The sequence below is a fragment of the Flavihumibacter stibioxidans genome, assembly GCF_014332695.1.
Classification (GTDB): Bacteria; Bacteroidota; Bacteroidia; order Chitinophagales; family Chitinophagaceae; genus Flavihumibacter; species Flavihumibacter stibioxidans.
The window spans coordinates 57,672-115,342 of the sequence record NZ_MBUA01000023.1; the positions used below are offsets into that span (position 1 = coordinate 57,672).

The 57,671-nt window shown below is 48.3% G+C and carries 45 protein-coding genes (2 of these 45 cut by a window edge); 20 read left to right on the top strand and 25 right to left on the bottom strand.

The window, feature by feature from the left end; translation table 11 throughout:
- On the top strand, positions 1 to 874 hold the 3' portion of the coding sequence (locus BC349_RS11610; protein WP_187256938.1) for an amidohydrolase family protein. Its footprint begins 326 nt before the window's first position; only the last 874 of its 1,200 coding nucleotides appear in the window; the start codon falls outside the window, past its left edge; it ends in the stop codon at positions 872 to 874.
- 9 nt (positions 875 to 883) lie between these two features.
- Here BC349_RS11610 and BC349_RS11615 read toward each other — a convergent pair whose 3' ends face one another.
- From BC349_RS11615 to porZ, 3 genes are read right to left on the bottom strand one after another with little or no spacing between them, the layout of a single operon-like run.
- A complete protein-coding gene (locus BC349_RS11615; protein ID WP_187256939.1) occupies positions 884 to 1,963 on the bottom strand; it encodes a porin in 1,080 nt (359 codons plus the stop codon).
- Between the two features lie 35 nt (positions 1,964 to 1,998).
- Positions 1,999 to 2,736 carry a DNA repair protein RecO gene (recO, locus tag BC349_RS11620; protein WP_187256940.1) on the bottom strand — a complete coding sequence of 246 codons (738 nt, stop codon included), beginning with the start codon at positions 2,734 to 2,736 and terminating at the stop codon, positions 1,999 to 2,001.
- Positions 2,733 to 4,979, bottom strand: coding sequence for a type IX secretion system anionic LPS delivery protein PorZ (gene porZ / locus BC349_RS11625; protein ID WP_187256941.1), 2,247 nt, complete (start codon positions 4,977 to 4,979; stop codon positions 2,733 to 2,735). The genes recO and porZ overlap by 4 nt, the downstream gene beginning before the upstream one ends.
- A gap of 98 nt (positions 4,980 to 5,077) precedes the next feature.
- Between porZ and BC349_RS11630 the strand changes: the two genes are divergently transcribed.
- From BC349_RS11630 to BC349_RS11655, 6 genes are all read left to right on the top strand, one after another.
- Positions 5,078 to 7,405 carry an efflux RND transporter permease subunit gene (locus BC349_RS11630; RefSeq protein ID WP_187256942.1) on the top strand — a complete coding sequence of 776 codons (2,328 nt, stop codon included), beginning with the start codon at positions 5,078 to 5,080 and terminating at the stop codon, positions 7,403 to 7,405.
- A 250-nt stretch (positions 7,406 to 7,655) separates the two neighbouring features.
- Positions 7,656 to 10,787, top strand: coding sequence for a SusC/RagA family TonB-linked outer membrane protein (locus BC349_RS11635; protein ID WP_187256943.1), 3,132 nt, complete (start codon positions 7,656 to 7,658; stop codon positions 10,785 to 10,787).
- Positions 10,788 to 10,805: 18 nt separating this feature from the next.
- The gene (locus tag BC349_RS11640; protein ID WP_187256944.1) at positions 10,806 to 12,260 is read left to right on the top strand and encodes a RagB/SusD family nutrient uptake outer membrane protein; all 1,455 of its coding nucleotides are present in this window, start codon (positions 10,806 to 10,808) and stop codon (positions 12,258 to 12,260) included.
- A 428-nt stretch (positions 12,261 to 12,688) separates the two neighbouring features.
- The gene (locus BC349_RS11645; RefSeq protein ID WP_187256945.1) at positions 12,689 to 15,664 is read left to right on the top strand and encodes a SusC/RagA family TonB-linked outer membrane protein; all 2,976 of its coding nucleotides are present in this window, start codon (positions 12,689 to 12,691) and stop codon (positions 15,662 to 15,664) included.
- A 17-nt stretch (positions 15,665 to 15,681) separates the two neighbouring features.
- The gene (locus BC349_RS11650; protein WP_187256946.1) at positions 15,682 to 17,106 is read left to right on the top strand and encodes a RagB/SusD family nutrient uptake outer membrane protein; all 1,425 of its coding nucleotides are present in this window, start codon (positions 15,682 to 15,684) and stop codon (positions 17,104 to 17,106) included.
- A gap of 73 nt (positions 17,107 to 17,179) precedes the next feature.
- On the top strand, positions 17,180 to 17,848 hold the full coding sequence (locus BC349_RS11655) for a hypothetical protein (protein ID WP_187256947.1): 669 nt from the start codon (positions 17,180 to 17,182) through the stop codon (positions 17,846 to 17,848).
- On the opposite strand, the gene BC349_RS11660 is transcribed toward BC349_RS11655, so the two are convergent.
- The 4 genes from BC349_RS11660 to alaS all read right to left on the bottom strand — a co-directional run bounded on the left by BC349_RS11660 (position 17,849) and on the right by alaS (position 24,376).
- Positions 17,849 to 19,030: a TlpA disulfide reductase family protein gene (locus BC349_RS11660; RefSeq protein WP_246456926.1), complete on the bottom strand. Its 1,182-nt coding sequence runs from the start codon at positions 19,028 to 19,030 to the stop codon at positions 17,849 to 17,851.
- Positions 19,031 to 19,055: 25 nt separating this feature from the next.
- Entirely contained in the window at positions 19,056 to 20,528 is a 1,473-nt protein-coding gene (gatB, locus tag BC349_RS11665) for an Asp-tRNA(Asn)/Glu-tRNA(Gln) amidotransferase subunit GatB (RefSeq protein WP_246456927.1), read from the bottom strand.
- A 58-nt stretch (positions 20,529 to 20,586) separates the two neighbouring features.
- Positions 20,587 to 21,672, bottom strand: coding sequence for a PDZ domain-containing protein (locus BC349_RS20110; RefSeq protein ID WP_281384572.1), 1,086 nt, complete (start codon positions 21,670 to 21,672; stop codon positions 20,587 to 20,589).
- Positions 21,673 to 21,748: 76 nt separating this feature from the next.
- On the bottom strand, positions 21,749 to 24,376 hold the full coding sequence (gene alaS, locus BC349_RS11675; RefSeq protein WP_187256949.1) for an alanine--tRNA ligase: 2,628 nt from the start codon (positions 24,374 to 24,376) through the stop codon (positions 21,749 to 21,751).
- 103 nt (positions 24,377 to 24,479) lie between these two features.
- Here alaS and BC349_RS11680 point away from each other — a divergent pair, with 103 nt between their 5' ends.
- Positions 24,480 to 25,451: a M23 family metallopeptidase gene (locus BC349_RS11680; RefSeq protein WP_187256950.1), complete on the top strand. Its 972-nt coding sequence runs from the start codon at positions 24,480 to 24,482 to the stop codon at positions 25,449 to 25,451.
- A gap of 32 nt (positions 25,452 to 25,483) precedes the next feature.
- Complete coding sequence (locus tag BC349_RS11685; protein ID WP_246456928.1) at positions 25,484 to 26,134, top strand: MerR family transcriptional regulator; 651 nt, start codon at positions 25,484 to 25,486, stop codon at positions 26,132 to 26,134.
- Here the strand turns inward: BC349_RS11685 and BC349_RS11690 are convergent.
- From BC349_RS11690 to rsfS, 7 genes are all read right to left on the bottom strand, one after another.
- Positions 26,124 to 27,215, bottom strand: a complete 1,092-nt coding sequence (locus BC349_RS11690) for a mechanosensitive ion channel family protein (RefSeq protein ID WP_187256951.1) — start codon at positions 27,213 to 27,215, stop codon at positions 26,124 to 26,126. The genes BC349_RS11685 and BC349_RS11690 overlap by 11 nt on opposite strands.
- Before the next feature lie 5 nt (positions 27,216 to 27,220).
- Positions 27,221 to 28,045 carry a hypothetical protein gene (locus BC349_RS11695; protein WP_187256952.1) on the bottom strand — a complete coding sequence of 275 codons (825 nt, stop codon included), beginning with the start codon at positions 28,043 to 28,045 and terminating at the stop codon, positions 27,221 to 27,223.
- Positions 28,042 to 28,869: a UDP-2,3-diacylglucosamine diphosphatase gene (locus tag BC349_RS11700; protein ID WP_343063693.1), complete on the bottom strand. Its 828-nt coding sequence runs from the start codon at positions 28,867 to 28,869 to the stop codon at positions 28,042 to 28,044. Before BC349_RS11700 ends, BC349_RS11695 begins: the two co-directional genes overlap by 4 nt.
- A 13-nt stretch (positions 28,870 to 28,882) precedes the next feature.
- Entirely contained in the window at positions 28,883 to 29,305 is a 423-nt protein-coding gene (locus BC349_RS11705; RefSeq protein WP_187256953.1) for a gamma-glutamylcyclotransferase family protein, read from the bottom strand.
- 32 nt (positions 29,306 to 29,337) lie between these two features.
- A complete protein-coding gene (locus BC349_RS11710; protein ID WP_187256954.1) occupies positions 29,338 to 29,988 on the bottom strand; it encodes a LutC/YkgG family protein in 651 nt (216 codons plus the stop codon).
- A gap of 7 nt (positions 29,989 to 29,995) precedes the next feature.
- Positions 29,996 to 32,014, bottom strand: a complete 2,019-nt coding sequence (gene ftsH, locus BC349_RS11715; RefSeq protein WP_187256955.1) for an ATP-dependent zinc metalloprotease FtsH — start codon at positions 32,012 to 32,014, stop codon at positions 29,996 to 29,998.
- A 67-nt stretch (positions 32,015 to 32,081) separates the two neighbouring features.
- The gene (gene rsfS / locus BC349_RS11720) at positions 32,082 to 32,444 is read right to left on the bottom strand and encodes a ribosome silencing factor (protein WP_343063695.1); all 363 of its coding nucleotides are present in this window, start codon (positions 32,442 to 32,444) and stop codon (positions 32,082 to 32,084) included.
- A 122-nt stretch (positions 32,445 to 32,566) separates the two neighbouring features.
- On the opposite strand from rsfS, the gene BC349_RS11725 reads away from it, so the two are divergent.
- Positions 32,567 to 33,310 (top strand): biotin--[acetyl-CoA-carboxylase] ligase, encoded by a 744-nt coding sequence (locus BC349_RS11725; protein ID WP_187256957.1) that lies wholly within the window; start codon positions 32,567 to 32,569, stop codon positions 33,308 to 33,310.
- A 7-nt stretch (positions 33,311 to 33,317) separates the two neighbouring features.
- Here BC349_RS11725 and BC349_RS11730 read toward each other — a convergent pair whose 3' ends face one another.
- The 3 genes from BC349_RS11730 to BC349_RS11740 all read right to left on the bottom strand — a co-directional run bounded on the left by BC349_RS11730 (position 33,318) and on the right by BC349_RS11740 (position 35,948).
- Positions 33,318 to 33,662, bottom strand: coding sequence for a DUF4157 domain-containing protein (locus BC349_RS11730; protein ID WP_343063697.1), 345 nt, complete (start codon positions 33,660 to 33,662; stop codon positions 33,318 to 33,320).
- A 35-nt stretch (positions 33,663 to 33,697) separates the two neighbouring features.
- Positions 33,698 to 34,165, bottom strand: a complete 468-nt coding sequence (gene bcp / locus BC349_RS11735; protein ID WP_187256959.1) for a thioredoxin-dependent thiol peroxidase — start codon at positions 34,163 to 34,165, stop codon at positions 33,698 to 33,700.
- An 82-nt stretch (positions 34,166 to 34,247) separates the two neighbouring features.
- Positions 34,248 to 35,948: a M23 family metallopeptidase gene (locus BC349_RS11740; protein WP_187256960.1), complete on the bottom strand. Its 1,701-nt coding sequence runs from the start codon at positions 35,946 to 35,948 to the stop codon at positions 34,248 to 34,250.
- 318 nt (positions 35,949 to 36,266) lie between these two features.
- On the opposite strand from BC349_RS11740, the gene BC349_RS11745 reads away from it, so the two are divergent.
- From BC349_RS11745 to BC349_RS11770, 6 genes are all read left to right on the top strand, one after another.
- A complete protein-coding gene (locus BC349_RS11745) occupies positions 36,267 to 36,482 on the top strand; it encodes a hypothetical protein (RefSeq protein ID WP_187256961.1) in 216 nt (71 codons plus the stop codon).
- A 209-nt stretch (positions 36,483 to 36,691) separates the two neighbouring features.
- Positions 36,692 to 39,517 (top strand): carbamoyl-phosphate synthase large subunit, encoded by a 2,826-nt coding sequence (gene carB / locus BC349_RS11750; RefSeq protein WP_187256962.1) that lies wholly within the window; start codon positions 36,692 to 36,694, stop codon positions 39,515 to 39,517.
- Positions 39,518 to 39,782: 265 nt separating this feature from the next.
- Complete coding sequence (locus tag BC349_RS11755) at positions 39,783 to 40,433, top strand: NAD(P)H-dependent oxidoreductase (RefSeq protein WP_187256963.1); 651 nt, start codon at positions 39,783 to 39,785, stop codon at positions 40,431 to 40,433.
- 117 nt (positions 40,434 to 40,550) lie between these two features.
- Positions 40,551 to 42,674 (top strand): ComEC/Rec2 family competence protein, encoded by a 2,124-nt coding sequence (locus BC349_RS11760; protein ID WP_187256964.1) that lies wholly within the window; start codon positions 40,551 to 40,553, stop codon positions 42,672 to 42,674.
- Positions 42,675 to 42,750: 76 nt separating this feature from the next.
- Positions 42,751 to 44,283 carry a bifunctional phosphoribosylaminoimidazolecarboxamide formyltransferase/IMP cyclohydrolase gene (gene purH / locus BC349_RS11765; protein ID WP_187256965.1) on the top strand — a complete coding sequence of 511 codons (1,533 nt, stop codon included), beginning with the start codon at positions 42,751 to 42,753 and terminating at the stop codon, positions 44,281 to 44,283.
- Between the two features lie 38 nt (positions 44,284 to 44,321).
- Positions 44,322 to 45,296, top strand: coding sequence for a DMT family transporter (locus tag BC349_RS11770; RefSeq protein ID WP_222840159.1), 975 nt, complete (start codon positions 44,322 to 44,324; stop codon positions 45,294 to 45,296).
- On the opposite strand, the gene BC349_RS11775 is transcribed toward BC349_RS11770, so the two are convergent.
- From BC349_RS11775 to BC349_RS11785, 3 genes are read right to left on the bottom strand one after another with little or no spacing between them, the layout of a single operon-like run.
- Positions 45,275 to 46,600, bottom strand: a complete 1,326-nt coding sequence (locus tag BC349_RS11775; RefSeq protein WP_187256966.1) for a DUF7033 domain-containing protein — start codon at positions 46,598 to 46,600, stop codon at positions 45,275 to 45,277. The genes BC349_RS11770 and BC349_RS11775 overlap by 22 nt on opposite strands.
- Before the next feature lie 5 nt (positions 46,601 to 46,605).
- Positions 46,606 to 47,988 carry a LutB/LldF family L-lactate oxidation iron-sulfur protein gene (locus BC349_RS11780; RefSeq protein WP_187256967.1) on the bottom strand — a complete coding sequence of 461 codons (1,383 nt, stop codon included), beginning with the start codon at positions 47,986 to 47,988 and terminating at the stop codon, positions 46,606 to 46,608.
- Between the two features lie 5 nt (positions 47,989 to 47,993).
- Entirely contained in the window at positions 47,994 to 48,572 is a 579-nt protein-coding gene (locus BC349_RS11785) for a DUF3109 family protein (protein WP_187256968.1), read from the bottom strand.
- Positions 48,573 to 48,638: 66 nt separating this feature from the next.
- On the opposite strand from BC349_RS11785, the gene BC349_RS11790 reads away from it, so the two are divergent.
- The gene (locus BC349_RS11790) at positions 48,639 to 49,985 is read left to right on the top strand and encodes a serine hydrolase domain-containing protein (RefSeq protein ID WP_187256969.1); all 1,347 of its coding nucleotides are present in this window, start codon (positions 48,639 to 48,641) and stop codon (positions 49,983 to 49,985) included.
- On the opposite strand, the gene gldD is transcribed toward BC349_RS11790, so the two are convergent.
- The 4 genes from gldD to mutY all read right to left on the bottom strand — a co-directional run bounded on the left by gldD (position 49,979) and on the right by mutY (position 53,784).
- The gene (gene gldD / locus BC349_RS11795; RefSeq protein WP_187256970.1) at positions 49,979 to 50,638 is read right to left on the bottom strand and encodes a gliding motility lipoprotein GldD; all 660 of its coding nucleotides are present in this window, start codon (positions 50,636 to 50,638) and stop codon (positions 49,979 to 49,981) included. The two genes, BC349_RS11790 and gldD, sit on opposite strands and share 7 nt — an antisense overlap.
- A 15-nt stretch (positions 50,639 to 50,653) precedes the next feature.
- On the bottom strand, positions 50,654 to 51,970 hold the full coding sequence (gldE, locus tag BC349_RS11800) for a gliding motility-associated protein GldE (protein ID WP_187256971.1): 1,317 nt from the start codon (positions 51,968 to 51,970) through the stop codon (positions 50,654 to 50,656).
- A 49-nt stretch (positions 51,971 to 52,019) separates the two neighbouring features.
- On the bottom strand, positions 52,020 to 52,454 hold the full coding sequence (locus BC349_RS11805) for a single-stranded DNA-binding protein (RefSeq protein WP_187256972.1): 435 nt from the start codon (positions 52,452 to 52,454) through the stop codon (positions 52,020 to 52,022).
- A gap of 271 nt (positions 52,455 to 52,725) precedes the next feature.
- A complete protein-coding gene (gene mutY / locus BC349_RS11810) occupies positions 52,726 to 53,784 on the bottom strand; it encodes an A/G-specific adenine glycosylase (RefSeq protein ID WP_187256973.1) in 1,059 nt (352 codons plus the stop codon).
- 173 nt (positions 53,785 to 53,957) lie between these two features.
- Here mutY and BC349_RS11815 point away from each other — a divergent pair, with 173 nt between their 5' ends.
- The 3 genes from BC349_RS11815 (at position 53,958) to BC349_RS11825 (ending at position 57,020) form a co-directional block, all read left to right on the top strand.
- Positions 53,958 to 54,278 (top strand): HU family DNA-binding protein, encoded by a 321-nt coding sequence (locus tag BC349_RS11815; protein WP_039136824.1) that lies wholly within the window; start codon positions 53,958 to 53,960, stop codon positions 54,276 to 54,278.
- A gap of 23 nt (positions 54,279 to 54,301) precedes the next feature.
- Positions 54,302 to 55,150 (top strand): tetratricopeptide repeat protein, encoded by an 849-nt coding sequence (locus BC349_RS20170; protein WP_187256974.1) that lies wholly within the window; start codon positions 54,302 to 54,304, stop codon positions 55,148 to 55,150.
- Between the two features lie 319 nt (positions 55,151 to 55,469).
- Positions 55,470 to 57,020 carry an Rne/Rng family ribonuclease gene (locus BC349_RS11825; protein WP_187256975.1) on the top strand — a complete coding sequence of 517 codons (1,551 nt, stop codon included), beginning with the start codon at positions 55,470 to 55,472 and terminating at the stop codon, positions 57,018 to 57,020.
- Positions 57,021 to 57,106: 86 nt separating this feature from the next.
- Here the strand turns inward: BC349_RS11825 and BC349_RS11830 are convergent, their stop codons facing one another.
- Positions 57,107 to 57,671: the 3' end of a RagB/SusD family nutrient uptake outer membrane protein gene (locus BC349_RS11830; protein WP_187256976.1), read on the bottom strand. It continues 800 nt past the right edge of the window; 565 of the gene's 1,365 nt are visible here — the last part of the coding sequence; the start codon falls outside the window, past its right edge; it ends in the stop codon at positions 57,107 to 57,109.

Here is a 57,671-nt window from a genome sequence, read left to right on the forward strand (position 1 = left end):
GTCCGGTATCGTTGCAGTGGGCGATATCTGCAATACTGCCGACAGCCTTTACCAAAAAACACTGGGAGGGATGGCCTATCACAATTTCATTGAAGTAAGCGGATTTGTAGGCGCCACCGCAACATCCCGGTTCCAGGCTGCCCGGCAGCTTTATGAACAGATGGCTGTCACAGGCCCGTCCAGCATTGTGCCCCATGCCCCCTACTCCGTTTCTGCTGAATTGTTCCGGTTGATCAATGCGCAGGCAGCCGGAAAGATCCTCACCATGCACAACCAGGAAAGCCCGGAAGAAAACGATTTTTTCCTTACCGGTCAGTCGCCTTTCAGGAAACTGTTTGAAGCCATTGGCGTGAACCTGGATTTTTTCACCGCCCCCGGCAAAACCAGCCTGCAGTCAGTGCTGCCGTCTCTCCACCATCCGAAACACCTTATCCTTGTTCACAACGTAGTTACCTCCCAGCAGGATCTTGACTGGCTTCACCAGCAACAGACAAACCTTCTGCAACTAAGCCCCGGACCTGCATCACAAATCTGCTTCTGCCTTTGCCCCAATGCCAACCAATACATCAGCAATTCGCTGCCACCGGTGGAATTATTCATGAAAAATAACTGCCGCATTGTGCTGGGCACCGACAGCCTGGCATCGAACTACCAGTTAAATATAACCGAAGAAATGAAAACACTGCAGGAGTCAATGCCGGCAATTGATCCCGGGCAGATCCTGCAATGGGCTACTGCAAATGGCGCGGAGGCGCTGGGAATCAGCGACCGGTTCGGCACAATTGAAAAGGGAAAAACACCCGGCATCGTACATATTGAAACAACTGAGAACAAAGGCCGCACCATATTCAGGAATAGTACGCGGATAATATAGCCAGGTTACTTAAAATGCTGCCGCAAACGAAACAGTCACCAATGGTGAACTACTAACGGGGATGCCTGAACGAACAAACACCGGTTCTCGCCCCCGCAGCCATTTGCCCTCCAGCCTTACAGCAACCTGTTTCGCAGGAAAGAAATCCATATTGAAGGATGCGCCAAAGACACTGAACCCTTCTCCTTTAGCCGTCCTGATGATCACTTCTTCAGGATCGTGGTAGTATTCCGCCCTGGCTGCCATGGCCCATTTATCCGAGTGACTGTACCTCGCAATAATTACGGGCGTCAGCCAATGATTCATTTCAGCCATCCCTTTATACCGTTGCTCCAGGCCCAGGTCAAATCCGGCCGTTAACTCAACACGTTTTTCCAGCTGAAATATGCCGTAAAAATTATTGAAGTAACGCATTTTCCGAAGGCTGTCCGGATAATCCGTTCCAAGGAAACTGCTCCAGTTTAGGGTAACATTACCGCTAGGTTTATATTGAAGCTGGGTTCCAAAGGACGGAGTTGAGTTTCCGGAAACCCGCCTGATGCGCTGCCAGCCATTCAGCCATAAAAAAGCAGCCTGCATCTTTTCGTTTGCACTGGTATAGCTGAGCTTTATTCCCGCTTCATAATAGGGTGAATTATCTGCCATCATGCTGCGGGTAACTGTCCGGCAATCCTTGCCGATGGCAGATTCAAACCCGATGTGCGAAGGCATGATGCCGGCATCCAGCCAGAGGTTTGCAGATTTCGCCAGCTTTATGCCCACATTTGCCTCAAAGATATTCTTCAGCACCCCGGGTTCGGCAGCATAATTGGCATTCATGTATGTGCCGGCAGCCAGTGCAAGATTGGCCCTTGCCCCAGGCGCAATCAATCCGGCTTTTACATAGCCGATATTAAGATTGACTTCATTGTGCCGGTTGTGGCTGTAAATAAATCCAGGTCTTTCGTCACCTTCCGGCCGATTGAAATCATACCCATAATAGGCTTCCAGGTAAGCGCTGAAACTGACGACAGCATTCTTTTCCTCCTGTGCTATAATGGAGAAGGGATAAGATAAGATCATCATGACCAATATCAGCCATCGTTTCATACCACAAAACTATTTGATTATTATCACTCTTTACGCTAGCCGAGTACCTCCTGTAAAACAGGCAGTGACCGCAGGTGCCCGAATTCTGCCACGTGCAGTACATAATAAGCTTCCAGCATCTGCAGTAAATAACGCCGCGCAGTAACCGGCAGCCTGATTTCTTCCATTTCGGCAGGCTGCATCACCCGCAGAAACTGCGCAATCACTTCGCTGTTGTATCCGTCCAGGTAAAACTGATGGGCAGGCGCCTGGGGCACAAACAACCCTTCCTGCAAATCGAGACAACTGTTCCCGGCGCTGTATTCATCAGGTATTCGAAAACCAAAAAAATTCGCCAGGTGCAATGAAAAGAATATGGGGAAATTCGCCACCACCGCCGGTGAAGCCTTATCGAGGTGCAGCATCACATCTTCCACAAAATAAAATAGCTCCGGATTGGCCTCCGGTTCTTTCAGGCATTTCTGCAATAGTTCCACCATAAAGGTGGCCACCGATCCCTTGAAAACATCAAAGAAGATATGCTGGTACAATACAGACCAGCGGTATTCCCTGATCCTTTGCAGGTTTTTCTGTTCCTGGTGATACACCACCAGGTCAAGCAGTGCACCAGGCTGAAAAAGATTTGCCCTGGTCCCGGTTTTTTTGGAAGCCGACCGCACACCATTTACGATATAACTCTGCTGCCCGAACAACTCGGTAAACACTGAAACAATAATACTTGTTTCTCCGTACTTCACGGTTCTAAGCACAATCCCCCGGGTGTTAAAATTCATGGCTCGCGTTGAATGAAAACAATTTTTGTTACTGCCTGTTCTTTCCTGGTATCATCGGTTACAAACACAAGATAAACACCGGTTGAAATCTTTCTTCCATTTATATCAAGCCCGTTCCAGGTTGCCTGTCCGCCCAACGCCCTACCCTGGTAAACCAGCCTGCCATTCATTTCGGTGATCTTCACCATTGCATTATTGACAAGCCCCCTGATGGCAATCTGCCCCGTATAGGAAGGAGGTACCGGATTCGGATATACTATTACGTTAGTATTCGTCGCGCTGCCTTCCGTAGCATCCGATTTATAGGAACAGATTCCTTTGGCTGTTGAAAAAATCACCGTTCCCGTAACCGGATCAATGGCGATTTTCCTGATATCATTGTCCGGGAGCGGACTGTTGGCTGTAGTGAAGCGCTGCAGGGTTTTCTCTCCTCCCGCGCTGATCAGCCAGGCCCCGTTTCTGGTACCGATCCATTTCCTGTTGGCACCATCCAGGGCCATGGCCTGAACGGATTCGCCGCTGAAAAGGTAGCCGGCAAAATTATCGGTTTGCACCACAGGTAAAATGGCTTCACAGCCCCGGGAACTGAATACTTTCGAGGGGCATTGTACAATACCAATTCCGTTATTGGTTCCCACCCAGATAAATCCGAATGCATCCTGCATAATGCTCAGCACATGATTGGACGGAAGGTTGCCATTGCCTTGTCCGGCGCGGTAATATTTCCATTGGTCATCACCGGTATTCTCTATTCCTGCACCATGATTGAAACAAAAGAGGCCATTCCCTCCGGGGGAGATAATCCATTTCTGGTTGGCATCATCCACCAGTACCTGGGAAAGAGACAGTTCAGGGTAAAAAAATGGTACCCGGAAGCGGCGGAAATCCCCTCCTTCCAAACGTACCACCAGGCCATTTTCTGCGCCATCGTTACTGATCCACAGCCTGTTTTCACCGTCTGCTGCCATCCCCCCAACCCGGAAGGAGTTCGGATCATTTAATGCCGGCGACAATAACGGGGCTTTCAGCAGTTCAAAATTTTCCTGTTCCTTTTTTAACAGGCCGCTGCCCGAAGACCCGGCCCAAAAAATGCCGGACCTGTCTGCCAGCAGGGGACCAATATTCCCGAATCCGGCGGGAAGCGTTTGATCATTACTGTTATATATGGTCCAGGTTCCCGAAACAAACCTGCTGAGGGCATTTCCGGTTGCGACCCACCATTCCCCGTTCCCGGCAACAATATCACCACTGCCGGTTGCGGCGGGCGAATTTGGGATGACCGGCACAATTTCCCGGCCATTTAATTCCAGCAATCCGTTGCGGGCATCTGCCACCCAGAGGGAGCCATCAAATTCCAGCGCCTGCCTGGGATCAGACAGCCCTCCACCGGTAATTGTTTGCAGACCCACTCCATCTGTATTCAACTCAATAAGCCTTGCTTCCTGGCCGGACTGCTGGCCGATATATATTTTACCGCCGGAATAGTCAAGGCTATTCCAGTTACGGTCATCCTCATAGATTTTTTCAAACACACCGGAACCGAGGTGGTAGAGTGCCGGCCCCTGTTGTACCATCAAGCGGCCGCCTGCATACAAAACTTTATGAACCTCACCCGCAGGCAAACCTGCTGTCCCGGATAAAATCTCCCAGTTCCGGTAATCAGCCAGGTTCAGACCCGACCGGGGTGCACGCTTTAATCCCTGCGCAGTAGCAGCATAATAATACTGCCCGTCTGAACTCACTGCATTCACTTTCGTATAGGCACCTCCGTTACCAACCACCCAGCTGTCACCGATTTCCGGTTTGACCATATTGAGTACCACGATGGCAAAGCCGGTTGACAACAGGCAGCGGTCGTTTTCACCGTATATGTGGTAGATGGTTTTGTCGCCATTGATGGGTTTCAGGCGGAGGGCGTTGACATTCCTGACTACCCCATCATTCAGGATGTCAATATTGCTGTTCCGGTAGGCGATGACCAGTTGATTGGAGGCATGATGGAAAACAGTTTGCACCCCGGTTTCTGCCAGCCCGGTGATCCGGTTATACCGTATGATGGATTGATCACCTGATGAAATACTGAAAACAGAATAAGGAGTAGCGGTGAATAGGTGGTTTTCTGTCGCCGCCAGCGAGATGGCCTGGTTATAGGGAAGATGTTCCTGCCAGCTGCCAATGGGTTGTGCCCGCAATGGCTGGTAAACGGACAAGCATCCGATAAGAAAAAGGAGCAGGTAACGCATAGAAACCCAAAGTTAACCGCTTCGGGTCTGGTTTTGTCGGGCTAATAGCGGTAAAATGGTTTTCTTTGCGGGCAATTATCAGTAAAACCAGCATCACTATGTGGCATCAACTGGGATCCATTGTTCTGAAATACCGTATTCTCCTGTTGACAATACTACTGGCAGCTACCGCCTTCATGGGCTATCACGCCAGCAAAGTGCAGATGAGTTACGAGTTCGCAAAGGCCATCCCGACAAATAACCCCAAGCTCAAAGCCTACCTGGCCTTTAAGGAACAATTCGGGGAAGATGGCAATATGCTGGTAATTGGTGCAAAAACCGACAGCCTGTTCAATGAAAAAGTGTTCAACGACTACCGGAAACTCCAGAAAGATTTGAAAAAACTGACAGGTGTTGAAAATATCCTTGCCATCCCGGGTGCGGTGAACCTCAAAAAAAATGACAGTACAGAGAAACTGCAATCCCACCTGATTTTTCCGGAAGGCGACCTCCCACAGGCAGCCATTGACACCGCAGTAGCGGAGTTCAGGAACCTGCCATTTTACAGGGGACTGCTTTACAATCCTGAGACCAATGCCTACCTGATGGCCCTGACCATCAACAAGAATATCCTGGCATCGCCTAAAAGAACAAAGGTGGTTGCTGAAGTGCTGGCCCTTGCGGAAGCATTCAGCCAGAAACATAATATCACCCTGCACTACAGCGGCCTGCCGCTGATCCGTACCCAGATGGCCGACAGAATCGCAAAAGAAATGCGCTGGCTGCTGATTGGTTCACTTGTGTTGTCGGCTGTTATTTTACTCCTGTTTTTCAGGAGCATCAGCGCCACTTTAATTTCCCTGGCTGTGGTGATCATGGGCGTGGTATGGAGTGTGGGCACCATCGAATTACTGGGTTATAAAATCACCCTGCTCACGGCATTGATTCCGCCGCTTATCGTAGTGATCGGAATTCCCAACTGCATTTATTTCCTGAATAAATACCATGTAAGCTGGAATGAAACGGGGGATAAAAATGAAGCAATCCGAACCATGGTTTCCAAAATGGGAGTCATAACCCTGTTCTGCAATATTGCCGCCGCAATCGGGTTCGCGGTATTTGCCCTTACCAAGAGCGCCATCCTCAAGGAATTTGGTGTGGTGGCAGGCATAAATATCATGGTCATTTTCCTGATCTCCTTCATCTTCATACCGGTTGTATTGAGTTTCCTGCGTGTACCCAAATCACGGCATACCCGCTATCTCGATAATAAATGGCTGCTGGCGGTACTCGACAAACTGGAAATATGGTCTTTGAACCACCGCAGATTAATTTATGGCCTTACCGCCATCCTCACCATTGCCGCCATCATGGGAATGTTCCGGTTGAAGTCCGAAGGATTTATTGTGGATGACCTTCCCAAAACAGACCGCATCTACACAGACCTGAAATTCTTTGAAGAACATTTTAAGGGAGTGATGCCGCTTGAGATTGTGGTGGATACCAAACAAAAGAACGGCCTGCGGAAAAATCCGCTCCAGTTATTTGAAAGGATCGATTCTTTGTCACAGTTCATCCGCTCAAACCCTGAAATGGCGAGGCCTTTATCAGTGGTGGAGGGAATCAAGTTTGCGCGCCAGGCCTATTATGACGGTGACAGCAGCAGCTATGGCATGCCGAACAGTTTCGATATCAGTTTCCTTGCGGGGTACCTGAACATGAAAGGGACCGACAATGAAAACAACCAGATGGGGAAACTGGTGAGTTCCTTTATGGACGACAACAAGCAGCAAACGCGCATCAGCGTGAACATGAAAGATGTAGGCAGCAAGAGGCTGCCGGAGATCCTGCAGGAGATTGAAGCGAAAAGCAGGCAGTATTTTGACAGCAGCAAATATCAGGTAACCCTCACCGGTAGTAGCATTACTTTCCTGGAAGGAAGTACATTCATCATCAACGGACTGAAGGAAAGTGTTTTCTGGGCCTTCCTGCTGATTGCACTTTGTATGTTGTACCTGTTCAAATCCTGGCGCATACTGATTTGCTCGCTGATCCCCAATCTGATCCCCCTGGTGATCACAGCCGGGGTAATGGGCTGGGTCGGTGTATCCTTAAAGCCTTCCACTGTTCTTATTTTCAGTGTTGCCCTGGGTATTGCCATTGATATTACCATCCGGTTCCTGGTGAACTTCAAGCAGGAACAGACATCGGACAGCCGGGATTCCAAAAAAGTTGTCATTGAAACCATTCATTCCACCGGTATCAGCATCATTTACACATCCCTTGTGCTGATAGCCGGTTTCGTAATTTTTGTTTTCAGCGGTTTTGGCGGTACGCAATCCCTGGGCTGGCTCACCTCACTCACCCTGGTGGTGGCCACTGTTACCAACCTGGTATTATTACCGGCCCTGTTGATTGACCTGACCCGGCCCAGTAAATCATCCTGAGCAACACATGCGATAAATAAATATTTAAAAGGGGTGATTTCAGCTATCGCTTTTATTAGTGGTAATACTTATTTAATTACCATTAGAATTCATATTTCTACCTATTATATTATTTTACAATATAAATAACTAACCTCTTCAGACCCTACATCAGGGATTTCGATATTAATGGTGCAGCATTAATATTTTTCGCGCTGTCTTTCCAGATTAAGATTTCATTAAATTTACCACTAGTTAAAACTAAATGCACATGAGAAAACTAGTCATGCTACTACTGGGCATACTTATGCTCGGCGGGCAGTTATTGGCCCAAACCCGCACTGTTACGGGTAAGATAACAGATGAGAATGGCAATCCCATTCCAAATGCAACGGTTCTGGTGAAAGGTACTACCGCCGGAACCTCCACCCTGGAAGACGGAACTTTCTCCCTGGTCATTCCGGCCTCCGCAAAAACCCTTGTGATTTCATCTGTTGGAATGGCTACCCAGGAAATTTCCATTGGCAACAGGGGTTTATTCAACATCAGCATGACCAAGGACGACAAAGACCTCCAGGAAGTGGTGGTAGTTGGTTATGGTACCCAGCGCAAAAGGGAACTGACCGGTAATGTATCCACCGTAAAAGGTGCAGAAATCGCCAACCGCCCGGTTCAGAGTTTTGAACAGGCCCTGGGTGGACGTGCTCCGGGTGTACAAATCACGATTCCAAGTGGTGTATTGAACTCACCTCCCGTATTCAGGGTTCGCGGAACCAACTCCCTGTCACTGTCATCCCAGCCATTAATCGTTATTGATGGGATTGCTGTTTACAGCGGAGAAACAAGTTCAACTGCTGCAGCCGGTAACGCCCTTGCATCCATCAACCCGAACGATATCGAAACAATCGATATTGCAAAGGATGCGGCTGCAACCGCCATTTATGGATCACGTGCTGCGAATGGTGTGGTATTCATCACTACTAAAAAGGGCAAATCCGGTAAAGCCCGCGTATCCCTTGACAGTTGGGCAGGCTGGAACAAAGTACAGCGCTTGCCGGAACTGCTGGATGCTTTCCAGTATACAGAATACAAGAACCAATCATTGGCAAATGCCGGTACACTTAACCCAGTTACCAATCAGTTCTATTTAACCGATGGTCCCGATGGCAAACCCATCAATACAAACTGGTATGATTATGTGTACCGCACCGGTTTTTCCCACAACAATTCACTGAATGTTTCAGGCGGAAATGAGTCGACGAAATATTATGTATCTATGGGATATTCCGAGCAGGAAGGTATCATCAAAAGAAACGATTTCAAAAGGATCTCTGCCCTTGCCAACCTGGATCACAAGGTAAACAAGGCGATTTCTCTTGGTGCCAAAATGCAGTATTCAAATGAGAAAAACCTGGCAGCCGTAAGTTCCGGTTCACTGGGTGATGCATTTGCAACAGCAGGCCTGGGTCGTGTGCCCATGATCACTGCTCCCAATATCGCTCCTTACAATAACGACGGAACCTATAACTATTCAGGCGCCCTGATTGGAGTGATGAATAATAAGGTTGGCCAGGCTGGTTTTAACAACCCGGTTATCCAGCTCGATAAAAACAGAACCAACGCTGAAAATAACCGGATCCTGGCCAATGCCTATATCCAGATCAAGCCCATCCGGCAGGTTACTTTCCGTTCACAATATTCAATTGACTACCTGTTTGTCGACAATGAGATTTACTATAGCCCTATTTCAGGTGAAGGTTTCCCCGGAGGCTCTGCCACTTCCATCTACAACCAGAACAAGAGATGGACTTGGACCAATACCCTGCAGTATGATGAAACATTCGGCAGTCACACATTCGGTTTGCTGGCAGGTACGGAACAGCAAAAATCAAACAACAAAAGTTATGGCCTGAACCGTATCAATGCCTCTGACCCCGACTTCATCAATATCCAGGGTGGCTGGGCCAATCCCAATGCTTCCGGACTTGGTATCGGCGAAAACTACCTCCTTTCCTATTTCGGTCGTTTCACCTACAACTTTGACAGCAAATACTACCTGACTGCCAATGTTCGCCGCGACGGAGCTTCACAGCTTGGAATAAACAACAAGTGGGGTACTTTCTGGGGTGTATCTGCCGGCTGGGAAATCACCCGGGAAAATTTCTGGGAAAAGGCCGGACTGGATAACGTGTTCAGCAGCTTCAAGATTCGCGGTAGCTATGGCCGTGTAGGTAATATCGACGGACTGGGTCAATATGCTTCCCTGTCAACTTTTGGTTCAGGTCTTTACGGTGGTGCCGGAACCCTGGTTTTCAACCAGGCAGGTAACCCGAACCTTGGCTGGGAATCCAGTACCAAACTGGACCTTGGTTTCAATTTTGGCATCCTGAACGACCGCATCAATGGTGAGGTGGCTTTTTACAAGAACGATGTGGACGACCTGATACTGGGTGTACCTACCCCGCCTTCTGCAGGTATTCCCTCCAATATTCCCACCAACATTGGCAGCATGTACAATAAGGGTGTTGAATTTTCACTGAACACCACACCTATACAGAAGAAAGACTTCACCTGGAATGCCAATTTCAATATTGCATTCAACAAGAACGAGGTGACTTCCCTGGCTCCCGGTGTTAACAGCATCCTTGCTGCTACCGGTGGATTGGAATCTCCGAGCATTACCGTACCCGGACAACCGGTGGGTATGCTGTTTGTGACCCAAACTGCAGGTGTTGACCCCGCAACCGGCCGCCGCATTTTCATCAACAAGAATGGCCAGCAGGTATTCTTCCAGCATGTGGTTCCCGCAGGCTCAGGCGGTTTCCGCTTCTCTTATGCCGACGGAACAGTTGCTCCAACCGTAAGCTCTGCTGACGCCATTGTGTATAAGAACACCAACCCCAAATATTATGGCGGTTTCGATAATACCTTCCGGTACAAGAACTTCGAACTGAATACGCTCTTTACCTTCCAGGGTGGCAACTATTTATATTGGGGTACATATGCAGGCCTGAGAGACCAGCGTTTCTGGAACAACTCTACCGATGTACTGCGTGCCTGGACAAAAGCCGGTGATGTAACGGATATGCCTAAGTCATACTTTGGGGACAACGTTTCAAACGGATCTTCCTTCCCCCTGGACATCAACGTTTTCAAAGGCGATTTCATCAAACTTCGCACCATGACATTGGCATATAATCTGCCAACCTCCCTGACAGAAAGGGCGAAAATCAACAGTATGCGGTTTTATGTTGCAGGTAATAACCTCTGGATCATCACCGACTATCCGGGTCCCGATCCTGAAGTTTCCTCCAACCTTACCGGTAACCTGAACCAGGGCATCGACCGGAATACCGTTGGTAATGCCCGTGGCATCACTGTTGGTATCAATGTAGGTTTCTAACTCAAAACGAAAACAAACATGAAAAGAAGAATTTTATATATGGCGGTAGCGGCTGGAGTCCTGCAATTAACCGCCTGCAAAAAGGAAGACCTGGAACCGGTGCCAACCAATGTAATTTCGGAGCTTTCCGCATTTGACACCGAACTAAGAATCCGCGGACAGGTAAATGGTTTATATGCAACCATTAAGAATGCCGGTATGTACGGCGGACGGTACCAGATATTCAATGATATCCGTGGCGGCGATTTTCAGAATGACCGTACCAACGTGGTAACCGGTTTCGATGTATGGAATTATACACCCAGTAACAGTTCAGGCAACTCGGTTCAGGCACTTTGGAACCGGGCATACTATGCCATCAACCTGGTCAATGTTTTCCTGGAAGGCATGGAGAACAAGGGTACTGCTGTTGTGGGTGATGCAATTTCCAAAAACCTGCAGGGCGAAGCCCGTTTCGTAAGGGCACTCAGCTATTATGCCATGCTGCAGCTTTATGCCCGCCCCTATTGGGATGGTAACGGCAGTAAACCCGGTTTACCTCTGCGTTTGACAGCCAATACCGGTTCCGGTAATTATGACCTGGCACGCAGCACGGTTGCTGAAGTGTATGCACAGATCCTGGAAGACCTGAATTATGCTGAGCAAAATCTTCCCGAAGCATACAGCAAACCCGAACTGAACACTACAAGGGCCCACAAGAATACAGCCATTGCTTTCAAAACAAGGGTTTATCTCAGTATGCAGAAATATGGCGAGGTGATTACAGAGGCCAATAAGATCGTGAGTGCCGATGCGCCTTTCAAAGCTAGTACGGGTATTGCACACCAGCTTCAGGCAAACTATGCCACCTTATTCAGCAATTATACCACCACGGAGTCTATTTTATCCATGCCCTTTTCAGACGTAGAAGCACCGGGTACCCAGAACCAATTGGGCTACTATTATGGTTCTTCTGCCATGAACGGTGGTAATGGCGAGTATTCCCTCCTGTCTACAGGTATTATTGCCAATACAGGCTGGAAGGAGACAGATGCAAGAAGAGCATTTATTGTAACATCAGGTTCAAAAAAATACCTTAACAAATATCCCAGGCCAACTCCTTTTACAGACTGGGCCCCGGTTATGAGGTATTCAGAAGTATTGCTGAACCTGGCTGAAGCTATTACCCGTTCAACCAATACCGTGGATGCACGTGCACTGGCGCTGCTGAACGCCGTTCGCCAGCGTTCCGATGCTACCACCACTTTCACTGCGGGCGATTTTGCCGATGCGGCAGCCCTGGCAGATGCCATCCTTACTGAGCGCAGGATCGAATTCCTGGGTGAAGGTCTTGCTGGTGCCGATCTGACCAGGCTGGGACTGCCCCTGCCTGCCAAGCCGGGTGTAACAGCCATCCAGCCCACCCAGCAGGAATATATCTGGCCGATCTCTTCAACAGAGTTGTTGCTGAACAAGCTTTGTGAGGATAACTAACCAGTTTCTGAACTAACATTCATAATAAAAGAGGCCACCTTTCCGGTGGCCTCTTTTATTATTTACATTGCTTTAACAACACAATCGCATATTAATATATACACATATAACATACAATATATTATTTTTACTGCTTTTTATTTCATTTATACCGTTTTTTATCAGCTATTTTACAACCTTGGTGTTTTTATTTTGTTAAGGAATTCCAGTCAGGTTGTTAATATGTAGAATTCGACCCCCAAAATGGCAAATTATGAGTATCTGGTTAAGCAAATCCCTGCATGGGCAACACGCACTTGCGCCTCCAATTGTAGCATTCCAAATTATTTCAGAGAAACTTTAATGCAGCAATTTCCTGAAAATCCTGTCTTTAGTTTACCCCCTATTCTTAAATAAAAACACACAAGTAAATGAGAAAAGCTCTATGCATGTTACTGTGCATAATTGTCCTGACAGGGCAGTTATTTGCACAGACCCGCACCATTACTGGTCGGGTTACGGATGCCGAAGGCCAACCAGTGGCCAATGCATCTGTGGTGGTTAAAGGAACCTCAACCGGAACTACTACCAAAGACGATGGAACATATTCCATCACAATCCCAGCAGATGCCCGTATCCTCGTCATTTCCGGAATCGGTTATGCCGATCTGGAACAGCGGATTGGCGCAGGTAACATCATCAACGTAGCGATGACATCTTCCGATAAAGCTTTACAGGAAGTTGTAGTAGTAGGTTATGGTACGCAGAAAAAAGCCGACCTGACAGGTGCTATTGCCACAGTAAAAGGACCGGAATTGGAAAACCGTCCATTTACTTCAGTGGATAAGGCCCTCCAGGGTATGGTTCCCGGTCTTCAGTCAGTTTCAGCTTCCGGTGCACCAGGTGCCAACCAGGCTATCCTTATTCGTGGAGTAAGTTCAATCACAGCCAGCAACTCTCCTCTTTGGGTAATTGATGGCGTACCCATTAACTCAGGAGATGCCTCCCGTTTGCAGACTTCAGCTAACCTGCTGAGCACCCTGAACCCCAATGATATTGAAAGCATTTCTGTATTGAAAGATGCGGCTTCTCAGTCTATCTACGGAAGCCGCGCTGCCAATGGGGTAATCATTGTTACTACCAAAAAAGGTAAGTCAGGAAAAACAAAGTTCAGGTTTGATACAGAAATCGGTCAGAGTGAGATTGCCTACAAAAATGATCGTTACAGGCCACTGACAGCAGAAGAATATTTTACAGTTGCGCGTGAAGGACTGGTCAATGTTGGAAGTACCAACGTTGATGGTGTATTGGCAGGACGCGGTTTTGGAAATGGTGTTGATTTCAATTGGTATGATGCCATTACCAGGAAAGCCGACCAACGCCAGTACAACTTCAGCATGTCAGGCGGTACAGATAAAACTACCTTCTATTTCTCAGCCGGACATTTCTTCCAGGAGGGTACCACCATTAACTCTCAGCTGAAAAGAAATAACGGAAATATCCGCCTCACACACAAAGCCACAGATCGTCTTACTTTCAACATCAACATCAATGCCGGTCACGTTAGCCAGCGCGCTCCTTTAGCCGGAGGTGCTTTCGGCAACCCGGTACTGTCTGCCTACTTCCTGTTGCCTTCCCGTGCAGCTACCAATGCTGACGGATCATGGAACTACAGTGTGGGTGGCCTGCACAACACAGTTGCCCTGTCTGAAATCGACAAGCGATACCTCCGCCAGACAAGTCTGAGGGGAAGCGGTACTATGGAATACAAGATCCTCGACAACCTGAGGTTCAAGTCTTCCTATGGTACAGATTATAATCTCCTGGAAGAAGACCAGTACAACAACCCCTTCCACGGTGATGGTGTTGCGTCAGGTGGTCGCGCTTTCGCTTATTATACCCGTTATTTCAACTGGGTATGGACCAATACACTGGATTTGCAACAGGATCTGACCCGTAACGGCGACCTGTCAATGAATGCCCAGGTTGGTTATGAGAGTCAGAAAAGCCAGGGTTATTTTAACAGCACCCAGGCCCAGGATTTTCCTCCAACCCTGCGCCTGACTTATCCTGCAGTAGGTGCAAGGCCAACAACTGCAAGTGCCAGCATTTCAGACTATACTTTCGTTTCACAGTTTGGTTCTGTTAACTTCAACTATCAAAACAAGTATGTGTTATCAGGAAGTTTCCGTCGTGATGGTGCTTCCAGGTTTGGTGCTAATAACAGGTATGGTAATTTCTGGTCAGTGGGTGGTTCCTGGAATGTTGACCAGGAAAACTTCATGAAGAACGTTGATTTCATCACCCAGTTGAAACTCCGGGCATCCTACGGTGTAAACGGTAATGCCGGTATCGGAAACTATGACTGGTTGCCGCTTTATGGTTATGGCAACAACTACAACCAGGCGCCTGGTAGTGCTCCTTCCAACGTAGGCGATTCCAGCCTGACCTGGGAACTAAACAAACCCTTTAACGTCGGTCTGGATGTAAGTGTTTTAAAAAGCCGCCTGAATGTAAGCGTTGATTATTATATCAGGAAATCAGAAGACCTGCTGCTGAATGTTCCCCTTTCTGCCACTACAGGATTCACCAGTGCAACAAGGAACATTGGCGCTATGGAGAATAAGGGGATTGAACTGGCTGTTAATGCCATTCCCGTTAAATCTGCAAATTTCAGCTGGATAGTTGACTTCAACCTGGCTTCTAACAGAAATAAGGTGACCAGCCTGCCAGGTGGCAGCGATATTGCCGACCCTAATACTGGTCTTCAACTGATCCGCCAGGGCGAAAGCATCAAATCCTATTATCTCAGGGAGTGGGCAGGTGTTGACCCCGCCAATGGCGACCCTCTGTGGTACACAGACAATACGCACGCAGCAACAACAAACGTTTATCCCGGTGCAGGTGCCAGGACAATTGTTGGAAATGCCCTGCCAAAGTATTTTGGTTCCCTGAACAACAGCTTCAGATACAAGGATTTCTCCCTGGATGTACAGCTTTACTACAACTTCGGCAACTATGTATATGATACATGGGGCAGCTATTATGTTGGTGCCGGATTTGGCGCAGCCTTCCAGAAAGTGGCCAGGGTACTTGATCGCTGGCAACAACCCGGTGACGTCACCGATATTCCAAAGTATGTTGAAGGCGGTAACAAAAATTTCCAAAGTGCTTCTACTTTCTTCATGAACCAGGGTGATTTCATCAGGCTCAGGAACCTGCAACTTGGATATGACCTGTCGAAACTGGTTTCGTCAAAACTGAAAATCACAAGTGCTATGTTCTATGTTCGTGGCACCAATCTGTTCACATGGGTGAAGGATAAGAACCTGGCCTTCGATCCTGAGCAGGGAACGTCCAGCACAACCAACCTGAACGTGTTCATTCCAAAAACCATAACAGCAGGCGTAAACATTAGTTTCTAATCATTAAACAAGTAATAATGACAAAGTCTATATATCGTGGGTTGCTGTTATTAACCATTTCTGCAACCACTTTCACATCTTGCAAAAAGGATTTCCTTGAATTAGATCCCCCGACTTCACTTACCCCGGACCAGGCCCTTGGAACTGAACAGGATCTTCAGGTTGCTCTGCGTGGTGCCTATGCAGGCCTCAGGACAGGTGCTGGTGGATTTGCTGCCGATTATTTTGGCAGAACGGTTCCGGTCCTTGGAGATATCATGGCCGATAACACTTACCAGCATAGCGTTAATACTAACAGGTACACACTGTTTAATAATTATTCAGCGAATGCTGCTGATGGAAATGCAACAGGTCTCTGGCGTTCCGCGTACCAGGCAATCCTGAGGGCAAACAACGTCATCAACTCCAGTCTGGCTGCCAATGCAAACATTAACCAATACAAAGGAGAAGCTTATGCAATCAGAGCACTTAGTTATTTCACACTGGTGCGCTATTTTGCCAGGCCTTATACTGATAACCCGGCCGGACTGGGCGTTCCGCTGGTTACCACTTATGATGCTAACCTGAAACCAGCCAGAAATACGGTTAGTGAAGTGTATGCTTTGATCCTTTCAGATCTGAACAATGCCTATACTTTGATGACCAAGTATACCAATTCATCTCAATTCAGCAAGTATGCTGCAAAAGCACTGGAAGCAAAAGTATATCTGACTATGGGAGATTACGCCAATGCGAAAACTTCCGCAATGGACGTAATTAACAATGGAGGATTCACAGACCTTACCGCTGCCGCACACGCCAGCTATTGGGCAAATGCCGGTATCACCACTAACAAGCAGGAAACCATTTTTGAGGTTTCATTTGATGCGGTTGGGAACGTAGGATTTGACGGTCTTTCCTATATCTACAGTCAGAATGGTAACTATGGCGACCTGGTAGTTTCCGATGACCTCTATGCCCTGTTTGGTGAAACCGATGTAAGACGCAACCTCTACCCGGTTGTTGCAAGACCTGCATCTTCTTCCATCAAAATCCCGACTGTTGACAAATACCCTGTTTTCACCGGGGATGTCAACAATACCAAAGTACTCAGGCTGAGTGAAATGCACCTGATCGTGGCAGAAGCTTCGGCAGCGACAAACGAAGACGAAGCCCGCCAGTACCTCAATTATGTTACCAGCAGAAGAGGTGCAGCTGAAATAACCTCTACAGGCGCTCAACTCTTTGAAGACATCATCACCGAAAGAAGGAAAGAATTGGCAATGGAAGGTGACCGCTACATGGACCTGATGCGTTTAAAGAGACCTGTCGTTCGTAGTACCAACTACCCTGCAGATGCAAGGAATGTACCCTACTCCAACTTCAGGAGGATCCTTCCGATTCCTCAATCTGAAATTGATGCCAACGAGAACATCCGTCCGCAGCAGAATCCGGAGTATTAATTCATTGTTTTATTAAACAGTTAAAAAGAGGGTTGAAAATATTTTCAACCCTCTTTTTTTATATATTCCATATATGAAAAAGATTTTTGTCATCCTATTTATTCTTAAGATCAGCAGCATCGGCCTTCGAGCCCAGGACCAGGTCTTACATGACCCGGTTTCATCCCGTGTTTTTAACTCGCAAAATTATTCTTCCATCAGCGGCTCTCCGTTTTTGAGTGAAGACTGGATGAACGGAGATGTGACCGTTAAATCAGGCACCTACAAAAATATCCTGTTAAAATACGATGCCTACGCAGGACAACTTTATTTTGAGAAGGATGAAAATGCATACCAGTTTGCAGAACCGGTACTGGCTTTTGTTCTGAAACCTGACCTCGCAAAACCTGCCACATACCAGTATTTTAAAAAGTTACCTGCCGGTAGCAATACCAGTCAGGAAATATTTGTGCAGGTGCTGCAGGAAGGCCGCCTCAGCTTTTACAAAGAGCCTGTGAAGATAGTTTCTGATATAAACAGGATCAATGAAGGAGTGGTAAAAACCTTTACCAATTCATCCCGTTATTTTCTCTCCAAAAAAGGGCAGATCAGCCAGTTTGCACTTGGTAAAAAAGAACTGCCAGATCAGTTCAGCGATAGATCAAAAGAAACAGATTCCTTCATTAAAGAACATAAAATCTCTTTAAGAAAGGAATCTGATTTTATTAAACTGGTTCAGTTCTATAACAGCCTTGCGCAGTGATTATTTCAACACCTCCGTCAACTTGTTTTCAAGGTCAAATCCACGCAGGTTTTCGGCAATGATGGTTCCCTGCGGGTCAATCAGCACATTGTAAGGGATGCCTTCAAAACCATATACTTTCACAGACTCACTGTCCCAGTACTTAAGGTCACTCATATGTGACCAACTGAGTTTGTCAGCAGCGATGGCTTTTAACCAGGGTTCCTTTTCCTTATCGAGCGATACACCCAGGATCGTAAAATTCTTACTCCTGAATTTGTCATAGGCACGCACCACGTTCGGGTTTTCCTGACGACAGGGCCCGCACCAGCTGGCCCAGAAATCCACCAGCACATACCTGCCCCTGAAATCCGCAATGGAGACATTCTTTCCACCCGGATCCGCCATGGTCAGGTTTGGTGCAGGCTTTCCAACCAGGCTTTTGGCAGCCCGCTGCTTTTCCATTTCGGCTACCTGTGCCTGTTGCTGATCATAGGTTTGCTTCAGGTTTTTCAACATGCCATGCTCCGGAAATTTTTTCATCACATTGTTCATCACAGTTTCAAATTCAGCCTTCGGCAATACCTGGGAAGAAAGACCCAGTGAAAACAGGCTTACAGAGGGACTTTTGGCATTGTTGATAAAGTCCTTCATATAAGTAGTCAACGAGGCAATGGATGAATTTTTCCTATCAGTCATTGCCAGTACCAGGCTGTCTGAAGCGCCAACCTGTTTCAGGCTGTCGAGCGATGCAAATACCCCATTGATTTCCTGGCTGCGGTCGCTGTATTGCTGTATAAAATCCTGTAACTGCTTGCTGCCTTCCGATCCCTGCACAGTGTAATACCTTTCCTTTTTCGACATGTCCAGCTCCACCTTAATGTTATCAGCATCATTCACCAGCAATAATACCGGACCATTCTCTACCGCCACCTGGTAAATACCTTCCTCTTTTGCCTTGCCTTCCAGTTCTATCTTTCCCTTTGCCTCTGCTACAGTGGCAGAATCAAGTATCACCGGCGCACCTTCTCCCCCAAATGGAATTTCTTCCAGAACCATACGCCGCTTTTCCATGGGCGCAAGTTTATCGGCATTGATGTAGTTTACAGAAACGGAAAAATCTCCGCCGGAACCTTTATCCTTGCAGCCTACGCCCAACAGGGTAACCACCAGGCCTGTTACCAGCATTTTCTTAGTTGTCATTCTATTGCTTTGATGTATTGAATTATTATTGATTAAGTTTTTGTTCCAGTAAACTGGTGGTTAGTTTGGGATCTGCCTTGCCCTTCGATATTTTTTTCACTTCGCCCATAAATAAGCCAATCAGTCCCTTCTTGCCTTTTTTATATTCCGCTACCTTTTCCGGCATCTTAGACAGGACTTCACTTACCCAGGCTTCGATTTCAGTTTCGCCGGCATTCTGTAACAGGTTCAGGCCGGCAGCGAGTTGCAGGGGATCCGCACCGGGCTGTTCCAGTATTTTTGGCAATAATCTCGATGATGCCGATGAAAAACTGATTTGTCCGGATGCTACCAGTTCCACCAGTTTCGCCAGTTGAGAGGGTGAGAGTACAAATGAATCGAGGCTGGCATTGTTTTCATTCAACCAGGCTTTTACCGGTCCCAATAACCAGTTGGACACAGATTTATATTGTTGCGTATGCTCCAGTACCGATTCAAAATACCGGACCATTTCTTTTTCTTCGCTTAATAACCTGGCGTCGTATGGAGGCAACTGGTAATCCTTCATATACCGCGCCTGTACGGCTTCAGGCAATTCAGGCATGGCAGCCCGAATAGCAGCAAGCCTTTCTTCCGTCACCAGGAAAGGAGGCAGGTCAGGATCAGGAAAATACCTGTAATCATTTGCTTCCTCTTTGCTCCGGAGGGCAAAAGTGGTTCCATTTTCGGCATCAAAACTCCGGGTCTGCTGAATGATTTTTTCGCCGCTTTCAGCCATTTCCATCATACGCTTCGCCTCAAACTCAATGGCCCGCTTTACGTTGCGGATAGAGTTCAGGTTCTTTACCTCCACCTTGGTGCCCAACTTTTTATCGCCCCTGGGCCGGATGGAAATATTGGCGTCACAACGCATGCTGCCCTCCTCCATATTGCCATCACAGATTCCCAGGAACCTGACAAGCTTGCGGATTTCAGTAACATAGGCATAGGCCTCATCAGCACTATAGAGATCAGGGTCCGATACAATTTCCACCAGCGGAACACCGGCCCTGTTGTGGTCAATGGCAGTTTTTTCCCCGTGCGCATCGTGAATGCTTTTTCCTGCATCCTCTTCCAGGTGGATATGATGCAGTTTTACCACCCTTTCCTTTCCACCGGTCTGTATTTTGACCCCGCCACCCTGGCAGATATTATTGATATGCTGGGAAGTCTGATAGCCCTTGGGGAGATCGGGATAGAAATAATGCTTGCGGGCAAACCAGTTTACCCGGCTGATCTCGCAGTTACAGGCCAGACCCATACGCACGGCAAACTCAACGGCCTCCCGGTTCAGCATGGGAAGGGTTCCCGGGTAAGCCAGGGTAATGGGACTGATATGTGTATTGGGATCGCCACCAAATGTAGCAGAATCACCACAAAATAGCTTGGTCTGGGTCATTAGCTGGGCATGCACCTCGAGGCCAATCACCAGCTCATATTTCTCCTGGAGTACCTCCATCCTTGTTCCGGTTGTTTCCATACAGCACAAATGTACCCCATTGAGAGGAAAGGAGAAACAGCGAATGACTCATTCACCATCACAGTTCCGCTGTCCTCAGCCTGCGCGGCACCTTGATCTCGGTCTGCTGTTCTTTATTGTCGCGTTTGTATGTCAGGGGCATGGCGCTTTTTTTCGCCTCTCGGGCTGCCCTGGAAATTTCCACCAACTCATTCACACTGTTTATTTCCTTTCCATCAAAAGAAGTAATGATATCCCCATCCCTGATTCCTGCCTTTTCAGCTGCAGATCCCTCGTCCACTTCAATCACTTTTACCCCTTTGCCCTCTTCGGTGTCCTGCGCTTTGATACCCAGCTTAGGCTGGCCGGAAGGATTGAACCTGAAATCGAAATTCTCATTCCTGAAACCTTCCGGTGGAAATTGACCACGCTCCAGTTCCTGCAGGAATGGCATTCTGTCCAGTGATATCGCCATTTGCATCTTTGCAAGGGTGGCAGTAAGCCTGTTATCCTTCCCATCGCGCTTATAGGTGATCGTTACCTTGTCTCCGGGTTTGTGCTTTTTGACGGCTTTACTCAGTTCATCAGGGCTGCCGATAGATTCATCATCCACCTTTGTGATGATATCCCCTGCTTTCAGTCCCGCCTTCTCAGCCGCACTACCCCCGGTAACTTCGGTAATGACTACGCCTTTGTCAGCCTTCTCTGAAGCCACCCCCAGGAAGGCCTTGTCTTCCATCGTAAATTCAAAGTCCTGATCTCCGTTGTTCTTCCACTCGAATGTGCCATCCTGGAAAGGAGAACGCGGCGTGCGCGGAATGGCCATCCTCATGGTATTACCATCACGGATAATGATATTTCTCTTGAGGATGGCAACCCTGTCATCCTCAAATTCTGCCAGGGGCTTGCCGTTCACTTCAATCTTATCATCCTTGATAACAATGGAGAGTTTGATGTCCTTATCGCCCTTTGGCCCTTTGGAACCTTTATCCCCTTTCGGTCCCTTGGTTTCAATTTCAAAAATGTGATCACCCTTACGCTTGATAATGATCTGGTCATATTCGCCGAGGGCTTCGGTTTTCTTTTCTTTTTCCTGGGCCCGGACAACAGTTGTTCCGAGGGAAAGCAAGGCCATGCCAAGGGCCGGAACTAAAATTTTTTTCATATTGATTATCATTTACGTCAGTTTTCGTAGATCAAATATAGGGGAAGTTTTTGAAGTACGAAATATTTCGGAAATGTTAAACTACTGCCTTCACCGCATCAATAACCGCTGACAGTCTGCCTGCATCCTGGCCGCCTGCAGTTGCAAGGTTCTTCTGGCCGCCACCGCCACCTTTGATCAGCGGGGCAACGGTCTCCCTGATAATTTTACTGGCATCCAGTCCTTTGGCGGACACCACAGAATCAGAGATGCCTATCGCCACAAAAGGCTTTCCGCCAATATTTGCACAGAGCACAGCCACATAATCGTTGAGGTTATTCCTGAGGTCGAAACATAGCTTTTTCAGTGCATCCGCATTGCTTACTTCCACAATATCCCCAACGAAAGTGATGCCGTTGATGATCTCATCTTTCTGCAGCAATTCATTGCGTATACCCACAAGTGCCCGGTTCTCCAGGCTCTCGATATGTTTCTTCAGGGACGCATTTTCAGCCAGGGTATTGTCAATCGCCTTCAGGAGTTCCCGCGGATTTTTCAGGGATTCCTTTACCGACTGCAGCAAGGACAACTGATCATTCAGCCAGGTTTCCGCAGATGCACCACTTACGGCTTCCACCCTGCGCACACCGGCTGCCACCGCAGATTCACTGGTGATCCTGAAAAATCCAAGCTCACCGGTAGCCACCACATGGGTGCCGCCGCATAGTTCAATGGAATAAGACTGATCCATTATCACAACCCGCACTTTATCGCCATATTTTTCGCCGAAAAGGGCCATGGCACCCATCGCAATGGCTGCTTCCCTGTCCATTTCCCGGATCTGTACCTTAATATTCTGACGGATCTTTTCGTTCACTATCCTTTCGATCCTGCTGATCTCTTCATCGGTCACCTTGGCAAAATGCGAGAAATCAAATCGCAGGTATTCGTCGTTCACGAGCGAACCTTTCTGTGCCACATGGACGCCAAGCACTTCACGCAGTGCGGCGTGTAACAAGTGGGTGGCAGAATGGTGCACTTCTGTATTCGTTCTTTTTACGCGGTTAACTTTGGCTGTTACAATACCGCTGATATTAACAGGCAGTTTTTCCACGAAATGAATGATCAGGTCGTTTTCCTTTTTGGTATCTACCACTGTGACTTCCTCCCCTTCAAACATCAGCACCCCGGTATCTCCCACCTGGCCACCACTTTCAGCATAAAAAGGGGTGACAGCCAGCACCAGCTGGTAGGCTTCTTTCCCCTTAGCCTTCACCTTACGGTATTTCATCACCCTGCTCTCAATCTCAAGGCTGTCGTATCCTACAAAAGACATCAGTCCTGTCTCATTCAACACTACCCAGTCTTCTGTATCAACAGCTGTTGCCGCGCGGCTCCGGTCTTTCTGTTGCTGCATTTCCTTTTCAAAACCAGACTCATCCACCTGCAGGTTGTTCTCCCTGGCTATGAGCCGTGTGAGGTCGATCGGGAATCCATAAGTGTCATAGAGTTCAAATGCCGCGCTACCTTGTATTGTGGTGTTATTGGCGGCATTTGCCCCCTGTATAATATCATCAATTTTTTTCAATCCTTTATCCAATGTACGAAGGAACGCGTCTTCTTCTTCCCGCACCACTTTGCTCACAAAATCAATCTGCTGCTGCAATTCGGAGAATACATGTTCAAACTGTTTTGCGAGTACCGGCATCAGTTGAAACAGCAGTGGCTGTTTGTAATCAAGGTAGGAATAGTAATAACGTACGGCCCTGCGCAGGATGCGGCGGATTACATAACCAGCACCCGTATTCGAAGGAAGCTGTCCGTCTGCAATGGTAAACCCTATGGCCCTGATATGGTCGGCAATTACGCGGAAAGCGATATCCGACCGGGAATCGCTGTAGCCATATTTCTGGTGGGTAATTTTTTCAGTGGCGGCGATGGTTCCGCTGAACACATCGGTATCATAGTTGGATGACTTGCCCTGGAGCACACGAACCAGTCGCTCCAGTCCCATTCCGGTATCCACGTGTTTGGCCGGCAAAGGCTGCAGGCTTCCGTCCTTCATCCGGTTAAACTGGATGAATACATTGTTCCAGATCTCAATCACCTGCGGATGGTCATTGTTCACCAGCGTTTTACCATCGGTGGAGCCACGTTCTTCATCCGTGCGGCAGTCAACATGTATCTCAGTACAGGGGCCGCATGGACCGGTATCGCCCATCTCCCAGAAATTGTCTTTTTTATTACCCATCAGGATACGGTCTTCAGCGATCCATTTTTTCCATTCCCCGAAAGCTTCCTCATCCTTAGGCAGGTTCTCTTTTTCATCGCCCTCAAAAACGGTTACGTATATGCGATCCACCGGAATCTGGTACACTTTTGTCAGCAGCTCCCAGCTCCATTCAATGGCTTCCTTCTTGAAATAATCACCAAAGCTCCAGTTACCCAGCATTTCAAACATGGTGTGGTGATAGGTATCCACCCCAACTTCTTCCAGGTCATTGTGCTTGCCACTTACCCTTAAACATTTCTGGGTATCTGCCACACGGGAACTGGCTGATAATTTATTGCCCAGGAAAAAATCCTTGAACTGGTTCATGCCCGCATTGGTGAATAATAAAGTGGGATCATTTTTAACCACAATCGGGGCCGATGGCACAATTGCATGGCCTTTTGATGCGAAAAAATCGAGGAACTGTTGTCTTATCTCAGCACTTGTAAGCATATTTCGGAATGATTCTTGAGTAAAATTGGGCCTTCGCCTGCTATATTTGTAACCAGCCGGTGAAAGTGGTGCAAAGCTAAGGAAATGGGCTGTGCATGGATATATGAAAAAAATCAAATATTACTATAACCCCAATACCCTCCGGTACGAAAAACTGGAAACGCCGCTCAGGGTGAAACTGCTTCGTGCCCTGGGTTTTATAGCCGGCTCCCTGGTGACTGCCCTGATCATTGTATCCATCGCTTTCCAATACCTCGATTCCCCCAAAGAAAAGATCCTTCGGCAGAACTATGAAAAAGCGCGCGAGAATTATGAAGTACTGAGCAGCCATGTGAACAAGCTGCAAAGCCAGATGATCGAACTGGAGAAGCGCGACAATGAAGTGTACAGGTCCATTTTTGAAGCCAGCCCCATTCCCGACAGTGCCCGGGTGAAGGAAATGGAAAAGCAGAAAGAGATCCAGCTGGTGCAGACCATGGATGCCGACGCGCTTTACACCGATGTGGTGGGTACCATTAATAACCTGATCCAGCGGGTAGCCTATCAGAACAAGTCATACGATGATATTGAAGGCTTTATAAAAAACAAAGAGATTCTCCTGGCGGCCACCCCTGCCATCCAGCCGGTCAGCAACAAAGACCTGAACCGGATCGCTTCCGGATTCGGTTACCGCATCGACCCGGTGTACAAAACGGTGAAAATGCATGCGGGACTCGATTTTGCCGCGCCCCAGGGAACGCCGATCTATGCTACGGCCAATGGAACCGTAAAACTGGCCGGCAATACTGGTAACGGATATGGTAATCATGTAATCATTAACCATGGTTACGGTTATGAAAGCCTTTATGGTCATATGTTCAAAATCAAAGCCCGGTCCGGCCAGCGCCTGAAAAGGGGAGAGATTATCGGTTATGTGGGCAGTACCGGAAAATCAACCGGGCCGCACCTCCATTATGAAGTACATAAAAACGGGAAAAGACTTGATCCGGTGTACTTCTTCTATAACGACCTTTCACCGGAACAATATGACAGGCTGCTGAAAATGGCGGCTTCGAGCAACCAAAGCTTTGACTAATCCCTGCCTGCCCCGTATCTTTAGACCCGGATATGAAACCAAACCAGCAGATTAGCATGAATTTTGGCTTCGAAGAGCCTGAAGCGCCGCCCACCAGCGAAGGAAAGGTCGCGGACAGGCCCCTTCAGGTTACGGAAAAGCCCCTTCAGTCCACTGAAAATCCACATAAGGCTGCTGTCATCCCTGCTCCGGTAAGGGTACCTGTAACGGATGAGGAAACGGTTTTGACTATCCGCAAAAAGCCGGGACGCAAACAAAAGGAAAAGGTCTGGAAATCTGCCACACCCGGAAAAAGAGGGCGCAAATCATTGAAGGATATTGCCGCGGAGGCCGACCTCATTGAGATACCCGAAGATGCCATCCTGTTTGGCAAACAGTATTATTCTATCGGTGAAGTGGCCAATATGTTCCGGATGAACCCATCCCTGATCCGTACCTGGACCAACGAATTTGAAGGCATGCTGCAACCCAGGAAAAACAGGAAGGGCGACCGGTTCTACCGCCCCGATGACGTTAAATTCCTGCACCTGATCTACCACCTGATCCGCGTGCGCAAGTTCACCCTCGAAGGCGCCAGGGAGCACCTGAAAGGCCAGAAGAAAAAAACGGAAAACCAGTTTGCCGTCATCCAGTCCCTCCAGCAGTTCAAAACCTTTCTGCTCGAGCTAAAGGCTAACCTCTGACCTCCTTCACCACCACCTCCTTCACTTCACCGGCAAGTTCAACCTGTAAGGACTCCAGCAGGCGCAAAACCTCCAGGTTTATCGTTTGTTTCAACTGGTTGAATTCCGAAATTGGAATCATGGCGGTATAATACTCCACATGAATGATAAACGCATTCGCAGTTATGTCACTCAGGAAGGCGACATAGGATTCAATAGCAGGATGACTCAGTATGTTCTTTATCCCTGCGATGGTATGATCCAGCTTTACCGGGGATGTCTGAAGCGAGAGTTCCAGTTTGAGATCCCCTCTTCTTTGGGTACGCAGGGTCAGGTTGTCCATGATACTGTCGACCATCTGTTTGTTGGGCACTGTAACAAAGGTCTTCTGGTCAGTTCTTAAGCGAGTACTCCTCAATCCGATTTTTTCGATCGTCCCGGTTATACTCTGCACCTTCACCAGGTCACCTACATGAAAAGGTTTGTCAAAGAAAATGATAAATGATGCGATAAGGTTTTCCAGGCTTTCGCGCGCCGCCAGGGCGAGGGCACCTGCAACGATACTGAGTCCTGCCAGGTAGGTGGTAATGTCTTTGTTAAAAGAAAAACGGATCACCAGTAATATGCCGAGGATTATCAGGAGTGCCTTGAAAAAATCCTTGAAAAAAACCACCATCTGATTATCGGCCTGGTCGGCTGTAAGGTTGGCCTTCTGTTCCATCAGCATGGCTATAAAATCTATAATACGGCGAAGCAGCCAGATAAAAGTGATCACAAATAACCCCTTTGCTACACTGTCAACGATACGCCTGAAACTGATATGGTAAATTTCAAAATCGATCTGGTGCGGGAATTTCAGTTTGTCCAGCGCGATCATGGTGATGGTTACGATCAGGAAGACCTGCATTGGCTGAAACACCAGTTCCACAAAGGATTTCTGGTCAATTTTCCAGGAACTGTGTTTGATGAGTTTAAACAAGACCCGCGAAATGAAACGCGATAGTATTCTTTTCAGCAAGATGACCAGCAGAATGGTGCCAAAACAAATAATATAAGCCTGAATGGTATTATCAAAAAATTCGTACTGCAATATGCCGTTCATGGTTCCTACTGATTTGATAAGGTATAAATATGCAAAACGCCATCTCTCAGAACATACAGGTGATCCATTGACAACTGAATCTTCTTTGCTCCTTTCAGTAATTCGCCCAGCTCCTGTTCTTTAAGGTCAAGTGTTCCGGTTGTATAACTTTCAAGCTGTTCTCCTTTCCGTCCTATAAATCGGTTTCCGATCACCTGCACATCCGTCCATCCCAGCAATGCAACCTTATTCCTTAATGTCCCGAAATAATCGAGTACATACAGGCCTTTTTCCGGATCATACAGGTAAACCGAACGGTCTGCATCCGTGATGGCAACAGGCGAAGGTGCTGCCTCAAAAAGTATCCTGAAATCAACCGTTTCACTGATTACCGTGCCATGATCGTCGAGCCGTTTGAGCTTTCCATCCAGCTCATCATAAACCCAAACCCCATTGTCGAATGATTGCGCAATCGTCTTTGCCTGAAGGATATTATGCTGCCGCAGGTCAATGGTATTCCGCTGGTTCAAAAACCTGTCCAGCACGACAATCGTGCCGAAATCTTTGTAAAAAAGCAGAACTTTTAACGGATTCGACACATCTATTGAATACAGTTTGCCGAAACGCCTGATATCATTAAATACCGCCACGGAATCACCCCGGGGTGATAATTTTTTCAGTTGACCATTCTGGTGATGGAGGTACACATATCCCAGGTTATCCACTGCAAAACCTGCAAGGTCTGACCCGATACTTTTTTGTGGCAGGATGGTATCAATACGGAGGGATGAAGGCCGCGCCATTACAGCAAAGTTAAAAAGCAGGATCAGGATAGTGAACGCGATTCTCATGGCTTATGATATTGAAGCTGCAGGTTCACCCCATCAAAAACGGCATAGGAATCATAGCGCAGCCAGTCACCCAGGTTGATATACCTGCTGCCGCCTGGCAAGGCAAAATCAATGGGAAGATGCCTGTGTCCGAACACAAAATAATCGTATTTCTTTTGCTGTAATTTCTCTTTGCAATAGATGATCAGCCATTCATTTTCCTCACCCATGAATTTCTCATCAGCCTGCCCGGTTGCCGCCCTGCTCTTTCGGCTGAGCCAATTGGCCAGCCCCATACCAATGGTGGGGTGAATGGCACCAAAGAGCCAGCGGGAAATGGAATTCCTGAAAACTTTCTTTATGAACTTATATCCATGATCTCCGGGACCCAGTCCATCGCCATGCCCCACCAGGAATTCCCTGCCATTATACGTAAAGCTTTGCTCATCAAAATACACCGGAATATTCAGTTCTTTTTCGAAATAGCCCTTCATCCACATATCATGGTTACCTACAAAAAAGTGTAGCTGGATTCCTTTATCGGAGAGGGCTGCCATCTTGCCCAGTATTCTCACATAACCTTTCGGCACCACCGTTTTGTATTCATACCAGAAATCAAAAAGGTCGCCCACAATAAAAATCGAGGCTGCGTCTTTTTCAATTTCATCCAGGAAGGCGACTATGCGCTTTTCTCTTTCCAGGCTGCGCTCATAATCGGGCGCCCCCAGGTGGAAATCAGACAGGAAATATATTTTTTTACCGGCCTCCAGTTGCATGGCAGCAAATATAGGCAGGGAGATGGAAAGGTGTCTGACATCTTTTGTCAGACGAAAGATGTCAGACACCTCCTTCCGGGGGTTAGCGTTTGCCGAGGTATTGCAGGATATCGCCGGATGCTACCAGGGGTTTGCCACTGGTATCGCCGTTATACCAATAGATCCAGGCTTCTGTTTTTTGGCCATCGGGAAGCAGTATTTCAGCCCTTTCCCGGCGGTACAACTGTTCTTCCCCCACTTCGGGGTGAATGCCTTCATAATCATCCAGCTGGCCCATGGCCCAGTCAAATTCATCCACTTCCTTAATGCGGTAAAGTTCACCCACAATCGTAGCCTCCGTATCAGCTGGAATCGCAGCCGGGTATTCACCCATATCATAGATCAATCCTTTAACCCGGGCATCTGATACAAAATCAAAATATCGGCTGATGTATTCGTAGGCCGGGCTCAGGAATCCCCTGCGCAGGGAACCGTAAACGAATAGCTGGTAGGATGGGGAAAGCATTGATGGTGAATGGTGAATGGTGAATGGGGGTGTTATTTGTCCAGGAGGAACAAATATACTTCTTTCGGTCCGTGAACTCCTACTACCAGGGTCTTTTCAATATCGGCAGTACGGCTGGGTCCGGAGGCAAATGTGATCATTGAGGGCAGTGCCCCGCCATATTTTTCCTTCACCTGCTTAAGTCCGTCACGGATATCATACACCAGCTGATCTGTAGTGGCTATACAGATATGTACCGGCGCGTACACACTGGTAGTGCGTCCGCTTTCCTGCGCGGAACTCATCACAATGGTACCCGTTCGCGCAACCAGGTACTCACAGGTAGTAATACTGGCTTCACAGGCAGCGAGCTCGGAAGGATCTCCGTTCTCACCGGTCAACTCTTTCATCCCAATAGCAGCCAGTTGCTCCCTCAGGGTCTTTTCCCTGCAATACACCTGCTTCCAGCCAGTTTGGCGGAACAGAAGCTCAAGTTGCCCGGCAAGCTCCTGCTCATCCAGGCAAAATACAAACTTGCCCTGCAGTTTGGTAAATGCCTGTGCAAACAACATTTCGAGATCATCTGCTGGCGGGTGAAAAACCGACTGGTTCCCTTCACTTGCAGGAAAAGGAATAGGCGTTGAGTCACTCAACGCCTTCCTGATCTTCTTCAGAATATTCTCTTTTGAAGTGGATATGTTCATATTCTACTTATACGATAGATGGAGTTTCCTCTACGTCCAGGGTCTTCTTCTCTTCATAGGGACGCTTCCCGATCAGATGTTCTACATCACTCTGGAAAAGCACTTCCTTGTCAAGCAGTTTTTCTGCCAGTATTTCCACCTGCATTTTCTTCTCTGACAGCAATTGCCTGGTGCGATCGTAGGCGCCATCAATCAGTTTCCTTACTTCTTCGTCTATAATCCGGGAGGTCTCTTCAGAATAAGGCTTCGTGAAGGAGTTCTCCTGCTGGGGATCATAGAAGCTTACATTACCTACTTTATCGTTCATACCATATACGGTAACCATCGAATAGGCCATACGCGTGATCTGCTGCAGGTCGTTTTGCGCCCCGGTAGAAATCTTGCCGAAGAAAATATCTTCAGCCGCCCTTCCGCCCAGTGTCATACATATCTGGTCCATCAGCTGGTCAGTATTGTAGAGGTATTGCTCCTTGGGTGTATACTGCGCATAACCGAGAGCGGCAGTTCCCCTCGGAACAATGGTCACTTTCAGCAGCGGGTAGGCATGCTCGAGATACCAGCCACAGATCGCGTGACCTGCTTCATGGTATGCGATGATTTTCTTCTCATCCGGGGAGATGATTTTGTTCTTTTTCTCCAGACCACCAATCACCCTGTCTACTGCATCCTGGAAATCAGACATATCAACGGCTTCCTTTCCCTTACGGGCAGCAATAAGCGCAGCTTCGTTACAAACGTTGGCTATATCGGCACCTGCAAAACCTGGTGTTTGTTCTGCCAGTTTATGGATGTCAACGTGCTCGGAAACCTTGATCGGCTTGAGATGCACTTTGAAAATAGCTTCACGTCCCTTCACATCGGGTTTGTCGATGGAAATCTGGCGGTCGAAACGGCCTGGGCGCAGCAGGGCGCTGTCCAGCACATCCGGCCGGTTGGTAGCAGCCAGCACAATGATGCCACTCTCGCCGCTGAATCCATCCATTTCCACCAGTAACTGGTTGAGGGTGCTTTCCCTTTCGTCATTGCTCATGATGGCATTCTTTCCACGGGCACGGCCAATGGCATCAATCTCATCAATGAAGATGATACAGGGTGCTTTTTCACGGGCCTGTTTGAACAGGTCACGCACCCGGCTTGCACCCACGCCCACGAACATTTCCACGAAATCTGAACCGCTCAGGCTGAAGAAGGGCACCTGCGCCTCACCTGCAACGGCTTTGGCCAGCAATGTCTTACCCGTTCCCGGAGGTCCGACCAGCAAAGCTCCTTTCGGAATCTTACCGCCCAGGTTGGTGTATTTTTTTGGATTTTTCAGGAAGTCAACGATCTCCATCACTTCCACCTTGGCTTCATCAAGCCCCGCCACATCATTGAAAGTGATATTCACCTTGGTTCCCTTATCAAAAAGCTGAGCCTTGGATTTGCCGATGTTGAAAATTCCACCCGGACCGGCACCACCGCCGGCGCCACCGCCCATCTTACGCATCAGTAACACCCAGATCAGTACAATGATAAAAATGGGCAGTACAAACTGGAAGATCGGCGCAAGCCAGTCTCCCTCCGTATCATCGATACGCGGAACCTCCTTTATTTCAGGATTCTTGGTATAAAAATCCCTCAGGTCGTCGGTGAAAATCTCAGGTTTGGCGATAGTGAACTCAAACTGCGGCCCCTTGTCAGCGGCAGCGTTGAATCCTTTCGGAAGCTTATCCTGGTAAAATGGTTTCTTTAAACTATCGGGCTTGATGTATACACGAACCAGGTTTTTATTGCTGATCAGGATGATTTTCTCCACATCTCCCTTTGATAACATTTCTGTCTTGAACACATCGAAATTAATCCTGCGGGCATCCGGTGCAAAAGAGCTGAACAGGTTGAATCCCAGCAGGATCACGGCCAGCGCACCCCAAATCCAGTAAATATTGAATTTAGGTCCGCGGCGCGGATCATTTCCACCTCCCTCAGGCCTCGGTCTCATCCGGTTCAATCCACCCCTGTCATTTGACTTGAAATCTTCTTGTGACATATTGTATTTGACTATAAAGAATTACTAATGCTTATTGCGCCCTTTTGTTCGAAACAAGCTGATATTACTATGATTTGTATTCGGTCCTGGGCGCATCGCTCCACATTTCTTCCAGGCGGTAGAACTTCCGGGTTTCGGGCTGCATAACATGAACCACTACGTTTACATAATCGATCAGGATCCACTGTGCTGCCTGCTGGCCTTCGTGACGATACGGATTTTCACCCAGTTCCTCTTTCACTTCCATTTCCACGGCATCGGCAATAGCCCTTACCTGGGTGGTGGAAGTCGCCTGGCAGATCACAAAAAAATCTGCAACTGCTTCATGAATTTTACGGAGATCCAGCGAAACGATGTCTTCGCCCTTCTTGTCCTGGATTGCCTTGATGATGGATTTGAGAATCCTGGAGTTTTTCGTAAGGCGTGTCACACTACTACGTTGACGCGAAGCTAAAGCTGACAATGGTTCCAATAATCTAAACTTTTAGTGATCAAAAATCTGAAAATACTACATTCGTGCCGTTCAAAAATACTAATCTTTTACTCAAACCGATGCCCGTTCAACATATAGGTCACCAGCTTATTGTACTAGATTCAGTAGACAGCTCCAACAACTATGCCATGGCACTGACCCAACAGCGGCTTGCAGGCCATGGCGATACCTTTTTTGCGCTCGAACAGAAAGCAGGGAAAGGGCAGATGGGCCGCCGCTGGATTTCCCGCCCCAATGAAAATATCATCATCAGTATAGTGCTGGAAACCACTGCATTGGCCCCTGATATGGTTTTTTACCTCAGTATGGCAATGGCCCTGGGCACCTACGACTGGTTTGCTGAAATGGCCGGGGAGGAAAGCTCCCTGAAGTGGCCGAACGATATTTACTGGCGTGACAGAAAGGCAGGGGGCATCCTGATCGAAAACAACTGGGCGGGTCCGCACTGGCAATTTGCCATTGTTGGAATCGGAATCAATGTCAACCAGGTAGATTTCGAAGAAGGGACCAAAAAGCCGGTTTCGCTGCGCCAGATCACCGGAAAAAGCTTCGACCTTCTGGTGGAAGTCAGAAAATTATGCGGAAAACTGGAATATCGCTGGAACCAGCTGGTAGCAGGAAAAAAGAAGGAACTACTGGAATCCTACAACCAGGTACTTTTTTCAAGGGGGATGCCGGTCAGGCTGAGAAAGGATAATGTGGTTTTTGAAACAACCATCAGGGGTGTAAATGAAAATGGCGAACTGCTGACCTCGGATACCCTTGACCGTAGTTTCAGGGTGGGCGAAGTGGAGTGGGTCTGAACCGGTTTCAGGCCATGCGGCCGGATTGGTTTTTATCCGGGATAAAAACATAGTGGTCCAGCCCGTCTTTAGTTTCCGCAGCCCTGGCCTCGATTTCAAAACGGTTCATCCGGTAGCCGTTTTTTACCGACTCCAGGATATACAACCATAGAAAGGTAAAAAAACCAAGTTCCCTGAATTGTTTTATATGGGCCAGCTCATGCCGCAACCACCTGCGGTTTTGCAGAAATTCATCAAAACTGGTATTATGCAGGTGGATGGTAGTACCCAGCACCATGGCCAGCTTTTCCGCCCCCATTTTTTTTGCAGCCAGCATGGCCCAGAACGACTTCTCCCTTATTCGGTATTTCACATTTCTAATATACTTCCTAAAATGCAATGGAACGATCATCCTGCCGCCAGGGCAGCGATGATCTCTTCCGCATGCTGCTTGCTTTTTGGCTTTAGGATTATCTTCATGATTTTTCCTTTCTCATCAACAATAAATGTCGTGCGATGCAATCCCATGTATTTTCTTCCGTACAGTTGTTTCTCGCCCCAGACTCCGTACTTGTCAATGATTTTGCGGTCGGTATCGGCGAGTAGCGGAAATGGGAGCTGGTGACGGGTTTCAAATTTTTTATGGCTTTCGGTCGAATCGGGACTGATACCAATTACCTCCAATCCATGCTTCATTAGCAGGGCAAAGTTATCGCGCAGGTTGCAGGCCTGCACCGTACAGGTGGGTGTCATGTCCTGGGGATAGAAAAAGATCACCAGTTTTTTCCCTTTGTAATCCGCCAGACTGATTTTTTTTCCATTCTGGTCTTTGGCACTGAAAGATGGCGCTTTATCGCCTTCAATAAGAGAAGTCATATTTTTTTTATTTGTTGTTCCACCCGAAAACATACCCCATTCACCCATTCACCCATTCACCTTTTCACCCTTCCTTCCCCCGTCACCTCGTGAACCGAAAAATCTGCTCCACGCTGTTCCCCGCTTCATCCTGGGCGACCACCTTCAGCTCATGATCTCCGGGTGGACAATGTTCATCAAACCGGTAAATAAAATTGCGCCCTTTGTCATTGGTAAAACAGATCCATTTCCCATTTAGTTCGGTACGAAGCACCTTCCATTTCCCCAGGTTATCTGTAACAGTAAAGGCTATGCGGGAAGCGGCGGTCAGCCTGGCGCCGCTGGCGAAACCAATGGGTACCACCTGTGGCGGTTCCTGGTCGACCAGCAACCGGAAAGTTCCGAAATCGCGAAATCCGGCCATGGCCCAATCGTGCTGCCAGTTGACTTTCTGCACTTCTTTTTTTGTTCCGGTAATACGTTGCATCACAATCCGGTCGCGCTCTTCAGGACTCAGCGTTGCTGTAGGCCGGATTCTTACCATCATCGCATCCTGCAAGGGAATGGACACAGAACCAATCACATGCTGAGCGGATACCACACCTGTTATTGATACAGCCTGTTTCCTGTAAGCGATGCTGACTGAATCATACAGTGTTCTTTCCCCAATGATGAACTCGCAATCATCCGATTCAAAAACATCCACCATCATCGGGTAAAATCTTTGTCCGGCCGGCATTTGCGGGATTGCCGGTGTGCCGTTGTATTGAACGGGTACAGTTGCCCTGGACTCATTACCGTAAGCGTCTTTCACCACAATGCTGATTTCATGAACTGCTCCATCGCTAAGGTCAATAACCCCGTCTCCACTGAATTGCTGGTAAATGGAATTGAGATAACCGGGCAATTCGCTCATATGCTGCAGGTAGGGGCCCCCTGAGGCCCTGGTCTTATAATCAATGTGGGCATTCAGGTAACGGGTGGCATCATAACTGATGGCATCCATTCTGAAACCTATTACGGCTTTATCATTGTCATACAGCACCGCTTCAAAAACACCATTCAGGTTGGATGAACCGGTGTGCGTATCCCAGGCAGTCATGGCCAGACTTATGTCAGGGGATGACAACTTCTGTAAAGGAGCAACGTAAGAGCCCGGTCCACGGGCGGCTACTGATACCAGCCGGGGGGATTGTTCATACACACTTTTTGTTCTATCGTAAATGGCTAAGCGAAGAATGGAAGGCCTGGTATTGTCCGGCAGGGGAAAACCAAACAGCATCGGGTTCAGGTTTGCTTCATCTGAGGTGCGGCGGATTTCAAAATGCAGGTGCGGCGCCTGGGAACCGCCGGTATTGCCACTTTTAGCCAGATAGCTGCCTTTTTTAACCGGAAACAGGTTGGCTGGAATAGTATCATTCAGACTCCAGGACTCTTTCTCGTATTGTCTGTTTTTTACCCAGCTTTCAAGCTCCGGGAAAAAATCGTTCAGGTGACAATAAACAGTTGTGAAGCCATTGGGATGGTTAACATAGATGGCCCGGCCAAATCCACCCGGCTCCACTTTGATCCTGGAGATATATCCATCTGCTGCTGCATACACCGGAAGATTTTCCCTGCGCTGGGTTTTGAGGTCAAGCCCCATGTGAAAATGATTTGGCCTAAGCTCACCGAAATTGCCACTCAGGTCTATCGGAATGCCAAGAGGGTTTCGGAAATAATCTTTCGGATAATCGGGCAGGGAATGGTATTGGGCTTGAGCAGAAACAGACAGCAATAGTATAACAACCAGGAGCCTCGTCATTACCGGTACATTTCGTTAGGAAAAGGACAAATATACAGCAGGCAGGCAAGACAGCCATGCACCTAAAGATGGCCAGGATCACCGAATCTCCGGCATTGTTACCTGTACCGGAAAACGCTTTTTATAGTGGGTCAAAATGTTTTTCTGCAAAGCCTTAAATCTTTAGTTGTTCAAACAACTTGTTAAATAAAAATAAATCTCTCATTTGGGTATGTCTTTTGTAAACATGGAACAGCGTTTGTTGTTATAACGTTGTCTATGTTTTAGATGGGCGATTGAAGTAGCAGCAAGATTATTTAACTGAGAAAACAGCGAGGTATGAAAAGATTTCAACAAAAAGCCGTGATCATGGTGGTAATGGTGGTTGGTTCCCTGATTGGCACATTCAAGGGACAGGAAGCCAAACAGAAGTGGATGTTTAAAATCCTGAGCAAACAGGATGAAAAACAGTCGCGTTCGGTCCGTAAGGCTGAATTGCGCAAGGGGAAGGTACTGCTCGATGACATCGAAATGGCTGCATACCATAATAGCTAAGGGTAAAAAGTCATCAACATACAGGCCTTCACTTTCGTGAAGGCCTTTTTTTGTCCCCTCCGCTGAACACTGTTCACCCATCAGGCACTGTTCACCCGTCGGGTGGCACCCGACGGGTGAAAATCCTGCCGGTCACCGGCTACCGGTAAAAATTATCTCGGAAATTCCTTCCCGGGCCGTACTTTTGCGCAATTTATTTTTCCGCAAACATGCCAAAAGATACCTCCATCAAGTCAGTCCTGATCATCGGTTCAGGCCCCATTATTATCGGACAAGCCTGTGAATTTGACTATTCAGGCACCCAGGCCGCCCGCAGTCTGCGGGAGGAAGGGATCAAGGTCATCCTGATCAACAGCAATCCGGCCACTATTATGACCGACCCCATGATGGCCGACCGGGTGTACCTGTTGCCACTGACGGTGGAAAGTATAGAACAGATCCTGGAAGAAAACCAGATAGATGCCGTGTTGCCGACAATGGGTGGACAAACAGCGCTGAACCTGGCCAAGGAAGCCGAGGACCTGGGCGTATGGGAGAAGTATGGAGTTCGCCTGATCGGCGTAGACATCAAAGCCATCGACAAGGCCGAAGACCGCGAAAAATTCCGCCAGTGGATGATCGCCCTGGGCGTTCCGGTGGCTACTGCCAAAACCGCCAACAGCTTCCTGGAAGGAAAGGAATTCGCACAGCAGATTGGTTTCCCCCTGGTAATTCGCCCTTCTTTCACCCTGGGTGGAACCGGTGGCGGATTTGTGCACGATAAAGAAGATCTGGATGAGGCGCTGAACCGCGGCCTGCAGGCCTCTCCCATTCATGAAGTACTGGTTGAGCAGGCTGTTTTGGGCTGGAAGGAATTTGAGCTGGAACTCCTGCGTGATGCCAATGATAATGTGGTGATCATTTGTACTGTGGAGAATTTCGACCCTATGGGCGTGCATACCGGCGACTCTATCACTGTTGCCCCGGCCATGACACTCTCCGACACGGCCTTTCAGCTGATGCGTAATACGGCCATCATGATGATGCGTGATCTGGGGAACTTTGCCGGCGGTTGTAACGTGCAGTTCGCCCTCAACCCTGCTACAGAGGAGATCATCGCCATTGAGATCAACCCGCGGGTAAGCCGCTCTTCCGCGCTGGCTTCAAAAGCAACCGGCTATCCCATCGCAAAAATCGCCGCTAAACTGGCCATCGGATATTCCCTGGATGAGTTGGAAAACCAGATCACCAAAAGCACTTCTGCCTATTTTGAACCGGCCCTCGATTATGTGATTGTAAAAATTCCCCGCTGGAATTTCGACAAATTCAAGGGCGCCGATGATACCCTCGGCTTGCAGATGAAAAGCGTGGGCGAAGTGATGGGCATCGGCCGCAGTTTTACCGAAGCCGTGCAGAAAGCCTGCCAGAGCCTCGAGAACAATGCAGTTGGACTGGGTTATTACGGAAAAAGCCAGATGCATGCCGAAGAACTGATCGAATACATCAAGAAACCGAAATGGGATCGCATCTTCCGCATCAAGGACGCCCTGATGCTGGGAGTGAGTATCAATACCATCGTTAAAGCGACCAACGGGATCGACCGCTGGTTCCTCTATGAAATCCAGAAACTGGTGAACATGGAGAAAGAGATCGCCAAATACAAACTGGCCAGTATTCCCATGGAATTGATCCGCGAAGCAAAAATGCACGGATTCAGCGATGAACAGATCTGCCGCATCATGCAGGACGGACATGAGGATGAATTATATGCAAAACGCACTGCAGCAGGAATCCGTCGGGTGTATAAAATGGTAGATACCTGCAGCGCCGAGTTCGAGGCCAAAACGCCATATTTCTACAGCAGTTTCGAGGAAGGTGGGGAAAATGAGAGCAAGCGCAGCGACAGGAAAAAAGTGATCGTACTGGGTTCTGGTCCCAACAGGATCGGCCAGGGAATTGAATTTGATTACTGTTGTGTGCATGGACTGCTGGCTATCAAGGAATCAGGATATGAGGCCATTATGGTGAACTGTAATCCCGAGACCGTTTCCACCGATTTTGATATCGCCGACAAATTATATTTCGAACCCGTGTTCTGGGAGCATCTCTGGGAGATCATCGAACATGAGCAACCCGAAGGTGTGATTGTTCAATTGGGTGGACAAACCGCGCTGAAACTGGCAGAACGCCTGCACGAAAAGGGCATTAAGATCATCGGTACATCCTTTGATAACATGGACATTGCCGAAGACCGTGGCCGTTTTAGTGATATGCTGAAGGAACTGGGCATCCCTTACCCCGATTACGGCACGGCCTTCGACGTGGATGAAGCAGTGCAAGTGGCTAACCGCGTGGGTTACCCCGTGCTGGTGCGCCCATCCTATGTGCTGGGAGGACAAAGGATGCGGATCGTGATCAACGACGAAGAAGTGGAAAAGGCAGTCGTAAGCCTGCTGAAACATATCCCCGGAAATAAGATCCTGATTGACCATTTCCTAGACCGTTGCCAGGAGGCAGAAGTGGATGCCATTTTCGATGGCGAAAACTTCCACGTGATGGGTGTGATGGAACATATCGAACCGGCCGGTATCCATTCCGGAGATTCCAATGCTGTTTTGCCGGCCTTCAACCTGACGCCGCTGGTGATTACCACCATGGAATACTATTCTGAAAAAATAGCCCGGGCCCTGGATATCCGTGGACTGATCAATATCCAGTTCGCCATCAAGGATGGTAAAGTGTTTGTGATCGAAGCCAACCCCCGTGCCTCCCGTACCACTCCATTCATCGCCAAAGCATACCAGATTCCCTACCTGAATATCGCCACCAAAGTGATGCTCGGAGTCAACAAACTGACAGATTTCAAATTTGAAAAGAAATTAAAAGGCTTTGCAATCAAGGAACCCGTATTCAGTTTCAACAAATTTCCAGGTGTGAACAAGGAATTAGGTCCCGAAATGAAAAGCACCGGTGAAGCAATCCGCTTCATAAAAGACCTCCGTGACCCTTATTTCCGCCAGTTGTACAAGGATCGTTCCATGTACCTGAGCAAGTAAGCTAACACCTTACCCCTCCCGGGTCATTTTCCTTTTTACCCGTCGGGTGGCACCCGACGGGTAAAACAATCACTTTAGATTTTATCATATTCATAATTCCCTGGTAGATAACCAGGGAATTTCTTTTCTCCCCCCACCCGTCGGGTGGCACCCGACGGGTGGGGGGAGAATGACCATTTGGCAGAAAGACTTCATTTTGCATTTTTTGGAATAATGTTTGAACTTTGTATGTACAATTATTGTTTTACAAATACACAAGAATAATATGAACTACTTACAAGATTTTAATTGGCGTTATGCCACAAAACGCTACAATGGTCAGTCTGTTCCAGCGGAAAAAATGAAGAATATCCTGGAAGCGATCAGACTGGCACCCACTTCCCTGGGATTGCAACCATTTGATGTGCTGGTTATTGAAGACCCTGAACTCAGAAATAAGCTGGCTCCGGCGATCTATAACCAACCTCAGGTAACAGAAAGTGCAGCCATCCTGGTATTTGCTGCCTGGAAAAACCTGACTGCAGAACAGGTTGACAGATATATGAACAACATCGCAGCTACCCGGAATATTCCGGTTGCCACCCTTAATGATTTCAGGAAAATGATCCTGGGCAGCATCAGTGGAAAATCCCCGGAAGAAATTTACCAGTGGAATGCTCGGCAGGCATATATTGGCCTTGGCTTTGCCACCGCGGCTGCAGCCATTGAAAAGGTTGACACCACCCCAATGGAAGGTTTTAATCCGGCGGCTGTTAATGAGATACTGGAACTTGAACACAAAGGTCAAACAGCTGTTGCCATTCTCGCTATTGGCTATCGCGATGAAGAAAAAGACATGCTGGCAAATGCACCCAAAGTACGTCGCCCGGCAGATAGTTTTTTCACGGTTTTTGAAAGCGAAACAGTAACCGGTTAATTCTTCCCGCGTCTGACGCGCGTCTGACATACGTCAGACGCGCGTCAGACGCGGGAACCGTTTTAACACTCTTGACTGGGGCTAAACCCTGCATTAACTTGTTCGCAAAACTGGTAAATGCAGCGTGCACCCCTCTGGAAAAGAGCCCCTTTCCTACGATTGGTATTACCCCTGATGGCAGGAATCAGCCAGGGGCAAAACCAGTTATTCCCAATCCAACCAGGGTTGGCCGGGATCATTTCAACATCCCTGTTAATCCTGTCTTCTGCCATTCTCCTGATCATCCAGTCTTCGATTGTCCCTCTACGTTATAGACCGGCACCACTCAGCGGACTGTTAATAAACTGCCTCCTGTTTTCCACCGGTATCCTGCTGTTTAATCACCACAAAATAACCCACCACCACAACTGGATCGGATACCATCTAAACCATACCATAGCCATTGCCGTTAGTCCCGATGCACTTCCATCCCCCGGAAAAAAATCCCTTCGCTACCAGCTTACAATCCATTCAACCATTGACCAAAATGGCAAGACTAATCCCGCCAAAGGGAAAATCATTGCCTACATTCCTTCCGGAAATCAGGACCTGCTTCAACCCGGCAGCATCTACCTGATCCCCGCCAGCAACCTGAAAACCATCACCTCCCCCGGCAATCCGGGAAGCTTCGATTATGCCCGGTTTTGTCAAAGAAAGAATATATACCACCAGACTTATCTCAAACCGGAAGACATCATGCTGCTGAAAACCCCAACCGGATTTTCACTCAACAGATTCCTGGCAACAGGACAATCCTCAGCCCTTGCGGCCATGCGGAATTCCGCACCCGAACCCGCCCGGGCACTGGCCATGGCCCTCCTGATTGGTTACCGCGATGAAGTGGACAAAGACCTTCTCCAGGCCTATACCAATACCGGTGTGGTTCATGTAATTGCGGTTTCAGGAATGCACCTGGGACTGATCTTCCTTCTGCTCCAGCACCTGCTGGTGTTTCCGGAAAACAGATTTCCCATCACCAGGTGGTTCAAAGCCGCCATCGTTCTGCTCATCACCTGGTGGTTCAGCGGGATTGCCGGCGCAGCGGCTTCCATCATCCGTGCCGCCTTTATGTTCAGCCTGCTGCTGGTAGCGAAAATCCTCCGCAAACCAATGGACCCGATCCAGGCCCTATCCCTTGGCGCATTTGCCCTGCTCTGCTATAATCCCTTCTGGCTCTGGGATGCAGGCTTCCAGCTTTCCTTTGCTGCCTTGCTGAGTATTGTAGTCTTCCAGCCGCTGATCACGCCCTGGCTACAGCCAAAGAACAAAATCGCATATGCGATATGGCAATTGATGGCTGTCACCCTGGCTGCCCAGGTCCTGACCCTGCCGATCAGTATCGGCCAATTTCACCAGGCCCCGGTTTATTTCCTGTTTGCCAACCTGCTGGCCGTGCCCCTATCCAGCCTCGCCCTGATTACCGCCATTTTACAATGGATCATGAGTGCCTGCCTTATTCCGACCAACCTGGCCGGACAGCTGACCGTCGCCCTGATCAACTGGATGAATGCCTTCATCAGACGCATCGACCGCCTTCCCGGCGCAGTGCTTGACCAGCTGGAATGGAGTACAACACAGACATGGCTGGCATATGGAATCATAACCTGCGTAACGGTCTGGCTGGCTACTAAAAACAGACGGCCATTCCTGTTAACCCTGGTGTCCCTGATATTTTTTGCGGGAAGCCGTTTTGCGGACCATGCCACCAAAAGCAGGCAGCAGATCCTGGCCGTTTACCATCTCCCAGGAAAATCGGCAGTTGAAATCATCTGGGGGAAGGATTGCACCCGAATGCTGACAGCCTTTTCAACTACGAAACACCCGGTTCTGCAAGCTTCAGCAAGGTATTTCAGGGTAACAAATATCCGCTACCTTGCCACACCACTGCTTCGGATCCATCAACATACCCTTGCCCTGCCCCAAAACCAACAGGAAGCAGCCGGCCTGTTGAAAACCAACCCTTCCTTCCTCCTGTTAACCCGCCAAACCAGGAACATCAAGGGATTCGCAAACCACATTCCTGCAAAATGTGTGGTCATTATAGACGGCAGCGTGTATGAAAACAAAGCACAGCAATGGGAAGAAGAACTGAAAATTGCAGGGATCCAATGCCATAATACCTGGACTTCCGGGGCCTTTCTGGGCAGCCTGAAATCCAATCGCGACTGGCCGGATGCACTGAAATTCCATCCGAAACCGTAGCTTTGCGCCTTCATTGGCCGGAATTCCGGTATTTCTGCATACTTGCCAGCAACACAAAACAAGTCAACCCCAACGTATGACCAAGAAGATCCAATCAGCATTGATCTCCGTATTTTACAAAGACGGACTGGAACCCCTCGTTAAATTACTGCACGAACAAGGTGTGACCATTTATTCCACCGGCGGCACCCAGCAGTTTATTGAAAAACTGGGCCTGCCCTGTGTTCCTGTTGAAAGTGTTACTTCCTACCCATCCATTCTGGGTGGCAGGGTTAAAACACTTCATCCAAAAGTGTTTGGTGGCATCCTGGGTCGCCGTAACAATGACCAGGACCTGCAGGAAATGAAGGACTACGAAATACCTGAACTCGACCTTGTAATTGTGGATCTCTATCCCTTCGAGGAGACAGTGGCCAATACGACGGATGAGCAGTCGATTATTGAAAAGATTGATATCGGCGGGCCATCCATGATCCGTGGCGCTGCCAAGAATCACCGCGACGTAGTGGTGATCGCCTCCAAACAGGATTACAGTTTCCTGGAACAGATCCTGCGCGACCAGAATGGTACCACCACCATGGAGCAGCGCCGTCATTTCGCCGCAAAGGCGTTCGAAGTTTGTGCACACTATGACGTTGCCATCTCACAATATTTTACGCCTTCATTCGATAATTATTTCCTGGCTTCCGTACCTGGGCGGAAAGTGATGCGTTATGGCGAAAACCCACATCAGCAAGGCGTTTTCTATGGCGACCTGAATGAAATGTTCAACCAGCTGAACGGAAAGGAACTCTCCTACAACAACCTGGTGGACGTAGATGCCGCAGTTCAGCTGATCAAAGAATTCGACACTAACGGGAACGAACAAACTGAGTTTACATTTGCCATCATCAAGCACACCAATGTTTGCGGAATCGCAGCACGGAATTCTGTGAAATCTGCCTGGGATGCAGCACTTGCCGGTGATCCCGAAAGTGCCTTCGGCGGAGTGCTTGTTTGTAACGGAACTGTTGACAGTGCAACGGCAAATGCCATCAACGAAATCTTCTTTGAAGTCCTGATTGCGCCTTCCTATGAGCAGGCAGCCCTGGATATTTTACGAACCAGGAAAAACCGCATCCTGCTGCAGCAGAAAAAGCAGCTGGACACAACACACCAGTTCAAATCACTGCTCAATGGCGTATTGATGCAACAAAACGACACCGGTAATTTTGAGAAATGGGAAGAAGTTGGCGGAAGGGAAACCAGCGCCACTGAAAGGGAAGACCTGGTTTTTGCCAACCTGGTTTGTAAACACCTCAAGAGCAATGCCATCGCACTGGTGAAAAACAAGCAGCTGGTAGGAAAAGGTTGCGGCCAGACAAGCCGGATCGATTCCCTCCGCCAGTCGATCGATAAAGCCAAACAGTTCAATTTCGACCTCAAAGGCGCGGTACTGGCCAGTGACGCATTCTTCCCGTTCAACGATTGCGTGCAGCTGGGACATGAAGCCGGCATTGAAGCTTATATCCAGCCCGGTGGCTCCATCCGCGATAAAGATTCTGTTGAATACTGCCAGTCCAACAACCTGGCACTGGTGATGACAGGAATGAGACATTTTAAGCACTAGCATACTCTTCCCGTGTCATCCCTCCCAACCTACATGAATTGCTCAGGACACTAAAACAAGCCAACCCACTCACCCTTCATAAAAAGGGCACTTATGCCAAAGCCATGCTGGCCCTGGCGGCAGTAAGCTTTTTGTGGGGCACAACCTGGGTGGCGTCTAAGGCAGGTGTCAAAGGGATGCCCGCCCTGCAATTGGCCAGTATCAGGCAATTGGCAGGCGGGTTGATCTATGTGTCCTTCTTCGCTGCAAAAGGTACCAGGTTTCCGAAAGGGAACCAATGGTGGCCGGTGATCGTACTGAGCCTGCTTAATTTCTTTCTCAGCAACGGCCTCTCCACATGGGGAGTAAAGTACATTTCGAGCGGACTGGGAGCCATCATCGGCGCCGTCTTTCCGCTCTGGCTGGTGGTCATCGCCCTCATTACCGGCAGCACCAGGCTTGCTCCTAAAGCGATTATCGGATTTATCCTCGGCTTCGCGGGTATCTGCGTCATCTTTTATGACCACCTGCATGATTTTTTCAATGCCGATTTCAGGTTTGGCATCATCATATCAGTGGCGGGATCACTCTCCTGGGCATTTGCAACCCTGTACACAAAAAAGCAGGCTACTGCCTTCAATCCTTACTTCAGTATCGGGCTACAGATGATAATTTCCGGAATCGCGATGGGTGGCGTATCCTGGCTGAGCGGGCAACATATTCCCTTTTCAGAGATACCCGTGGAATCCTGGATTTCCATCGCCTATCTCGCCATTGCCGGATCTGTACTGGCTTTCATGGCATATCTCTATGCATTGCAGCACCTGCCGACAGAACAGGTTACCATTTACGCTTACATCAATCCAATAGTAGCCATCCTGATTGGCAGCTGGCTTTTTGAAGAAAAACTGAACAGCTTTATTATAGTTGGCGGACTGGTGGCACTTGCAGGCGTGTACCTGGTCAATGAAGAATTCCGGAAAAAGAAAACAATTCCGCCACCCGAATCCGATCAGGCACCGGCATCCCAGTAGGCATCCTCTTTCATAAAGATCTCGTAGAGGTCGCGCCAGCCCTTAAGTCCGGGGTCCGTTCCCAAAAAATTATTGTGCCAGATGGTGATAAAACACCCTCTTACCTTTTTCACCGCGGCATAATATTTCATCAGTTCTGTGTAGGCCTGCTGGGGATTCAGCTTTTGTTCATAATAAGCATTGGCATCCATGAAGCAAAACGGGTATACCTGCAGGTTAGTTACCTTATTTTCGGCCAGGCTGAACCAGAAAAAAGGCGATGCAACCGATGCCCTGAAACCGTTGATGGTACCATATCCCATGGAATAATCCTTACGTATTCCGCAGCGGATCAGTCTTTCATACCCTTCCGGTAAACTGAATTTGATATAGTGCTGCCGGCTTTGTACCACCGGCACATCAGCAATCACTTCCATCCATTCCTTTTCTTCCAGCATGATCTTATCATCGGCAGATACACTGCTGCGCCAGGATGGGTGTAGCCCTACTTCAAAGGCAGATGCATAATAATTGATCAGCTGCTGGAATGCCTTCACTGAAGTGGGAATATTTTTATCGACGCCATCCTGCTGTTGTGCTACCAAAAAGAAGTATACCGGTTTCACCCGACAGTATAGATGCAGTGCATCCAGCCATTCATAGGCGTCATAGGGATCGCGGGCCTTGCCACGCAGCACACTGATCCGTTCCGCAGCGGAAGCCCACTCACCATTCAGTATTGACCGCACCAGGCCACCGGCATTCCGCTTCCAGCCCTTCGCCTTATAGGCGTACATCATATCGATATCATAGGTTGGCACAAAAGAAAAATTCTTGCGCCTGAATATGGCTGCGGGGAATCTTTCCTGCAACTTTTCCCGGAAATATTCCAGCCAGTTGTTGACCAGTGGCTGGTCCAGGAATCCTTCCCGGAATGCCAGGGAGGCGGTGTGCGAATATCGGCCGTATTCATCTTTCTGGTGTGGAAGGTATTCTTCATAACGGCTGACCAGGTAAAAGATGGCAGCAAAAATATCAAACCCAAGATCGTCTGAGCCGGTGGCAAAAAACGCCTTATGGCCACCCAGTTCGAAGCATGTTATTGGAAAATCCCGGATACCGGTTTCAAACAAAATGGGAGTTGGCGAAATACGAAAGCATCCCTCTTCAAATGACTCATTGGCATAATTGATTTTTACTCCTTCAAAATGCCGGAACACCTCCCGATCAGTGGTGATGGCAGCAGGAGAAGTCAGCAGTTCAGCGCTGATAAAGTCAATCACGTAACTGAGACGCGGGCTTTGCTTTTCCGAGTAAATTAACATGTGTGTCAGGAAGGATTATTTTTTTCACGCCAGAGCTGGTTGAATGTTTTGCCGGGAAAATGAAGATCGGCCCTGTGGGCTGTCCATCCTTTGAAAACCTTATTTACCATCCAGTCCTTCATGGCAGGTTTGCCTTTGTTCATCCATTTACGGTTCATCATGGTAAACTTCCATCCCTTCCAGGCAAGTTTTTCCGCAAAAGGGGCATATCCTTCCTCCACTGCTTCACTCCGGTTCTCCAGCAGGAGTTCGTGCAGGTTGATTTTCACAGCGCATACTTCCGTACAGTTGCCGCAAAGGGAAGATGCATGGCTCAGGTGTTTCCAGTCATCCATACCGCGCAGGTGGGGAGTGATTACACTTCCGATGGGGCCACTGTAGGTGGTACCGTAAGCATGACCGCCAATATTTTTATACACCGGGCAGGCATTGAGACAGGCTCCGCAACGGATGCAGTAAAGGCTTTCGCGGGAAGCCGGATTGGCCAGAATATTCGTGCGCCCGTTATCCAGCAGAATGACAATCATTTCTTCGGGACCATCGGTTTCCTTTGGCTGGCGTGGTCCGGAAACGATGGTATTGTAGACGGTTACCTGCTGGCCGGTGCCAAAAGTGGACAGCAAAGGCCAGAACAGGCCCAGGTCCTGCATGGATGGGATGACTTTTTCTATGCCAACCACAACAATGTGTGTTTTTGGCCAGGAGCAGCTCAGCCGCGCATTCCCTTCATTTTCCGTGAGGGCGATTCCACCGATATCGCTGACCAGGAAATTAGCCCCGGTAATGCCAACTTCAGCCTGAACATATTTCTGCCGCAGGCGTGCACGGGCTTCCAGCGTAAGCTGTTCCGGTGTAAGTTTCGGATCTGTGCCCAGTTTTTCGGCAAAGAGCCTGGCAACATCTTCCTTACTCTTATGCATAGCCGGAGTTACAATATGATAGGGCGGCTCATTATCGAGTTGCTGGATATATTCACCCAGGTCAGTTTCCACGCTTTCAATATGATGCGCTTCAAGGAATTCGTTGATCTTGATTTCCTCGGTCACCATGCTTTTACTCTTCACCAGGGTCTTACAATTCTTTTCCTTGCAAATCTTCAGGATCTCTTCCCTTGCCTGGTCGGCATCAACTGCCCATATCACTTTCCCGCCCCTCGCGGTGAAGGCCGCTTCAAAATTCTCCAGCTGCTGGTCGAGTGTTTCAATGGCCCGCCACTTGATATTCTTCGCCCTTTCACGCGCCAGGTTCAGTTCCGCAAACTGTTGCTTTCCCTGGGGTACCACCGCATTGTATTTGCCAATATTAAAATTGATCTTTCGGCGATGTTCAAGGTCCGCAGCACGAACCGTACTCCTGGCAAGAAACGTACTTTTAAGGTCAGCGCTCATAGCAGTTATTTTTTACCATGATACATTTGATAATAGGCGTCCAGGGCCTCATAATATTCTGCACCATATTTCCTGGTGATGGCTTCCTTTAAGAATTGGTAAACCGGCACTTTCAGTTTTTTTCCCAGTTTACAGGCCGGCGCACAAAGTGTTTCACGCGGCTCGTAATTAACAAGGTCATATTCCTTCCCCACTTTAATGCGAATAGGAAACAGGTGGCAGCTGATCGGCTTTTTCCAGCTGATCTTCCCATCATAATATGCCTGTTCGAAAGCGCATTTCAGAATTCCTTTTTCATCGTGGTAGCCGTAAGCACACATGCCACCATTGACTGCCGGTGTAACCCAGCCATATTCCCTGTCATACAGATACCTGCCCGTCTGCTCAATTTCCCGGATTCCCTCCTTTGTCAGGTAAGGTTTTACGATTTCATATACCTCATTGATAATATCCAGTTCCCCGGTTTCCAGGGGTGCACCAGTATCGCCGTCTTCACAACAGCCTCCCTTGCATTTCGAGAGATCACAGACAAACTGCTCTTCAATTACCTCATCACTAACCAATGTATTTTCAATAACGATCATTCCCGGATTTTTGCCAAAGGTAACTTATCAAAAAATATCGGTATCTTTTTTCAATAATCGATCAGTATGAAGAATTTCCTGTTGGCAGTACTGCTGAAAACCTTACTGCTGGCCCTTCCCAACGTTTCAGTATCCCAATCCTCCTCCCCTGGAAATGGCGTTCCGGAAAAAGCCGGATTTTCGGCTGAAGGTTTCAGCCGGCTGGACCGCATCGTTCAGCAGTATATAGACAGCCAGTGGATTGCCGGGGCTTCCATGATAATTGTAAGGGACGGGCAGATCGCATACCACAAGGCGCTGGGCTTCAGTGATATTTCAGGAAAGGAACAGCTGAAGAAGGACCATATTTTCAGGATAGCTTCCCAAACCAAAGCGATCACCAGCACTGCCATCATGATCTTGCTGGAGGAAGGGAAACTTTTACTGGATGACGCCGTGTCAAAATATATTCCCGCATTTGCAGGCGTAAAAGTGCTCGACAAATTCAATGAGAACGACACGACCTATACGACGAAACCGTTAAAAAGGAATATCACCATCCGGGATCTCCTGACCCATACTTCCGGTATTGGTTATGCGCAGATAGGCTCCAAAACATATAAAGCCATCGCAGCAAAAGCCGGCGTTTATGGCGGAATTGGAACACCCCATGAATCACTCGCCGACCAGGTGAACAGGATCGCGACCATTCCGCTCGAACACCAGCCGGGGGAAAAATTTACCTATGGACTAAATATTGACGTACTGGGATATATTGTTGAACTGGTCAGCAAGCAGTCCCTGGAGCAATTTTTCCGCCGCCGGATTTTTGAACCGCTCGGCATGCAGGATACCTGGTTCTATCTGCCCGCCGACCGCCGGAAAAGGCTGGTCAGACTGCATGGGGAAGATTCCCTCGGACGGCTTTCCGCCCTTAAAAAACCACTTGGTGTGGAAGGTAAAAACATTGATCCCGATTTCCCGAATTCCGATGGCAGGTTCTTCGCCGGCGGCGCCGGTCTTTCTTCTACCGCTTATGATTATGCGCTTTTTATGCAGATGATCCTGAATGGCGGAATACTTAACGGTAAAAGGATCCTCAGCCCCAATTCAGTTAAGCTGATGACCACCAACCAGATCGGCTCCCTGAACAATGGCAATAATAAATTCGGACTGGGCTTTGGCCTGGTTACGGAAAAAGAAGCGGCGAGGCTGGGCCTTTCAGCGGGAAGCTTTGAATGGGGCGGTGCCTTCAGCTCCTCTTATTGGATCGATCCGGAAAAAAAGATCGTGGCGCAGCTTTTCATCAACCAGTGGCCGAACAGGCATGGGGATATCCATGACAAGTTCAAGGTGCAGGTGTATTCCGCCTTAATGGACCAGTCCCGTTCAACCACAGGTGGGATGCCCATTTATGACACCAGCCCTTACTGATCCTTCCACCTTAGCGTATTCACCAGGTGTGTAAGGTCTTCCTTGAGAAAAGCGTTTACAGGTCGCAGTGAGTCTTCGTTGGGTGTGGCATCAAAATAGAGCGCGCCGCGCAGGAAATGTTTAACCGAGTCGCTTACCAGAAACTGGTTGGCGGTGGCGGTATTTCCCCCGATCCGGAAAAATATCCCGTCCAGTCCGTTGTCTGTCCTGAAAACGCTGTCTTCAATGGAACTTGCTTTGTAGGAATGTTTGAATGACAGGGTATAGGATCCGTTGAGCAATTTTTCGAACGTGTTCAGGCCGATGGAGTCAACATATTCGCCTTTTGCATTTTTAATTTTATACCGCGCCTTACCTCCGATCCTGTTATAACTGATATATATTCTGCCGCCGTATTCAGGAATGTCAATATTGATCCAGTAAGGATTTTCGGGCTGTTCTTCGAAATAGGTGCTGTCCTGGGAAATTTTACCATAAACAGGATATTCAAAGGTATAGGGAAAGCCTTCCCGCTCAAATACCTGGTACCTGTGTTCGGGCAGGCTGATCTTAAAATAGCCTCTTGGTTTGGGTGTAAACGGGCTATTGCAGGAGCCGATGGTGAATGAAGCCAGCAGCAACATAACCAGGATGGCAGGAATTGAAATCTTCATGAGGAAATTTAAGTTTTAGAGGGGGCGAATGGTCACTTTTACTTTCTGTATTCTGTTACGGTTCAGTTCGAGAACGGTAAGCTGGAAATCACCCACTTCAATCATTTCATTTTCGGCTGGAATTTTCCCGGCCACTTCCAGGATCAGTCCGGCAAGTGAGTCGCTTTCTCCTTTTACTTCGTCAAATGTATTAAGCGACAGCCCCATTGCCTTGCAAACATCATTAGTGGTGGTACGTCCTTCAAAAATATAGTTATTGTCGTCTATCTTACGGTTTGCGCTCTCTTCATCATCAAACTCATCCCTGATATCACCGATGATCTCTTCCATGATGTCTTCCAGGGTTACAATACCGCTGGTGCCGCCGAATTCATCCACCACAACGGCGAAATGGGTGCGGCGGTTGCGAAAATCCTGCAGCAGGTCTTCGATGAGTTTTTGTTCGTGCACAAAATAGGGCTGCCGGAGCAGGGTATGCCAGTTGAAGTCATCGGCTTCATTCAGGAACGGCAGTACATCCTTGGAATGAATGATCCCCATCACTTCATCAAGGCTGTTGCGGTAAACGGGCACCCTTGAATAATGCAGTGCTTCTATTTGTTTTACCAGGTCCCGGAAACTACTGTGATAATCAATGCCACTAACGTCGAGGCGTGTACGCATGATCTGTTTTACGGTGATATTTCCAAATTTTGCGATTCCGCGCATGATATTCTTTTCATCCTCCGATGCATTCACATCTTCTTCAAGTTCCTCAAACTGGTTGCTGGCATAATCGGCTCCCATATTGCGTTCTATGCTATCAGTCATTCCGACCAGCCATTTGCTGGCACGATTGAAAAGCAGGTGTACTATTTCAACCAGGTAGGATGCATCACGGGCGAAACGGAGGTTGTTCTGGGATGCATACACTTTGGGAAGAACCTCACCGAAAAGGACCAGGAAAAAAGTAACAATTACAACTTTCAGCAATAAGTCGATCAGCCAGAAATTATTCTTGATGGGCAGCAACTGATCGATCAGGAAATTGGAAAGGATGATGATGGTGATATTAACCAGGGCATTCCCGATACGCAGGGATCCCAGCAGGATCTTGGGTTCGTCCAGCAGGTTCACGATCCTTTTCCAGGAGGTGCCCTGCTTGGTTTTCAGCATATTGATATCCCGGTGGGTCAGGCTGAAAAACGCAACCATGGAGCCGGAAATAAAATAGGATATAACCAGTAATACAAGGATTACAATTACCAGGAAGGTAGTACCCTGCAGGTTTGCTGCCAGGAAAAAGGGACTCCAGAGAAATTTAATATTAGCGTCAACCGAAACGTACTCCAAAACAATTGGTTTTGTTAACAAAGGAACAAATTTGCACTATTTTCTTCATTCAGAATGGCAGGTCGGGATTTGCCTCCGGGGGCGCGTCCTCACCGGTCATTCCTTCAAGACCTTCGCCGGGCAGGTTGTTGTAGCCATGGCCTTGTATATCTGTCCTTTTATCAAGCATGATGAGATTGTCGCCCACTACTTCGGTGGCGAATTTTTTATTACCTTCCTTGTCTTCCCAGCTGCGGGTCCGGAGGCGTCCTTCAATATACACCAAGCTTCCTTTGTGGAGGTATTTCTGGGCCAGTTCCGCCAGTCCGCGCCATAAAACCACCGTATGCCATTCTGTTTGGGAAATGAGTTTACCGGCACGGTCTTTATAGGTTTCTGTGGTGGCCAGGGAAAATTTTGCCACTGCGATATTTCCCTCGAGGTACTGTACATCCGGGTCTTTACCCAGGTTTCCGATCAGCATCACCCTGTTAACTCCTCTCATATAGTTTCATTTGAGGTTATGATTCGCCTGTTGTTTGGTAGTACTCTTTAAAATTAATTTTTTTTCAGTGGATTTGAGCCAATTTTCTATTCACCCGTCGGGTGGCACCCGACGGGTGAAATGATCACCCGACTGGCAAAAAGATTACACAACAGGTGGAAACATCAGACTGTGTGGGTTTCGGGGTAGCGGGCTTTCATCACCCGTCGGGTGGCACCCGACGGGTGAATGTGACCCGACGGGTGAAATGATCACCCGACGGGTGGAAAGATCAGAGCGGGTGGGTTTCGAGGTAGCGGGTGATGTACCGCGGGAAAGCTATGGCGGAAAGTTCTTCGCGGCGGACCAACCGGTAACCCGAGTTTTCGGGAAGCGGCGTCTGCAGCTCAACTCTGATGAAACGGCCGCTGATGGTCTGGTGGGTCAGTTGCTGCTTCTGGACGACCGATATTTCCCGAACCTCTCCAACGGCAGTATCCAGCAAAATTTTCAGTTCCTTTTTAAAGCCTGCAGCATCGGCTTCAAGGATTTCGCTGCGCTCCAGCAACACCCATTCGTGAAGGTTTTGCCAGATATCAGACTCCTTCCGCTGGCGGATATAATATCCCCCCTTCCAGGAAAGGATGAAATAATAGAAAAAGCGGTTACGGCGCAGGATGGACCTGGATTTTACAGGAATCCTGTCGATACAGCCCAATTGAAAAGCCTGGCAATCCCCACGCAGGATACAGGTTTCACAAGCGGGCTGCTGGGGTTTGCAGACCACTGCGCCAAAATCCATAATAGCCTGGTTGTAAACAGCAGGATCATCCTGGTATAGCAGTGCTTTAGCCAGCTGGCTGAACAGTTTCTTCCCTTCCGGGGTATCGATCGGGGTGCAGATTCCAAAATACCTGGACAACACCCTGAAAACATTGCCATCCAGCACGGCTTGCGGCTGACCGAATGCAAATGAAGCAATGGCCGCAGCGGTATATGGCCCCACCCCTTTTAATTTCAGTATATCCTCGTAGCTGTCCGGGAAAACTCCGGATTTCTCAAAAGCAATTGTCCGGGCTGTGGCCAACAGGTTCCTGCAACGGCTGTAATAACCCAGTCCCTCCCAGGTTTTAAACACCAGTTCGTCCGGGGCCATGGCCAGGTCAGTGATCGTCGGAAACCTTTCAATAAATTTTTCATAATACGCCAGCCCCTGCTCCACGCGGGTTTGCTGCAATACCACCTCGCTCAGCCAGATTTTATAGGGGTCTTTCTCCCCCTTCCAGGGCATCTGCCGGGTATTACCGGAACGGTTCCATTCCAACAGGAGTTTGGTAAAGTCGTTTGGCATATTTGGGTAATGCGGAAAAAAATTTCAATTTAATTCAAAATCAATAAATTGCATAAGAGTTGCACGGATTGATCAATTGAATTAAATTAACAAACAAATACCTATTTGTTGGGGAATCCGGGTTAACGGGCCAGCATTCCGCCACTTGACAAATGACTCAAAACAGGTGAAATATGAGAAAGGCCGACCTCATCAACCAGATTGCAGAAAAAACCGGCATCCCAAAGGTGGATGTCCTGGTAACCCTGGAAGCAATGTTCAAGGAGGTGAAAGATGTGCTGTCACAGGGTGAGAACATTTACATCCGCGGGTTCGGAAGCTTCATTACAAAGAAACGTGCAGCCAAAATCGGCCGCAACATCAAGAAAAACGTGGCGGTGGAAATTCCGGAGCATTTTATTCCTGCTTTCAAACCTGCCAAAGAATTTGTGCAGGAGGTTAAAAAACTCAAAACAGTAAAGGAAGGGCAACCAAACCCCGATGAAGAAATGTAATTTCGCTGCCTTAACTGATTAAGGTGAAAAAACAGCAAATTATTGTTATCAGCGGGGGCATTATCCTCTTGCTGGGGATTTATTTCTTCGGACAAACGGTACCATCCAAAAAGCCCGCTGCGGCAACGCCTGCCGCAGGCACCTCACAATCATTTGATATACAGCTTGCTATCCAGGGAGCTACGGCTAAATTACCGGAGCACCAGCAAACCTATGTAAGTGGGCTGACCCAATCTGTGGTAAGGGGTGATGTCAAAGAGCAGCAAATCAAGGCATTCCGCCAGCTGGCTGCATTCTGGAGTGATTCAGCCAGAGCCTTCCTTCCTTTCGCCTATTACACTGCCGAAGCAGCCAAGTTGGAAAATTCTGAAAAAAGTCTCACCTTTGCAGCCCAATTATTATTGGATAACCTGAGAGGAATCGAACAGCCGGAGGTAAAAAGCTGGCTGGCCGGACAATCGAAGGAGTTATTTGAAAAGGCTATTGTATTAAACCCGAACAGTGATTCGCTGAAAGTTGGACTGGGCAGCACCTTTATTTTTGGTGCACCGGCAGACAACCCACAGGCGGTCATGCAGGGAATTCAGCAGGTGCTGGAAGTGAGCCGCCGTGATTCAACCAATGTCTATGCACAAAAAATGCTGGGTATCGGCGGAATCCTTTCAGGGCAATATGATAAAGCCGTAGAGCGCCTGGAAAAAGTGGCAAAGTCAGAACCCGAAGACCTGGAAGTGATGCTGATGCTGGCGGAAGGATATGAGCGGAGCGGACAGAAAGCAAAAGCCATCGAATGGTATGAACATGCTGCAGAGCATATCAGCAACCCGGCCCTTAAAGCGGAGCTGACCAAGCGGATACAGCAGTTGAAATAGTTTGAATTGTTAACATAATAAATTTTTGTAAAGATGCCTTGTGGTAAAAAAAGAAAGCGTCATAAGATTGCGACGCACAAGCGTAAAAAAAGACTGAGAAAGAATCGTCATAAGAAGAGAAAGTAATTACTTTTTCTTTTCATACCTTCTTAAAGCCGGAATATGTATATTTATTCCGGCTTTATTCTCTTTAGCTGAATCGTTTATTTTCCGGCCATCCATCCGATTATTGCTTAATTAACAGGATGCCGGTGAAGTACAGAACCACTCAGCTGTTTTCCTTTTGGTGAGATTGGACTGATGTAAAAAGATTACTCGCTTGAACAAGGAATTAATTATCAACTCGGCGCCCCAGGGTGTTGAGATCGCTCTCCTGGAAGACAAAAAGCTGGTAGAACTGCATAATGAAAAGGCAGATGCAAGCTTTGCTGTGGGGGATTTATACTTAGGTAAGGTAAGAAAACTCATACCTGGATTGAACGCTGCATTTGTGGATGTGGGGTTTGAAAAGGATGCTTTTTTGCACTATACCGACCTGAGTCCCTACGCCAAATCTCTCCTGAAATTTACTACGCAATCCATCAATGACGGTACACCCGGCGGATTCGATTTCGGCAGGTTCGAAGTAGAAGCCGAAATTGTCAAGACCGGAAAGATCAATGAAGTTTTAGGTGGAAAACCCAATGTGCTGGTACAGATCCTCAAGGAACCCATTGCTGCAAAAGGACCGCGCTTGAGCTGCGAAATTTCGCTGCCCGGCCGCTTTGTGGTAATCACTCCCTTCAATGATGTGGTGGCAGTATCGCGGAAGATTCATTCCTCCGATGAACGCAAGCGCCTGCAGAAGATCATAGAGGCCATTAAACCGAAGAATTTCGGCGTCATTGTGCGGACTGCAGCTGAGGGTAAAAATACCGCGGAACTGCATGAAGACCTGGTTGCACTGGTGGAGACCTGGAAAACCATCCAGCAGAACCTGAAAGGTTCGGTTGCCCCGGCCAAAATACTGAGTGAGCAGACCAAGACCACCAGTATGCTGCGGGACCTGCTGAATGAGGATTTTAACCGTATTGTAGTAAACGACCGTAATATTTACAACGATACCAAGAGTTATATCCAGCGGATTGCACCGGATAAAGCAGATATAGTTTCCTTCTACCACAACGGCTCGCCGATTTTTGACCAGTTCGGTGTTACCAAGCAGGTAAAAGCTGCCTTTGGCAAAACGGTGAACCTGCCCAGTGGTGCCTACCTGATCATAGAGCATACCGAGGCCCTGCATGTAGTGGATGTAAACAGCGGATACAAGAGTGTCAGCAATAACCAGGAACAAAATGCCCTGGAAACCAACCTGGAAGCAGCGGAGGAAATTGCCCGCCAGTTAAGGCTGCGCGACCTGGGTGGTATCATCGTGGTAGATTTCATTGATATGAAACTGCCCGAAAATAAAAAGCGCCTGATGGACGCCATGGAAGGACTGATGAAACCTGACCGGGCAAAGCACGCCGTTTTACCCATTTCCAAATTCGGACTTATGCAGATCACCCGGCAGCGCATGAAGCCGGAGCTGAACATCAACACCATGGAAGTTTGCCCAAGTTGCAGTGGCACCGGAAAAATCTCGTCCTCGCTCGTACTGGAAGACGAAATCGAAAAGAACCTCAATTACCTCATTACCCATAAGCACAGCAATCTCACGCTGGCGGTGCATCCGATCATGCATGCCTACCTGACCAAGGGCTGGATCTTCAGCAAACTCTGGAAATGGAAGCGCAATTTCAAACAGAACATCAAATTACAGGCGAATACCAATTATCACCTGACAGAATTCCATTTCTTTGACGCCCACGAGGAAGAGATTAAGCTGTAGGGAAATCTGTCGCACCCAAAAGAATTAAAAACGCCCCTCTGATACTGATCAGAGGGGCGTTTTCTATGTATGTTCAACTATTTTACTTAGAGGTAGGCTTCATTTTGAACCAGCTTATCATTCACATCCATTTCCCGCTGGGGAATCGGAAGAATCAAAAACTTGGAATTCCAGGCGGTTCCGGACCAGGCAGACCTGGTTCTTTTCGCATCAGACAATCCCTGGCCCTCGAAAGCAAGTTCCAGGTTCCTTTCCTTCAGGATATCAGCCAGTGCCACGGTACCGAGGCCCGGAAGGTTGGAACGATCCCTGATGATATTTACATCAGCCAGCGGGGTAGCGCCAACTGAGGTCCCCAAACGCAGGTTGGCTTCCGCCCTGGTCAGGTACATTTCCGCAAGCCTTACCACGAGAACATTACCTTTCAGATCAAGGTGCTTCTTGGTAAAGAAGTTTGCACCGAGTGCCTGAAAATAATCGCCCCTGGCATCATTCGCTTCGTACTTGTCAATATGCGCGGGCAAAATCTTACAATCACCCCTGCCGCCAGTTCCTGCCTGGCCGGTACTGGCTCCAAAATAAGTGTTCATGGAGTTGGAACCATCCTGCTGGGTTACGGTCATGGAGAAAACGTATTCAGAGGGATTGGCG

Excerpts from the sequence above, each read along its gene's own strand:
- BC349_RS11630 (WP_187256942.1), top strand. The coding sequence starts at position 5,078 with ATGTGGCATCAACTGGGATCCATTGTTCTGAAATACCGTATTCTCCTG.
- ftsH (WP_187256955.1), bottom strand. The coding sequence starts at position 32,014 with ATGTCACAAGAAGATTTCAAGTCAAATGACAGGGGTGGATTGAACCGG.
- BC349_RS11760 (WP_187256964.1), top strand. The coding sequence starts at position 40,551 with ATGCAGCGTGCACCCCTCTGGAAAAGAGCCCCTTTCCTACGATTGGTA.
- BC349_RS11785 (WP_187256968.1), bottom strand. The coding sequence starts at position 48,572 with ATGATCGTTATTGAAAATACATTGGTTAGTGATGAGGTAATTGAAGAG.
- purH (WP_187256965.1), top strand. The coding sequence starts at position 42,751 with ATGACCAAGAAGATCCAATCAGCATTGATCTCCGTATTTTACAAAGAC.
- mutY (WP_187256973.1), bottom strand. The coding sequence starts at position 53,784 with ATGCCAAACGACTTTACCAAACTCCTGTTGGAATGGAACCGTTCCGGT.
- BC349_RS11780 (WP_187256967.1), bottom strand. The coding sequence starts at position 47,988 with ATGAGCGCTGACCTTAAAAGTACGTTTCTTGCCAGGAGTACGGTTCGT.
- BC349_RS11725 (WP_187256957.1), top strand. The coding sequence starts at position 32,567 with ATGCCCGTTCAACATATAGGTCACCAGCTTATTGTACTAGATTCAGTA.
- BC349_RS11680 (WP_187256950.1), top strand. The coding sequence starts at position 24,480 with ATGAAAAAAATCAAATATTACTATAACCCCAATACCCTCCGGTACGAA.
- BC349_RS11815 (WP_039136824.1), top strand. The coding sequence starts at position 53,958 with ATGAGAAAGGCCGACCTCATCAACCAGATTGCAGAAAAAACCGGCATC.
- carB (WP_187256962.1), top strand. The coding sequence starts at position 36,692 with ATGCCAAAAGATACCTCCATCAAGTCAGTCCTGATCATCGGTTCAGGC.
- porZ (WP_187256941.1), bottom strand. The coding sequence starts at position 4,979 with ATGCGTTACCTGCTCCTTTTTCTTATCGGATGCTTGTCCGTTTACCAG.
- BC349_RS11650 (WP_187256946.1), top strand. The coding sequence starts at position 15,682 with ATGACAAAGTCTATATATCGTGGGTTGCTGTTATTAACCATTTCTGCA.
- alaS (WP_187256949.1), bottom strand. The coding sequence starts at position 24,376 with ATGCTTACAAGTGCTGAGATAAGACAACAGTTCCTCGATTTTTTCGCA.
- BC349_RS11745 (WP_187256961.1), top strand. The coding sequence starts at position 36,267 with ATGAAAAGATTTCAACAAAAAGCCGTGATCATGGTGGTAATGGTGGTT.
- BC349_RS11740 (WP_187256960.1), bottom strand. The coding sequence starts at position 35,948 with ATGACGAGGCTCCTGGTTGTTATACTATTGCTGTCTGTTTCTGCTCAA.
- BC349_RS11635 (WP_187256943.1), top strand. The coding sequence starts at position 7,656 with ATGAGAAAACTAGTCATGCTACTACTGGGCATACTTATGCTCGGCGGG.
- BC349_RS11710 (WP_187256954.1), bottom strand. The coding sequence starts at position 29,988 with ATGAACATATCCACTTCAAAAGAGAATATTCTGAAGAAGATCAGGAAG.
- BC349_RS11645 (WP_187256945.1), top strand. The coding sequence starts at position 12,689 with ATGTTACTGTGCATAATTGTCCTGACAGGGCAGTTATTTGCACAGACC.
- BC349_RS11615 (WP_187256939.1), bottom strand. The coding sequence starts at position 1,963 with ATGAAACGATGGCTGATATTGGTCATGATGATCTTATCTTATCCCTTC.
- BC349_RS11805 (WP_187256972.1), bottom strand. The coding sequence starts at position 52,454 with ATGAGAGGAGTTAACAGGGTGATGCTGATCGGAAACCTGGGTAAAGAC.
- BC349_RS11790 (WP_187256969.1), top strand. The coding sequence starts at position 48,639 with ATGAAGAATTTCCTGTTGGCAGTACTGCTGAAAACCTTACTGCTGGCC.
- bcp (WP_187256959.1), bottom strand. The coding sequence starts at position 34,165 with ATGACTTCTCTTATTGAAGGCGATAAAGCGCCATCTTTCAGTGCCAAA.
- BC349_RS11705 (WP_187256953.1), bottom strand. The coding sequence starts at position 29,305 with ATGCTTTCCCCATCCTACCAGCTATTCGTTTACGGTTCCCTGCGCAGG.
- BC349_RS11640 (WP_187256944.1), top strand. The coding sequence starts at position 10,806 with ATGAAAAGAAGAATTTTATATATGGCGGTAGCGGCTGGAGTCCTGCAA.
- BC349_RS11660 (WP_246456926.1), bottom strand. The coding sequence starts at position 19,030 with ATGACAACTAAGAAAATGCTGGTAACAGGCCTGGTGGTTACCCTGTTG.
- BC349_RS11755 (WP_187256963.1), top strand. The coding sequence starts at position 39,783 with ATGAACTACTTACAAGATTTTAATTGGCGTTATGCCACAAAACGCTAC.
- BC349_RS11775 (WP_187256966.1), bottom strand. The coding sequence starts at position 46,600 with ATGTTAATTTACTCGGAAAAGCAAAGCCCGCGTCTCAGTTACGTGATT.
- BC349_RS11655 (WP_187256947.1), top strand. The coding sequence starts at position 17,180 with ATGAAAAAGATTTTTGTCATCCTATTTATTCTTAAGATCAGCAGCATC.
- BC349_RS11695 (WP_187256952.1), bottom strand. The coding sequence starts at position 28,045 with ATGAGAATCGCGTTCACTATCCTGATCCTGCTTTTTAACTTTGCTGTA.
- BC349_RS20110 (WP_281384572.1), bottom strand. The coding sequence starts at position 21,672 with ATGAAAAAAATTTTAGTTCCGGCCCTTGGCATGGCCTTGCTTTCCCTC.
- gatB (WP_246456927.1), bottom strand. The coding sequence starts at position 20,528 with ATGGAAACAACCGGAACAAGGATGGAGGTACTCCAGGAGAAATATGAG.
- BC349_RS11685 (WP_246456928.1), top strand. The coding sequence starts at position 25,484 with ATGAAACCAAACCAGCAGATTAGCATGAATTTTGGCTTCGAAGAGCCT.
- gldD (WP_187256970.1), bottom strand. The coding sequence starts at position 50,638 with ATGAAGATTTCAATTCCTGCCATCCTGGTTATGTTGCTGCTGGCTTCA.
- BC349_RS11690 (WP_187256951.1), bottom strand. The coding sequence starts at position 27,215 with ATGAACGGCATATTGCAGTACGAATTTTTTGATAATACCATTCAGGCT.
- recO (WP_187256940.1), bottom strand. The coding sequence starts at position 2,736 with ATGAATTTTAACACCCGGGGGATTGTGCTTAGAACCGTGAAGTACGGA.